At 63.8% G+C, this 55,715-nt stretch carries 52 protein-coding genes and 2 riboswitches (2 of these 54 only partly in view); of the genes, 23 read left to right on the forward strand and 29 right to left on the reverse strand.

Annotated elements, in window-relative coordinates; all coding sequences use genetic code 11:
• Nucleotides 1-1,905, reverse strand: the 5' portion of a protein-coding gene (locus tag D0T21_RS01515) for a TonB-dependent siderophore receptor (protein WP_116988094.1). It extends 252 nt beyond the left edge of the window; 1,905 of the gene's 2,157 nt are visible here — the first part of the coding sequence; its start codon is at nucleotides 1,903-1,905; its stop codon lies off the left edge, out of view.
• A 55-nt stretch (nucleotides 1,906-1,960) separates the two neighbouring features.
• A riboswitch (TPP riboswitch) is annotated at nucleotides 1,961-2,059 on the reverse strand.
• A 166-nt stretch (nucleotides 2,060-2,225) separates the two neighbouring features.
• On the opposite strand from D0T21_RS01515, the gene D0T21_RS01520 reads away from it, so the two are divergent.
• Nucleotides 2,226-2,747: an Imm26 family immunity protein gene (locus tag D0T21_RS01520; protein WP_116988095.1), complete on the forward strand. Its 522-nt coding sequence runs from the start codon at nucleotides 2,226-2,228 to the stop codon at nucleotides 2,745-2,747.
• Here the strand turns inward: D0T21_RS01520 and D0T21_RS01525 are convergent.
• Genes D0T21_RS01525 through ompR form a run of 3 tightly spaced genes read right to left on the reverse strand, consistent with a single transcriptional unit; the run spans nucleotide 2,734 to nucleotide 5,585 of the window.
• The gene (locus D0T21_RS01525) at nucleotides 2,734-3,441 is read right to left on the reverse strand and encodes a hypothetical protein (RefSeq protein ID WP_116988096.1); all 708 of its coding nucleotides are present in this window, start codon (nucleotides 3,439-3,441) and stop codon (nucleotides 2,734-2,736) included. The genes D0T21_RS01520 and D0T21_RS01525 overlap by 14 nt on opposite strands.
• Nucleotides 3,441-4,802 carry a sensor histidine kinase gene (locus D0T21_RS01530; RefSeq protein WP_116988097.1) on the reverse strand — a complete coding sequence of 454 codons (1,362 nt, stop codon included), beginning with the start codon at nucleotides 4,800-4,802 and terminating at the stop codon, nucleotides 3,441-3,443. Before D0T21_RS01530 ends, D0T21_RS01525 begins: the two co-directional genes overlap by 1 nt.
• Before the next feature lie 15 nt (nucleotides 4,803-4,817).
• Nucleotides 4,818-5,585, reverse strand: a complete 768-nt coding sequence (gene ompR / locus D0T21_RS01535; protein WP_020702208.1) for a two-component system response regulator OmpR — start codon at nucleotides 5,583-5,585, stop codon at nucleotides 4,818-4,820.
• Between the two features lie 221 nt (nucleotides 5,586-5,806).
• Between ompR and D0T21_RS01540 the strand changes: the two genes are divergently transcribed.
• The 3 genes from D0T21_RS01540 (at nucleotide 5,807) to D0T21_RS01550 (ending at nucleotide 10,179) form a co-directional block, all read left to right on the forward strand.
• On the forward strand, nucleotides 5,807-6,133 hold the full coding sequence (locus tag D0T21_RS01540; RefSeq protein WP_373886647.1) for a hypothetical protein: 327 nt from the start codon (nucleotides 5,807-5,809) through the stop codon (nucleotides 6,131-6,133).
• A 221-nt stretch (nucleotides 6,134-6,354) separates the two neighbouring features.
• On the forward strand, nucleotides 6,355-8,199 hold the full coding sequence (locus tag D0T21_RS01545; protein WP_229211292.1) for a flagellar assembly protein A: 1,845 nt from the start codon (nucleotides 6,355-6,357) through the stop codon (nucleotides 8,197-8,199).
• A 114-nt stretch (nucleotides 8,200-8,313) separates the two neighbouring features.
• Complete coding sequence (locus D0T21_RS01550; RefSeq protein WP_229211293.1) at nucleotides 8,314-10,179, forward strand: flagellar assembly protein A; 1,866 nt, start codon at nucleotides 8,314-8,316, stop codon at nucleotides 10,177-10,179.
• Nucleotide 10,180: 1 nt separating this feature from the next.
• On the opposite strand, the gene arfB is transcribed toward D0T21_RS01550, so the two are convergent.
• Both arfB and D0T21_RS01560 read right to left on the reverse strand, forming a co-directional pair.
• The gene (gene arfB, locus D0T21_RS01555; RefSeq protein ID WP_116988099.1) at nucleotides 10,181-10,570 is read right to left on the reverse strand and encodes an alternative ribosome rescue aminoacyl-tRNA hydrolase ArfB; all 390 of its coding nucleotides are present in this window, start codon (nucleotides 10,568-10,570) and stop codon (nucleotides 10,181-10,183) included.
• Nucleotides 10,567-11,640, reverse strand: a complete 1,074-nt coding sequence (locus D0T21_RS01560; protein WP_116988100.1) for a CaiB/BaiF CoA-transferase family protein — start codon at nucleotides 11,638-11,640, stop codon at nucleotides 10,567-10,569. Before D0T21_RS01560 ends, arfB begins: the two co-directional genes overlap by 4 nt.
• A 126-nt stretch (nucleotides 11,641-11,766) precedes the next feature.
• On the opposite strand from D0T21_RS01560, the gene D0T21_RS01565 reads away from it, so the two are divergent.
• A complete protein-coding gene (locus D0T21_RS01565; RefSeq protein ID WP_116988101.1) occupies nucleotides 11,767-12,255 on the forward strand; it encodes a chemotaxis protein CheW in 489 nt (162 codons plus the stop codon).
• 4 nt (nucleotides 12,256-12,259) lie between these two features.
• Here the strand turns inward: D0T21_RS01565 and D0T21_RS01570 are convergent, their stop codons facing one another.
• Genes D0T21_RS01570 through D0T21_RS01585 form a run of 4 tightly spaced genes read right to left on the reverse strand, consistent with a single transcriptional unit; the run spans nucleotide 12,260 to nucleotide 16,712 of the window.
• The gene (locus D0T21_RS01570; protein WP_229211294.1) at nucleotides 12,260-14,233 is read right to left on the reverse strand and encodes an ATP-binding cassette domain-containing protein; all 1,974 of its coding nucleotides are present in this window, start codon (nucleotides 14,231-14,233) and stop codon (nucleotides 12,260-12,262) included.
• A gap of 42 nt (nucleotides 14,234-14,275) precedes the next feature.
• Nucleotides 14,276-15,163: a 50S ribosomal protein L3 N(5)-glutamine methyltransferase gene (gene prmB, locus D0T21_RS01575; protein WP_116988103.1), complete on the reverse strand. Its 888-nt coding sequence runs from the start codon at nucleotides 15,161-15,163 to the stop codon at nucleotides 14,276-14,278.
• A gap of 59 nt (nucleotides 15,164-15,222) precedes the next feature.
• Nucleotides 15,223-16,356, reverse strand: coding sequence for a succinyl-diaminopimelate desuccinylase (gene dapE / locus D0T21_RS01580; protein WP_116988104.1), 1,134 nt, complete (start codon nucleotides 16,354-16,356; stop codon nucleotides 15,223-15,225).
• Nucleotides 16,357-16,358: 2 nt separating this feature from the next.
• Nucleotides 16,359-16,712: an ArsC family reductase gene (locus tag D0T21_RS01585; protein ID WP_116994251.1), complete on the reverse strand. Its 354-nt coding sequence runs from the start codon at nucleotides 16,710-16,712 to the stop codon at nucleotides 16,359-16,361.
• Nucleotides 16,713-16,929: 217 nt separating this feature from the next.
• Here D0T21_RS01585 and D0T21_RS01590 point away from each other — a divergent pair, with 217 nt between their 5' ends.
• Genes D0T21_RS01590 through D0T21_RS01600 form a run of 3 tightly spaced genes read left to right on the forward strand, consistent with a single transcriptional unit; the run spans nucleotide 16,930 to nucleotide 20,694 of the window.
• Nucleotides 16,930-18,228, forward strand: a complete 1,299-nt coding sequence (locus D0T21_RS01590) for a sensor domain-containing diguanylate cyclase (protein WP_229211295.1) — start codon at nucleotides 16,930-16,932, stop codon at nucleotides 18,226-18,228.
• Entirely contained in the window at nucleotides 18,215-20,182 is a 1,968-nt protein-coding gene (locus D0T21_RS01595) for a TonB-dependent siderophore receptor (RefSeq protein WP_229211296.1), read from the forward strand. The genes D0T21_RS01590 and D0T21_RS01595 overlap by 14 nt, the downstream gene beginning before the upstream one ends.
• Nucleotides 20,179-20,694: a YfiR family protein gene (locus tag D0T21_RS01600; RefSeq protein ID WP_116988108.1), complete on the forward strand. Its 516-nt coding sequence runs from the start codon at nucleotides 20,179-20,181 to the stop codon at nucleotides 20,692-20,694. Before D0T21_RS01595 ends, D0T21_RS01600 begins: the two co-directional genes overlap by 4 nt.
• A gap of 6 nt (nucleotides 20,695-20,700) precedes the next feature.
• On the opposite strand, the gene D0T21_RS01605 is transcribed toward D0T21_RS01600, so the two are convergent.
• The 3 genes from D0T21_RS01605 to dapC all read right to left on the reverse strand — a co-directional run bounded on the left by D0T21_RS01605 (nucleotide 20,701) and on the right by dapC (nucleotide 23,960).
• On the reverse strand, nucleotides 20,701-21,843 hold the full coding sequence (locus tag D0T21_RS01605; RefSeq protein WP_116988109.1) for a PilT/PilU family type 4a pilus ATPase: 1,143 nt from the start codon (nucleotides 21,841-21,843) through the stop codon (nucleotides 20,701-20,703).
• Between the two features lie 63 nt (nucleotides 21,844-21,906).
• Nucleotides 21,907-22,734, reverse strand: coding sequence for a 2,3,4,5-tetrahydropyridine-2,6-dicarboxylate N-succinyltransferase (gene dapD, locus D0T21_RS01610; RefSeq protein WP_116988110.1), 828 nt, complete (start codon nucleotides 22,732-22,734; stop codon nucleotides 21,907-21,909).
• 11 nt (nucleotides 22,735-22,745) lie between these two features.
• Complete coding sequence (gene dapC, locus D0T21_RS01615; RefSeq protein WP_116988111.1) at nucleotides 22,746-23,960, reverse strand: succinyldiaminopimelate transaminase; 1,215 nt, start codon at nucleotides 23,958-23,960, stop codon at nucleotides 22,746-22,748.
• A 174-nt stretch (nucleotides 23,961-24,134) separates the two neighbouring features.
• Here dapC and D0T21_RS01620 point away from each other — a divergent pair, with 174 nt between their 5' ends.
• Nucleotides 24,135-25,952, forward strand: a complete 1,818-nt coding sequence (locus D0T21_RS01620) for a DUF4153 domain-containing protein (RefSeq protein WP_199538381.1) — start codon at nucleotides 24,135-24,137, stop codon at nucleotides 25,950-25,952.
• A 46-nt stretch (nucleotides 25,953-25,998) separates the two neighbouring features.
• Here the strand turns inward: D0T21_RS01620 and D0T21_RS01625 are convergent, their stop codons facing one another.
• Complete coding sequence (locus D0T21_RS01625; protein ID WP_116988112.1) at nucleotides 25,999-26,784, reverse strand: SDR family NAD(P)-dependent oxidoreductase; 786 nt, start codon at nucleotides 26,782-26,784, stop codon at nucleotides 25,999-26,001.
• 91 nt (nucleotides 26,785-26,875) lie between these two features.
• On the opposite strand from D0T21_RS01625, the gene D0T21_RS01630 reads away from it, so the two are divergent.
• Together D0T21_RS01630 and D0T21_RS01635 are read left to right on the forward strand one after the other, a co-directional pair.
• Nucleotides 26,876-27,748: a LysR family transcriptional regulator gene (locus D0T21_RS01630; RefSeq protein ID WP_116988113.1), complete on the forward strand. Its 873-nt coding sequence runs from the start codon at nucleotides 26,876-26,878 to the stop codon at nucleotides 27,746-27,748.
• A gap of 322 nt (nucleotides 27,749-28,070) precedes the next feature.
• Nucleotides 28,071-30,581, forward strand: a complete 2,511-nt coding sequence (locus D0T21_RS01635; protein WP_199539624.1) for a PAS domain S-box protein — start codon at nucleotides 28,071-28,073, stop codon at nucleotides 30,579-30,581.
• Here D0T21_RS01635 and D0T21_RS01640 read toward each other — a convergent pair.
• Entirely contained in the window at nucleotides 30,568-30,936 is a 369-nt protein-coding gene (locus D0T21_RS01640) for a MerR family transcriptional regulator (RefSeq protein WP_116994252.1), read from the reverse strand. The two genes, D0T21_RS01635 and D0T21_RS01640, sit on opposite strands and share 14 nt — an antisense overlap.
• 78 nt (nucleotides 30,937-31,014) lie before the next feature.
• Here D0T21_RS01640 and D0T21_RS01645 point away from each other — a divergent pair, with 78 nt between their 5' ends.
• Nucleotides 31,015-31,410: a hypothetical protein gene (locus D0T21_RS01645; protein WP_116994253.1), complete on the forward strand. Its 396-nt coding sequence runs from the start codon at nucleotides 31,015-31,017 to the stop codon at nucleotides 31,408-31,410.
• Nucleotides 31,411-31,414: 4 nt separating this feature from the next.
• On the opposite strand, the gene D0T21_RS01650 is transcribed toward D0T21_RS01645, so the two are convergent.
• The 3 genes from D0T21_RS01650 to D0T21_RS01660 are packed head-to-tail and all read right to left on the reverse strand — an operon-like array spanning nucleotide 31,415 to nucleotide 34,199.
• The gene (locus D0T21_RS01650; protein WP_116994254.1) at nucleotides 31,415-32,833 is read right to left on the reverse strand and encodes a PepSY domain-containing protein; all 1,419 of its coding nucleotides are present in this window, start codon (nucleotides 32,831-32,833) and stop codon (nucleotides 31,415-31,417) included.
• Nucleotides 32,834-32,890: 57 nt separating this feature from the next.
• Entirely contained in the window at nucleotides 32,891-33,265 is a 375-nt protein-coding gene (locus D0T21_RS01655; RefSeq protein ID WP_229211297.1) for a DUF2946 domain-containing protein, read from the reverse strand.
• A gap of 16 nt (nucleotides 33,266-33,281) precedes the next feature.
• Entirely contained in the window at nucleotides 33,282-34,199 is a 918-nt protein-coding gene (locus D0T21_RS01660; protein WP_116994255.1) for a LysR family transcriptional regulator, read from the reverse strand.
• Between the two features lie 93 nt (nucleotides 34,200-34,292).
• On the opposite strand from D0T21_RS01660, the gene D0T21_RS01665 reads away from it, so the two are divergent.
• Complete coding sequence (locus tag D0T21_RS01665) at nucleotides 34,293-35,459, forward strand: mandelate racemase/muconate lactonizing enzyme family protein (protein ID WP_116988119.1); 1,167 nt, start codon at nucleotides 34,293-34,295, stop codon at nucleotides 35,457-35,459.
• A gap of 3 nt (nucleotides 35,460-35,462) precedes the next feature.
• On the opposite strand, the gene D0T21_RS01670 is transcribed toward D0T21_RS01665, so the two are convergent.
• Nucleotides 35,463-36,452 carry a dipeptidase gene (locus D0T21_RS01670; protein ID WP_116988120.1) on the reverse strand — a complete coding sequence of 330 codons (990 nt, stop codon included), beginning with the start codon at nucleotides 36,450-36,452 and terminating at the stop codon, nucleotides 35,463-35,465.
• A gap of 119 nt (nucleotides 36,453-36,571) precedes the next feature.
• Here D0T21_RS01670 and D0T21_RS01675 point away from each other — a divergent pair, with 119 nt between their 5' ends.
• The gene (locus D0T21_RS01675) at nucleotides 36,572-37,825 is read left to right on the forward strand and encodes a DEAD/DEAH box helicase (protein WP_116989320.1); all 1,254 of its coding nucleotides are present in this window, start codon (nucleotides 36,572-36,574) and stop codon (nucleotides 37,823-37,825) included.
• A gap of 12 nt (nucleotides 37,826-37,837) precedes the next feature.
• Here D0T21_RS01675 and D0T21_RS01680 read toward each other — a convergent pair whose 3' ends face one another.
• Complete coding sequence (locus D0T21_RS01680; protein ID WP_116989321.1) at nucleotides 37,838-38,827, reverse strand: GlxA family transcriptional regulator; 990 nt, start codon at nucleotides 38,825-38,827, stop codon at nucleotides 37,838-37,840.
• Between the two features lie 107 nt (nucleotides 38,828-38,934).
• On the opposite strand from D0T21_RS01680, the gene D0T21_RS01685 reads away from it, so the two are divergent.
• Complete coding sequence (locus D0T21_RS01685) at nucleotides 38,935-39,555, forward strand: cysteine hydrolase family protein (protein WP_116988121.1); 621 nt, start codon at nucleotides 38,935-38,937, stop codon at nucleotides 39,553-39,555.
• 1 nt (nucleotide 39,556) lies between these two features.
• Here the strand turns inward: D0T21_RS01685 and D0T21_RS01690 are convergent, their stop codons facing one another.
• From D0T21_RS01690 to D0T21_RS01715, 6 genes are read right to left on the reverse strand one after another with little or no spacing between them, the layout of a single operon-like run.
• The gene (locus D0T21_RS01690; RefSeq protein WP_116988122.1) at nucleotides 39,557-39,907 is read right to left on the reverse strand and encodes a translation initiation factor Sui1; all 351 of its coding nucleotides are present in this window, start codon (nucleotides 39,905-39,907) and stop codon (nucleotides 39,557-39,559) included.
• 26 nt (nucleotides 39,908-39,933) lie between these two features.
• On the reverse strand, nucleotides 39,934-40,440 hold the full coding sequence (locus D0T21_RS01695; RefSeq protein WP_116988123.1) for a DUF2867 domain-containing protein: 507 nt from the start codon (nucleotides 40,438-40,440) through the stop codon (nucleotides 39,934-39,936).
• Nucleotides 40,437-41,108: a hypothetical protein gene (locus D0T21_RS01700; RefSeq protein ID WP_116988124.1), complete on the reverse strand. Its 672-nt coding sequence runs from the start codon at nucleotides 41,106-41,108 to the stop codon at nucleotides 40,437-40,439. Before D0T21_RS01700 ends, D0T21_RS01695 begins: the two co-directional genes overlap by 4 nt.
• Nucleotides 41,105-42,073, reverse strand: a complete 969-nt coding sequence (locus D0T21_RS01705; RefSeq protein WP_116988125.1) for an MlaD family protein — start codon at nucleotides 42,071-42,073, stop codon at nucleotides 41,105-41,107. Before D0T21_RS01705 ends, D0T21_RS01700 begins: the two co-directional genes overlap by 4 nt.
• Nucleotides 42,074-42,086: 13 nt before the next feature.
• Nucleotides 42,087-42,875, reverse strand: coding sequence for an ABC transporter permease (locus tag D0T21_RS01710; protein WP_116988126.1), 789 nt, complete (start codon nucleotides 42,873-42,875; stop codon nucleotides 42,087-42,089).
• 50 nt (nucleotides 42,876-42,925) lie between these two features.
• The gene (locus D0T21_RS01715; protein WP_116988127.1) at nucleotides 42,926-43,792 is read right to left on the reverse strand and encodes a LysR family transcriptional regulator; all 867 of its coding nucleotides are present in this window, start codon (nucleotides 43,790-43,792) and stop codon (nucleotides 42,926-42,928) included.
• Between the two features lie 109 nt (nucleotides 43,793-43,901).
• Here D0T21_RS01715 and D0T21_RS01720 point away from each other — a divergent pair, with 109 nt between their 5' ends.
• Nucleotides 43,902-45,290, forward strand: coding sequence for an MFS transporter (locus D0T21_RS01720; RefSeq protein WP_116988128.1), 1,389 nt, complete (start codon nucleotides 43,902-43,904; stop codon nucleotides 45,288-45,290).
• Here D0T21_RS01720 and ribB read toward each other — a convergent pair.
• A complete protein-coding gene (gene ribB, locus D0T21_RS01725; protein ID WP_116988129.1) occupies nucleotides 45,287-45,949 on the reverse strand; it encodes a 3,4-dihydroxy-2-butanone-4-phosphate synthase in 663 nt (220 codons plus the stop codon). The genes D0T21_RS01720 and ribB overlap by 4 nt on opposite strands.
• 96 nt (nucleotides 45,950-46,045) lie before the next feature.
• Nucleotides 46,046-46,187: riboswitch (FMN riboswitch) on the reverse strand.
• Nucleotides 46,188-46,283: 96 nt separating this feature from the next.
• On the opposite strand from ribB, the gene D0T21_RS01730 reads away from it, so the two are divergent.
• The 3 genes from D0T21_RS01730 to D0T21_RS01740 are packed head-to-tail and all read left to right on the forward strand — an operon-like array spanning nucleotide 46,284 to nucleotide 50,597.
• Entirely contained in the window at nucleotides 46,284-49,109 is a 2,826-nt protein-coding gene (locus D0T21_RS01730) for a pitrilysin family protein (protein WP_116988130.1), read from the forward strand.
• 54 nt (nucleotides 49,110-49,163) lie between these two features.
• The gene (locus tag D0T21_RS01735) at nucleotides 49,164-49,364 is read left to right on the forward strand and encodes a hypothetical protein (protein WP_020702248.1); all 201 of its coding nucleotides are present in this window, start codon (nucleotides 49,164-49,166) and stop codon (nucleotides 49,362-49,364) included.
• Nucleotides 49,365-49,403: 39 nt separating this feature from the next.
• Nucleotides 49,404-50,597, forward strand: a complete 1,194-nt coding sequence (locus tag D0T21_RS01740) for a WG repeat-containing protein (RefSeq protein WP_116994256.1) — start codon at nucleotides 49,404-49,406, stop codon at nucleotides 50,595-50,597.
• A gap of 15 nt (nucleotides 50,598-50,612) precedes the next feature.
• On the opposite strand, the gene D0T21_RS01745 is transcribed toward D0T21_RS01740, so the two are convergent.
• Nucleotides 50,613-52,661: a M13 family metallopeptidase gene (locus D0T21_RS01745; protein WP_116988132.1), complete on the reverse strand. Its 2,049-nt coding sequence runs from the start codon at nucleotides 52,659-52,661 to the stop codon at nucleotides 50,613-50,615.
• A 139-nt stretch (nucleotides 52,662-52,800) separates the two neighbouring features.
• Between D0T21_RS01745 and D0T21_RS01750 the strand changes: the two genes are divergently transcribed.
• Complete coding sequence (locus D0T21_RS01750; RefSeq protein WP_116988133.1) at nucleotides 52,801-53,172, forward strand: DUF4440 domain-containing protein; 372 nt, start codon at nucleotides 52,801-52,803, stop codon at nucleotides 53,170-53,172.
• A 2-nt stretch (nucleotides 53,173-53,174) separates the two neighbouring features.
• Here D0T21_RS01750 and D0T21_RS01755 read toward each other — a convergent pair whose 3' ends face one another.
• Complete coding sequence (locus tag D0T21_RS01755; protein ID WP_116988134.1) at nucleotides 53,175-53,567, reverse strand: VOC family protein; 393 nt, start codon at nucleotides 53,565-53,567, stop codon at nucleotides 53,175-53,177.
• Nucleotides 53,568-53,648: 81 nt separating this feature from the next.
• Here D0T21_RS01755 and D0T21_RS01760 point away from each other — a divergent pair, with 81 nt between their 5' ends.
• The 3 genes in view from D0T21_RS01760 to D0T21_RS01770 are tightly spaced (at most 33 nt apart) and all read left to right on the forward strand, a layout consistent with a single transcriptional unit that may run on beyond the window.
• Nucleotides 53,649-55,085: a cytochrome P450 gene (locus D0T21_RS01760; RefSeq protein WP_116988135.1), complete on the forward strand. Its 1,437-nt coding sequence runs from the start codon at nucleotides 53,649-53,651 to the stop codon at nucleotides 55,083-55,085.
• A gap of 33 nt (nucleotides 55,086-55,118) precedes the next feature.
• Nucleotides 55,119-55,643: an SRPBCC family protein gene (locus D0T21_RS01765; RefSeq protein WP_116988136.1), complete on the forward strand. Its 525-nt coding sequence runs from the start codon at nucleotides 55,119-55,121 to the stop codon at nucleotides 55,641-55,643.
• A gap of 18 nt (nucleotides 55,644-55,661) precedes the next feature.
• On the forward strand, nucleotides 55,662-55,715 hold the beginning of the coding sequence (locus D0T21_RS01770; RefSeq protein WP_116988137.1) for a hypothetical protein. 387 nt of this gene lie beyond the right edge of the window; only the first 54 of its 441 coding nucleotides appear in the window; its start codon is at nucleotides 55,662-55,664; its stop codon lies off the right edge, out of view.

The raw sequence follows: 55,715 nt of genomic DNA on the forward strand, positions 1-55,715 counted from the left end.
GACCGACAGACCTGCCACTTGCGGCACCGCGTAGTCGGCGTAGACGGTCGACTTGAAGGCCGGGACGTCGGCGACGCGCTTGCCGTCCAGATCCGCCGAGCCGGTGTCGCGCTGCTGCGAGTTCAGCGCCATGGCCGATACGCCCACCGTCAGTTCACGCGAGGCGCGGCCGTTCAAAGCCATTTCCAGGCCGCGGTGTTGCGCCTGGCCGTTGCGCACGAAGTAGCTTTGAGCGTCGGTGTATTCGAGGCCCTTGCGGATTTCGAACAGGGCCACGCTCGCGCTCAGGTCGGGATGGATGTCAGCCTTGACGCCCACTTCGACCTGCTTCGATTTGCCCGGCGCCAGCGCGCGGCCAAAGTTATTCGTGCCGATCGGTGCAACGCCGCCATGCTCCAGACCCTGCGCATACGAGGTGTAGACCGAAACGTTGGGACGCAGGCTGTACACCAGCGCCACATTCGGCAGCCAGAAGCCGATGTCGGTGTGGGCGTCCGGCTGCAGAACGCCATTTTCGTCCGGGCCGACATATTCGACGCGCTTGACCTGCACATAGCGCGCGCCGGCGTGCAGCTTGAGTTGCTCGTTGATGCTCAGGATGTCCTGCGCGAACAAGGCACGCTCGTTGTCGCGGCGGCGTTCGGAGACCGGACCGCTGCTGCCGCCGGACGGCGCCACCATGATCGGGTGGTAGATGTTGCTGAACGCGAGGCCGTCGGCGCCGGCCTGGGTGTACAGGTAGTTACCCCATTTCTCGCTGTTCTTGAACAGCGATGCGCCGCCGGTGAATTCATGCTTGAACGAGCCGGTGCTGAACTTGCCCTGCATCAGCGCCTGCACCGTCAGCGGCGATTTCTTTTCGCCCAGGCTGATGTAGTCGTAGACGTCGTAGTCGCCGTTGCCGCAGAAGCCGCCGTAGTACAGGCCTTGCGCACCGCAGCCGTAAGGGAAAGCGGTGTAGTCGTCGCGCTTGAATTGGTGCTGGTTGGCGCTGACGGTGGTGCTCCAGTCGGGCGTGAACTTGTATTCGAAGCGGGCGCCGATGTTGCTGCTGGTGGTCTCGACCGGACGGCTCCACGGCTGGTTGTTGAGCATGGTGTCGGCCGGGATGTTCGGCAGCGTCTGGTTGTTCAGCAGCTGGAAGCCGGGCGCGGTCACTTGCGATTTCTTCTGGTAGTCGGCGTCCACTTGCAGCAGCGCCTGCGGCGAGATCTTCCAGTCGAAGGCGGCCGAGACGAACTTGCGGTTGCCGTCGGCGCCCTTGATGTAGGAGCGCAGGCGTTCGGCGGCGGCGTTGAAGCGGTAGCCGAAGCGCTGGTCTTCAAAGCGGCCGCCCAGGTCGACGGCGCCGTACAGCGTGCCGCGTTCGCGTTCTTCCAGCACCACCGTGCGCAGCGGCGTATCGGTCGGACGCTTGGTGACGTAGTTGACGATGCCGCCCGGCGTCGACACGCCAGATTGCAGGCCGGACAGGCCTTTCAGCACTTCCAGGCGTTCCTTGTTTTCCAGCGGGATCTGGGTGTCGGCCGAGATCGCCATGCCGTCCTTGCGGTAGCTGGAGGCGTTGTCCAGCTTGAAGCCGCGGATCGAGAACTGCTCCGAATAGCCGACCGCGTTGTAGGAGTCGCCGATGCTGGCGTCGTAGCGGGCGGCGTCGGTGGTGGAACGGATTTGCAGGTCCAGCATCTGCTGCGCGGTCAGCACGCTGACCGAGGCCGGGGTTTCCAGCAGCGGTGCGTTGGAGAAGCCGGCCACGCTGGCGCGGCTGGCCTGCGCCTTGGCGCCGGTGATCACCACTTCGGGCATGGCTTGCTCGGCGGCGGAGGTTTCAGCGGCGGCAACGCCGGGAAATGCATGGAGTACCGCCAGGGCGATGGCGGAAACTGCGAATCTTGGTGTGTTCATGTGCTCTCTCTTTTGTTCTTGGCTGGGAGCCGCGAGGAGAGCCATCAAAGGAGGGGAGAACTACTTTGCGCTTTCCTTCGCTGGCATTATCCAGATCAGGTACGAAGGGTATCTCTCACCCGGCAGCAAAGCTCCAGGACCCCTAGCGAGGCGCTAGTGTAGCACATGCGGTGCCGTGCGCCGCGATCCGCGCCGCGCCGCTACACTTGCGGTTTGCGCCACAAGGCGCCAACGAAGCAGACACAGCTATTAACGGAGGCGCCATCATGTCCATACATTTTGGCGACACTCTGCTGCATCGTGCAAGTGAAAGGGCAGGAATGAGGCAGTCGTATCAAGAGGGAAGCTGGTTTGCCATACCGTTGCTGGATGGCGGCTATGGCTGGGGCCTGGTGGCGCGTTTGTCGCCGGGCAGCAAGATCATGCTGGCGTATCTGTTCGGTCCCAAGCTGCCGCGCTTGCCGTCGCTGGAGGAGCTCAATACGCTGCAACCGCAGGACGCCGTCAAGGTGCTGCGGGTGGGCGACATGGCGCTGGCCAGTGGCCATTGGCGCGTGCTGGGCGATATCGCCGACTGGAATCCGGCGATGTGGCCGATGCCGCAGTTCCTGCGCCGCGCCGATGCGCTCAAGCGGGCCTGGCGCGTGACGTATTCGGATGCGGATCCGAGCCGCTCGGAGCGCGAAGAGTCCGTGCCTTACGATACGCAGGGCCTGGAGACGGACTCGCTGTACGGCTACGGCTCGACCGAGCTGCTGCTGACCAGGCTGCTGGAACCGCAGGACCACCCGATCAACCGCAGCAGCGGTAGCGGTAGTAACAGCAGCGTCAGTCGCAGCTGACGTTCCAGGCCGCGTACTCGCCGCGGTGCTTGCGTACGGCGACGCGGGCGATCGTGTCGCGGTCGCTTTCAAATACCAGACTGAACATGACGGGCGCGCCGGCCGCAGGCGGCGCCGGCGCGATCGCGCGCAGCGTGAACGGCAGGGCGCGCTGGCGGATGCATTGCGAGTTGCCGGCGAATAGCAGGCGTGCACGGCTCAGCAGTTCGGGATACTGGCGCAGCAGCGCCACCACGTCTTCCGGCGGCAGCGTCTGCTCCATCAACACGGTATGCGGGGCGGCGGTGCAGATGGTTTTGGGCTGGGCCAGCCATACATGCCAGCTCGGCGGCTGGGCCGACTCGGTCCAGCGCCCATCCCTGGGCGCCTTGGCGTCGTAGACAAAACTCGAACGGATTTGCCGGCACAGGTCGACCGCCGAATGGCGCGGCGCCGAATCGACGCGGGCGATGACCTGCCACGGTTTGCCGCGCTGGCGCTGGATGTCGAACTCGGGCGCAAACAGCGGCGGCACCGGGCGCGCGCCTTTGGATTCGGCCAGTATCTTCTGGCGGAAGTAGTCGTCGAAGGAACTGCGTTCCTCGTCGCTGGGCGCGCGCTGTTCGATGGGCGGCGGCCCGGACGGTTTGGCCTGCTTGCCGGCCACGGCCGGTCCGGCCGCAGCCAGCAGCACTGCAAAATACATTGCCCGCATCAAGCCGCCTTCATCACGATCTGGATCAGCAGGCCGCCGCCGTCGCGATTGCGCACGTGCAGCTCGGCGCCGTGGCGCTGCATCACGCGGTCGACGATGGCCAGGCCTAGCCCGGCGCCGTTGGCCTGGCCGCGCGCGGTGTCGAGCCGGGTGAAGGGCTTGAGCAGCTGCTCGATCTGGTCGGCCGGCACGCCGTTGCCGTGGTCCTGCACCTCGACGATCACGCGGCGCGAGGTGTGCATGCCTTTGGTGCTGCACTTGATGTCGATCTCGGTGACCTCGCTGCCGGGCGTCTTGCCGTAGCGGCGGGCGTTCTCGATCAGGTTGTTGATGACGCGCTTGATGTCGGTGGCGTTGCCCATCACGTGGGCGTTGGCGACGATGTCGGTGGTGATGCGCACATCCGGCAGGCGGCCGGCTTCATGCGCGGTGTCTTGCAGCAGCTCGCTGAGGTCGACGTTGATGAAGCTCGATACCTCGGTCGGCTTGGCGTAGTCGAGGAACTGGCCGATGATGTCGTCCATCTGGCCGATGTCGGACTGGATGCCTTCGCGCGCCTCGTTCGACAGGTTGGCCATCTCCACTTCCAGTTGCATGCGCGCCAGCGGCGTGCGCAGGTCGTGCGAGATGCCGGCCAGGATCACAGCGCGGTCCGATTCCACCTGCTGCAACTGCACCACCATCTGGTTGAAGCTGCGGTTGGCTTCCATGATTTCCATCGCGCCTTTTTCCGGCAGCGGGTCCGGGCGCTTGCCCTGTGCGAAGGCGCGCGTGGCTTGCGTCAGGCGGCGCAGCGGCAGGTTGATCAGGCTGGAGATGAAGGCCGCGCCCAGCAGCGACACCACCGACACCACGCTGGCCCAGCCCAGCCACTGGATGCCGGTCAGGCCGCGGATGCGTTCGCGCTCCAGCATCAGCCAGTAGGCGTCGTCGTCGATCTTGAAGCTGACCCAGAAACCGGCCACGCCGTTGACGCGCGCCGAGAAGCGGGTGTCCTCGCCCAGCTTGGCCTTGACCAGTTTCTGGATGTCGGGCATCAGCGCGTTGTCGGGCGGCGGATCGACCTTGTCGTCGTCCTCCAGCGTGAACACGCGGATGCCTTCGTTGGACACCAGGTCGAACAGCAGCTCGCGCCGCAGTTCGGGCGCGGAGTGGGTGAGGGCGGCGTGGGTGATGGTGACCACCGAGATCACCTGCGAGGAGATCTGCTGCACCTGCGGCTCGTGCTGGACGGCGCTGATCATGCCGACCCAGGCCGTCATGCTGGTGGTGGTCAGCGCGCCCAGCAGGAAGAAGGTGCGCCAGAACAGGCCGCTTTTCAGGCTGGCGGCCCTGAACGTAAAAGGAAACTTCGATTTCATGCGCACGCCCGCGCCTTAGCGCGGCTGCCCCTCCGGAATGAACACATAGCCCAGGCCCCAGACGGTCTGGATGTACAGCGGGCTCGACGGATCGGGTTCGATCAGTTTGCGCAGGCGCGAGATCTGCACGTCCAGGCTGCGGTCGAACACTTCGTATTCGCGGCCGCGCGCCAGTTCCATCAGCTTTTCGCGCGACAGCGGCTGGCGCGCATGGCGGGCGAATACTTTTAGTACCGAAAATTCGCCGGTGGTCAGCGGCACGGTCTCGCCGGCCTTCTTCAGCGTGCGGGTGCCCAGGTCCAGCACGAACTGGCCGAACTCGAACGACTGCGGGGTTTCCGACGGCGCGCCGGGGATTTCGTCCGGGCCGCGGCGGCGCAGCACGGCGCCGATGCGGGCCACCAGCTCGCGCGGGTTGAACGGCTTCGGCAGGTAGTCGTCGGCGCCCATTTCCAGGCCGACGATGCGGTCCACGTCTTCGCCCTTGGCGGTCAGCATGATGATCGGCGTCTGGTCGCCGGCGCCGCGCAGGCGGCGGCAGATCGACAGGCCGTCTTCGCCCGGCAGCATCAGGTCCAGCACCAGCAGATCGTAGCGCTCGCGCAGCCACAGCTTGTTCATGGCCGTCGCGCTCTCGGCGGTGAAGACGTTGAAGCCTTGCTCGGTCAGGTAGCGGCGCAGCAGGTCGCGCAGCCGTACGTCGTCGTCCACTACCATGATCTTGGCCTGATGGCCATGCTGGTTGGCGGAGGTGTTGCCGGATTCAGTCGTTGTGCTAGTCATTTGGCTGCCAGATTTGTCATATTCATGTTGCTATGGTAACGTCATATTCGCATTGCGAAAACGTCTGTGACAACCCATTACAAAGTGTTACAAACTTTACCCAATTCGTCTTACCCCCTCAGGTAAAGCATCATACACTCTGGGCATAGATTCAGCTTTTTAGGAACGTCATGGGCATCGATCACAAAAAAAACTACGCGGCAGCAAGCGCAAATTTTTGCGTGCGATCCCTCTTGGGCGTTCTGTTGCTGAGCGGCGCCGCGATGGCGCACGACAGTTCCTCGGAGCGCGACGCGCCGCGCCGCGAAGAGCCCCGCACCCTGCCTGCGCGCGATGTGCAGCCGGCGCGTCAGGCCGAGCCACGCCAGATCGATCCGCGCAGCTATGAGGCCCGCGCCGAAGAGCAGCGCCGCGCCATGCAGGAAGCCGGCCGCAATGCCGAAATGAATCGCCGTGCCGGCCGCCTGACGCCGGACGAGCGCCGCGACCTGCGCCGCCAGATCAACGAAGCCGGCCAGGATATCTACGCCAACCCGCCCCGCCATTGATCGACCGCTGCTTTTATTATTGAACTAACATTGATCTGTGACAATAATTTCACAGTTGTGTCGTTCGCACCACGAAAATCGCTTTCTTTTCCTTACTCCAAGTGTAATATTAGTTAATTACACGCAATGCCCTTCGGCCGCGTGCCGTTCGGAGGAAGATGGTGGTTCAAGAGGTTGCCCCTGCCGCGCAAGGCCAGGAGTCTCATGCTCCGGGGAGCGGCTTGCCTGTCGGCTTGCTGAAGCGCCCGGACGGCATCTATATCGACATGACGCTGTCGCCGCTGACGCTGACCGCCGCCATCAATGAAGTCTTCCATTCCCACTGTTATTTCGTCGGCCTGAATTATCCCTTGCTGGTCAAGGCGCTGTACGGTGTCGGCCCCGATACCGGCGTGCCGGGCCAGGCGCGGCTGGCGGCCGAGTTGCGCGTGATGGAGCCGGAGCGCATCGCGCTGTACAAGAATCCGAAGATGGGGCGCGGCTACGCCGAATACTATTTCGAGACGCTGTATCTGGACGCGATGACGCTGCCCGACGGCACCGAGATCCCGGAACGGCCGACGCGGCTGGACGTCGACGAGTTCGTGGCCGAGATGTGGAACAAGGGTATCCTGTTCGGCATCGAGGTGGCGGCCGTGGCGGCGGCCATCGCTTCCACCAAGGCCGACCGCATCACCGTGGCCACCGAGCTGGAGCCGGAGCCGGGCCAGGACGCGACGGTGGTCGAAGTGTCGTCCGACCTGCACCGCAGCGACGCGCCCAAGACCAAGGCCGACGGCCGCATTGACCTGGGCAGCTTCCAGAACCGCTTCCCGCAGATCAAGGCCAATGTGCGGCTGCTGAAAAAGCTGCCCGCCGTGCCGGGGCAGCCGGGCTTCGACCTGGCCGGCCGCATGACGCCGGCCGGCGCGCCCAAGGACCTGACGCTGCGCTTCTTCGCCGGCGACGGCACCGACGCCGTGATGGTGGACAACGACGAGTACCTGGTGTCGACCCGCGAAGGCTTCCTGAACGTCGATTCCAAGTCCAACCGCATTTCCATCACCGATAAAATCGTCAGCACCGACGGCGTCAGCGGCCGCACCACCGGCAACCTGGAACTGGCCGGCGCCTACGAGGAATTCGGCGACGTGCAGGAGCAGCGCGACGTCACCGGCGGCGACATCACGGTGCACGGCAACGTCTACGGCAATATCCATTCGCGCGGCGGCACCGTGGTGCTGGACAAGAACCTGGTCAGCGGCAGCATCGCCAACGTGGCCGGCAACATCACCGTCACCGGGGTCGCTTCCGGCTCGGTGATCTCCACCCGCAGCGGCACGGTGCATATCGGCCGGGCCGAGAACTGCGTCATCTCCGGCACCATCGTGACCTTGGGCGAGGCTTCCAACTGCGAGATCATCGCCGAAGAAATCCGCATCGAAGTGGCCGAGGGCTGCGCGGTGGCCGGCCGCAACGTCGAAATCGAAAACGCCGGGCCGCGCCGCCGCACCGAGATGGTCATCTATGTGCTGGTGAAGGATGTCAGCCAGTTCGACCAGGAGATCGCCGACCTGGAACTGCGGGTGGCGGGCTTCGAGGCGGCCAACCTGGCGGCGCGGGAGGAGGCCGAGCGCATCGCGGCGGTGCCGGACGTGCGGCGCTACCTGGCGCTGGCCGAAAAGCTGCGGGTGCAGGAGCTGCAACTGACCGCCGAGCAGGGCCAGTTCCTGCGCAAGATCGCCGGCGCGGTGGCCACCGAGTTGCAGGCCATCGCCAAGCTGCGCACCGACCTGCAGGCAGGCCAGACGCAGCAAAAGCTGTTGCAGGACAAGCTGGCCCGCGTGCTCGAACAGAAGGCGGAAGCGGCCGGTGTGGCGCGCTGCGGCCTGCACCTGGTCAACGGCGACACCCTGGTGCGCACCATGCCGTTCCAGTCCGACGTCACGGCGCTGATCCAGCTGCCCGCCAAGGATATCAAGCAGCGCCTGCGCGGCACGCCGGGCGGCGGCGAGGTGCTGTTCAGCGACAGCGCCGGCTCGCTGGACTGGCACCTCAGCGCGCGGCAGCGGCCTGTGGCTGGCTAGCCCCAGTGCGCGCACAATGCCTGCGGTTCATGCTAATCTAGATTCAACATTACAAAGTGAAGAAGCGTTGCCTGGCCGGGCGGCGTTTCGACGTACATTTTCCTGGGGATTACTGTGTCAGATGACGCGACGGCGCTGGATTTAAACGCGGAGAGCGAGCTGCCCGCAGCGATCGTCAAGCGCGCGGACGGCGTCTTTTTCGCCGCCGACGCCTCGGCCGTTTCCTGTTTGTCGGCGGTCAGCCAGGTGTTCCTCGGCAGCGCCTATTTCGCCAAGCTCGATTACGCGATCTTCATCAAGCTGCTCTACAACTGCGGCCCGGACCTGCCGGCCAATGTGACCAGCAAGCCGCTGATACGCTTTGCCGACACCATCGAACCGTTCCACCCGCCGCGCCGGGCCTTGTACAAGTCCGTCAAGATCATCAACGGCGAGGCCGAATACTACTTCGAGCCGGTGTTCTTCGAGGTGCCCGACATGCCGCCGCAACCGGCGCGCCTGAATTTCGACGAATTCGTTTCCGACATGTGGGTCAAGGGCATACGCTTCGGCATCGACGCGCCGGCCGTGCGCGACGTGATCACCAGCGGGCGGCTGGCGCGCATCATCGTCGCCCGCCGGCTCAACGCCACGGCGGGACGCGACGCCACCATCGTGGAGGTCTCGCAGGAAATCCATCGCAGTAATGCGCCGCGCGAAAAGTCGGACGGCAAGGTGGATTTGCAGGCTTTCCAGAACCGCTTCCCGCAGGTCAAACCCAACGTCAAGCTGCTGCGCAAGGTGCCGCGCACGGCGGGCGTGCGTGGCTACGAACTGTCGGGCATCGTGCTGGAGCCGCCGGTCCCGCGCGACATTGAGTTGAGCAGCGTGGCCGGCGAGGGCACGGTGATCGAGAACCTGCGCGACGGCGAGTTCCTGGTGTCGGCGGTGGAGGGCTTCCTCAGTGTGGACCCGGGCAGCAAGCGCCTGTCGATCGGCCCCAAGATCATCAGCCGCGAAGGCGTCAGCGCGCGCACCACCGGCAATTTGCAGCTGACCGGCGAGTACGAGGAATTCGGCGACGTGCAGGAGCAGCGCTCGGTCGAAGGCGGCAACATCACCATCCACGGCGACGTGTTCGGCATCATCACCTCGCGCGGCGGCGACATTGTCTTGAGCCGCAACCTGATGGGCGGCACCATCACCAACGCCGACGGCGGCATACGAGTGCAGGGCGTGGCCTCCGGCTCGGTGCTGCAGACCAAGCGCGGCGAGGTGACGCTGGCGCGCGCGGAGAGCTGCATCATCTCCGGCACGCGGGTGGTGATCGGCGAGGCAAGCAACTGCGAAATCATGGCCGAGGAAGTGGTGATCAAGGTGGCCGAGGGCTGCGCCATCGCCGCGCGCAAGATCGAGATCGCCAACGCCGGGCCGCGCAAGCAGAACGAGATGCTGCTCTACACGCTGGTGCCGGACACCTCCAAGTTCGACAAGAAGATCGCCGAGTTGCAGCCCAGGGTGCAGCACGCCGCGCACGAGGCCAATATGCGCAAGGTGGAGATCGACGTCATCACCGGCCAGACCGAGGTGCGCAACTACCTGACGCTGGCCACCCGCGTGCGCAAGCGCGAGGTGATGCTGACGCCGGAGCAGGAGCCGCTGTTCCACCGGATGGCGGCGGCGGTGGGGCCGTCGTTGAAGGCGGTGGCGAAGATTTCGCTGGCGATGAAGGCGGCGCAGGTGCAGCAGGAGCAGGCGCAGGAAGAGGTCAACCAGGTGCAGCGGCAGAAGACCGCCGTGATGCGCGGCTCGCGCTGCATGGTCGAGACCCTGACCGGCGACGTGCTGCTGCGGACCATGACTTTCGTGCCGGACGGGCCGCCGGCGCATGACCGGCCGGCCAAGGAGGTCAAGGCCAAGGTGCGCACCACGGCGGCCGGCATGACCACCATCTACTCCGGCAGCGCCGGGCCGATCGCCTGGGCGCCGGAGACGGATTAAATTACAAGCTGATTTTGCCGCGCAGTTGTTTGCGTTCGCCGTCCTTGGTCTTGCCGTCCAGGCGCTTGCGCTGCGAGCTGCGGGTGGGCCTGGTCGGACGGCGCACGGTGGGCAGCACGGCCACGCTGTCGACCAGTTCTTGCAGGCGGCGCAAGGCTTCCTCCTTATTGGCCTCCTGGCTGCGCGACTGCTGCGCTTTCAGCACCACCACGCCGTCCTTGGTGATGCGCTGGTCGCGCATGGCCAGCAGGCGCTCCTTGATATGCTCTGGCAGCGAGGAGCTGACGATGTCGAAGCGCAGGTGCACCGCGCTCGAAACCTTGTTGACGTTCTGCCCGCCCGGCCCCTGGGCGCGGATGGCGTTGAACTCCACTTCGTTCACATCGATCACGGCGCAAACTCCACCGGCTGCGCCACCGACCACGACTCGCCTTCGGTGTCGTGCGGGCGGCGGCTGACGATATCGCGGAACAGCGGGTGCCGCAGGGCTTCCTCGGTGCGCAGCACCGGCGAGACGCAGCAGTCGGCGGCGGCGAAGGCTTCGGTCCACTGCGCCAGCGTGCGGGTGGCGAACAGCGCATCCAGTTCGGCCTTGAGCGCCATCGCATCCTCGCCGCCGACCTGCTGGCCGAGCTGCCAGTGGCGCGGCTTCAGGTCCGGCCGTTGCAGCACGTCGCAGCAACCCTGCCAGAACTTGAGCTCCAGCGCGCCGACCGCCATGTAGCGGCCATCCGCCGTGCGGTAGACGTTGTAGCAGGGGACACCGCCGGTCAGCAGGTCGCGGCCCGGCACGGCGGGGGCACCGTTGTTGACCGCCACCAGCGGCATGATGTTATGCGCCATCACGGCGGCCGTCATCGAGACGTCGACGAAGCGGCCTGCGCCACCCATCTTGACCGCCACCAGCGCCGCCAGGATGCCCTGCAGCGCCGATTGCGCGCCGCCCAGCAGGTCGCCCACCTGCAGGTTGGGCAGCGCGGGCACGCCGTCGGCGCCGGCGTTCTGGTCCAGCATGCCGGCGTAGCCGATGTAGTTGATGTCGTGTCCGGCCAGCTGCGCAAAGGGGCCGTGCTGGCCGTAGCCGGAGATCGCGCACATCACCAGCTTGGGATTGCGTTGGCGGAGCGTCTGCCAGCCCAGGCCCAGCTTGTCCATTACGCCGGGGCGGAAGCTTTCGACCAGCACGTCGGCCGTCTCCACCATCGCCAGCAGTTGTTCGCGGTGCGCGGCATCCTTCAGGTCCAGCCGCATCATCCGCTTGCCGCGGTTGACGGCGACGAAGAACTGCGACACCTCGTTGCGCACGGGGCCCATGACGCGCGCGTAGTCGCCGGGACCGGGATCTTCGATCTTGATCACTTCCGCGCCCATGTCCGCCAGGTGCATGGTGGCGACGGGGCCGGGCAGTAATCGCGTCAGGTCCAGTACGCGGATGCCGCTGAGGGGGAGCTGTGTATTCATGAAGGCATTGTAGCAAACCAGCCACTCCGAGCCCGGTGAATGTTGACGCCGCTCAACGACCACCGGGGAGGGCAAAGGTAGGATGGCACATGCCTGTTACCGCACGTCCCGGACGAAAGGATCATCATGCCTTCATTGACAACGCAAGCCACCAGCGCAGACACCACCGCCGCGCCGGGCCAATATCTGGTGTTCCGGCTGGGTGGACTGGACTACGCGCTGGACTTCAGCAAGGTGCAGGAGCTGCGGCCCTTGAAGGCGCTGGAGCGGTTTTCATCGGAGGGGGAGATCGTGGCCGGGGTGGCGGTGTCGCGCGGCGTGATCATGCCGATCGTCGACATGCGCATCGCCTTCGGGCCGCGGCCGCCGGAGCACGATCCGCTGACGGATGTGATCATCCTCAAGCTGTCGAGCTGCGTGATGGGGATGGTGGTGGATGGGGTGACGGATATCGTCCAGCTGACGCTGGGGCAGATCCAGCCGATTCCCGGCGCCAGTGCGGTGGAGTACCTGGTCGGTATCGGCGAAGCGGACGGGCGCCGGCTGATCGTGGTCGACATCGATAAGCTGATGTCGATCCAAAAAGTTCAGATGGGCGCCCGCCAGGCGGCATAGTGGCTTAGGCCAGCGCTTCCAGCTGTTCCTGCAGTTCCAGCCATTCAGCTTCGAGCTGGCCGAGGTCCTTGGTGAAGAAGGTCTGATCGGCCAGCAGCTGTTTAAGCTTGGCCTTGTTGGCGGCGTCGTAGATCGACGACTCGCCCAGGGCTGCATCCACATCGGCTTTCTGCGCGCTGCGCTTGGCGATCTGGTCGTCCAGGCGCTTGATCTTCTGCTCCAGCGGCTTGCGCAGCGCGGCCAGGCGCTGGCGGTCTTCGGCCTGCTGGCGCTTCTGGTCCTTGCTGACCGCGGCCGGCGCGGCGGCTGTCGGCGGCGCGACCGGCGAGGTCACCGGGAAGTCGGTCTTGTTGGCCTTGCCCGCAGCCGGCAGCACATCGGTGCCTTTACCCAGCTTGGTCTTGAACAGCCAATCCTTGTAGTCGTCCAGATCGCCGTCGAACGGCTGCAGCTTGCCGTCGGCGACGATGATGAATTCGTCGGTGGTGGCGCGCAGCAGGTGGCGATCGTGGGAGACGACCACCAGCGTGCCTTCGAACTGCGCCAGCGCTTCGGTCAGCGCCTCGCGGGTTTCCAGATCCAGGTGATTGGTCGGTTCATCGAGCAGCAGCAGGTTGGGGCGCTGCCAGACGATCAGGGCCAATGCCAGGCGGGCCTTCTCGCCGCCGGAGAACGGCGCGATCGAGCTGGTGACCATGGTGCCCGGGAAGTTGAAGCCGCCCAGGAAGTTGCGCAGCTCCTGTTCGCGCACGGTCGGCGCGATCTTGGCCAGGTGCCACAGCGGCGATTCGTCGTGGCGCAGCATCTCCACCTGGTGCTGGGCGAAGTAGCCGATGTTGAGGCCCTTGCCCATGGTGGCGTCGCCGGTCAGCGGCGACAGTTCGCCGGCGATGGTCTTGATCAGCGTCGATTTACCGGCGCCGTTCACACCCAGCAGGCCGATACGCTGGCCGATCTGCAGCGAGAACTTGATCTTGTTGACGATGGTCTTGTGGGTGATCTCGCCGGTTTCCTCGTTCTCGATCTTGTAGCCGGCGTCGACGTCTTCCATCACCAGCAGCGGATTCGGGGCGCTGAGCGGCTCGCGGAATTCGAACGAGAATTCGGCGGCAGCGCGCAGCGGCGCCAGTTCTTCCATCTTGGCCAGCGCCTTCATGCGGCTCTGCGCCTGGCGGGCCTTGGAGGCCTGCGCCTTGAAGCGGTTGACGAACGATTCCAGGTGGGCGCGCTTGCGTTGCTGCTTTTCCAGCGCGCCGGCGGCCAGGATCATCTGCGCCGCGCGCTGACGTTCGAAGGACGAGTAGTTGCCCGAGTAGCGTTTCAGCTTGCGCTCGTCGATGTGCACCACCACGTTCACCACTTCGTCGAGGAAGTCGCGATCGTGGGAGATGATCAGCAGGGTGCCGGCGTAGCGTTTGAGCCAGTCTTCCAGCCAGATGATCGCGTCCAGATCCAGGTGATTGGTCGGTTCATCGAGCAGCAGCAGGTCGGAAGGGCACATCAGCGCTTGCGCCAGATTCAGGCGCATACGCCAGCCGCCGGAGAAGCTGGCCACCGGTTGCTGCATCTGGTCGATCGAGAAGCCAAGGCCCAGCAGCAGCTGTTCGCCGCGCGACTGCACGGTGTAGGCGTCGGCGTCGGCCAGCGCGCTGTAGATCTCGCCGATGGCGATGCCGTTGTCGGACGATTCAGGCTCCGCTTCCAGGCGCGCCAGTTCGGCTTCCAGCTTGCGCAGGGTGACGTCGCCGTCGATGGCGTAGTCGAGCGCCGCGCGGTCCAGCGGCGGGGTTTCCTGCGCTACGTAAGCGACGCGCCATTTGGCAGGGAAATCGATCTCGCCCTGGTCCGGGTGCAGCTCGCCGCGCATCATCGCGAACAGGCTGGATTTTCCGGCGCCATTGGCGCCGATCAGGCCAATCTTGTCGCCAGGGTTGAGGGTGACATCGACCTGTTCCAGCAGCGGCTTAATACCGCGCATCAGGCTTACTTGAATAAAGCGAATCATTGGTTCTTGTTCTTCTTAAAGTTTAAGCTGGTCTGCGGTCAGCAGGAATACCATGTCGTCGCCGTTGCTGGTGGTGAGCCAGGTCAGGCCCAGTTCACCGAAGGCCGCTTCGGCGAACTCGCGCTCGTTGCCGATTTCGACGATCAGGATGCCGTCGTCGGTCAGGCGCTCGGCGGCGCCGGCGACGATCTTGCGCACCAGGTCCATGCCGTCCTTGCCGCCGTCCAGCGCCAGTTCAGGCTCGGCGCGGTACTCCATCGGCAGCTTGCTCATCGACGACGAGTTGACGTACGGCGGGTTGGTGATGATCAGGTCATACTTCTTGTCCGGCACATTGGCGTACAGGTCGGACTGGATCAGCGTCAGGCGGTCTTCCAGTTTGTAGGTGGCGACGTTTTTCTTCGCCACTTCCAGCGCGTCGGCCGAGATGTCGACCGCGTCCACGTGCGCATCCGGGAAGGCGTCGGCCAGCATGATCGCCAGGCAGCCGGAGCCCGTGCACAGTTCCAGCACGTTGGCCACGTTTTCAGGCTCGTTGACCCACGGCGAGAAGTACTGCGGGATCAGTTCCGCGATGAAGGAGCGCGGCACGATGGTGCGCTCGTCCACGTAGAAGCTGTAGGTGCCCAACCACGCTTCGTTGGTGATGTAGGCGGCCGGCACGCGCTCATTGGTGCGGCGGTCAATGACGGCCATGACGGACGCGATTTCCTCCGGCAGCAGCTTGGCGTCCAGGAACGGGTCCAGATGGTCCAGCGGCAGCTTGAGCGTGTGCAGGATCAGGTAGGCCGCTTCGTCGAAGGCTTCGACGCTGCCGTGGCCGAAGAACAGCTTGGCGGTGTTGAAGCGGGTGACGGCGTAGCGCAACAGGTCGCGCGGCGTGGTGAAAGGAGTCGTGTTCATGGCTATCTCGGTAAAACAGTAATCGGTTTGCGCACGCCGCGCCGTCTGTCTGCTGGCTATCAGGCCAGCAGGTTTTCCAGTGTACGGCGATAGATATTCTTCAGCGGATCGACAAAACGCAGCTCGATATGCTCGTCGATCTTGTGGATACTTGCGTTGGGAGGCCCGAATTCTATCACCTGAGGGCAGATCTGAGCGATAAAGCGTCCATCCGAGGTGCCGCCGGTGGTCGACAATTCGGTGGTGACACCGGTTTCCGACTTGATCGCGGCCGACAGCGCATCGCTCAGCGTACCGCGCGGCGTCAGGAAGGGCAGGCCGCTCAGCGCCCATTTCAGGTCGTAGTGCAGGTTATGCTTGTCCAGGATGGCGTGCACGCGGCGTTTCAGCTCTTCGTGGGTGCTGGCGGTCGAGAAGCGGAAGTTGAAGTCGATGACCATCTCGCCGGGGATGACGTTGTTGGCGCCCGTGCCGCCGTTAATGTTGGACATCTGCCAGGAGGTCGGCAGATAGTACTCGTTGCCTTCGTCCCAACGTTCCGCCACCAGCTCGGCCAGCGCCGGCGCGGCCAGGTGGATCGGGTTCTTGGCCAGCTGCGGGTAGGCGATGTGACCCTGCACGCCCTTGATCGTCAGCTTGCCGGACAGCGAACCACGACGGCCGTTCTTGATCATGTCGCCCAGGGTTTCGTCGGAGGTCGGCTCGCCGACGATGCAGTAGTCCAGCGTTTCGCCGCGTTCCTTCAGCATATTGCAGACGATGACGGTGCCGTCGATGGCCGGGCCTTCCTCGTCGCTGGTGATCAGGAAGGCGATCGAGCCTTTATGGTCGGCGTGGGCGGCGACGAACTCCTCGCAGGCCACCACGAAGGCGGCGATCGAGGTTTTCATGTCGGCCGCGCCGCGGCCATACAGCTTGCCGTCGCGGTGGGTCGGGTTGAAGGGCTCAGAGCGCCATTGCTCGACCGGGCCGGTCGGCACCACGTCGGTATGGCCGGCGAACACCAGCACCGGCGAGGTCGTGCCGCGGCGCGCCCACAGATTGGTCACGCCGTTCGATTCGATCACTTCGCAGGCGAAGCCCAGCGGCGACAGCAAATCGATCAGGTGCTGCTGGCAGCCTTTATCGTCCGGGGTAACAGAGGAGAGGGCGATCAGCTTTTCGGTCAGCGCCAGGGTCTTGGATGGGGTCATTTTTATTTGTCGAAGATTTGTTTGTACTGGGCGTCGGAGAAGGAAACGGCGTAGGTGCCGTCCTTGTCCAGCACCGGGCGCTTGATCACGGACGGGTTTTCCAGCATCAGGGCGATGGCGCTTTCGTCGTCGACGATGGAGGCTTTGCGCTCGTCGGACAGGGCGCGCCAGGTCGTGCCTTTTTTATTGACCAGCACATCCCGGGACAGATGTTTGAGCCAGCCGGCGACGATTTCGCGGCTCAGGCCCTGCTTTTTAACGTCGTGGAAGACAAAATCCTGCTGCTGGTCGGCCAGCCAGACGCGGGCTTTTTTGACGGTATCGCAATTCGGGATGCCGTAGAGGGTCGTTTTCATGGGCTTAGGTGCGGAGACTAGTGTTTTGAGCGGAGGGCGACAGAATACCATGGCTGGCCCGCAGGGTGGCAACGCCGCCACGACGCCCCAGCTTTCGCCCCACATCCTCCTGCTTTGCGCTTACAATCCCATTGAAGATCATTCTTTGTGGAAATACCAATATTGGGGTCCTGCGGCGCCGCCGTGCCCCTTGTCGCCCACGCTGCCGACTGCACCCATGACCGAGTCTGAAGCCTCTTTATCTCCTCCCGCCGATTCGCTGGTACGGCGCCTGACCCGCATGAATTTGCTGCTGCTCAGCGTGACCATGCTGCTGACCTTTGCACTGCTGGCGACGGCCACCTGGTACGTCGCGCGTGGCCGCCAGGTGCACGCGGCGCAGCTGAGCGCACGGCTGCTGGCCAACAGCGTCTCGCCGATGATGGTGTTCGACGACCGTCCCGCCGCGCAGGCCGAACTCGAAGCGTTTTCCCGCCGCAGCGACCTGCTGCTGGTACAAGTGCAAACGCCGGCCGGCGCGGTGTTCGCGCAGTGGCAGGCCGGCGCCGCTGCGCCGACGCCCCGCATTGCGCCGCCGCTGGCCATGGAGCAACTGGGCGATGCGGCGTCGGTAACGATGCAGGAACTGGAAGTATGGGCGCCGATCCGCCTGAAGAACGAAGTGGTCGGCGTGCTGGTGCTGCGCGAAAGCCTGGCCGGCCTGCGGATGGCGGTGCTGACGCTCAGCGCGGCGTCGGCGGCGTTGATCGCGGTGGCGATCCTGGTTGCCTGGCGCGGGCTGCTGCTGGTGCAGCGCCGCGCGTTGGCGCCGCTGGTGGAGCTATCCCGGCTGGCCGAACATATCGCCAAGGAGCGCGATTACGGCAAGCGCGCAACGGTCTACCGGCGCGACGAAGTGGGCCGGCTGACCGAGCATTTCAACGACATGCTGAAACGGATCGAGGTATGGCAGGCGGACCTGAATCTCCAGCTGGAGCAGGAACAAGAGGCCGGCCAGCAGTTCCAGCAGCTGGCCCACAGGGACAGCCTGACCGGCCTGCCCAACCGCCTGTTCTTCCAGGGCGAATTGCAGCGCTACCTGGCGTTGAGTGTGGAACACGGCGAGTTGATGGCGCTGATGTTCATCGACCTGGATAACTTCAAGACCGTCAACGATCGGCATGGTCACGACGCCGGCGATGAAGTGCTGTGCGAAGTGTCGCGCCGCATGGCCAACGTGGTGCGTTCGCGCGATGTGCTGTGCCGCCTGGGCGGCGACGAATTCGCGTTGATCCTGCCGACGCTGCCGGACCAGGCGGCGGCCGAGCAGCTGGCGCAGCGCCTGATCGACGCGGTGCGCGTGACGATGACGATACGCGGCCAGGTCATGCCGGTCGGCGCCACCGTGGGCCTGGCGTTTGCGCCGCTGGACGCCAGCGAGGCCACCGCCTTGCTCAACGCCTCGGACGAAGCCATGTATGAAGCCAAGCGGGCCGGCAAGAACACCTTCAGGAGAGTGCGGCATGCGGGTACGTAAGGCGAGCATGCTGCTGGCTGCCGCTTGTTGGGCTCCGGTGGTGATGGCGCAGCAGCAGGCGCCGGCCAGCCTGGAAGAGCTGCTGCGGCAAACCCCGACCGACGTCACGCGCGAGGTCGAGGAATCCACCTCGTCGCGCTTTGCGCAGAGCGCATCGCAGGCGCCGTCCGTCACTTACGTGGTCACGGACGCCGACATCGCCCGCCACGGCATGCGCAATATGGCGGACATCCTGCGCAGCATGCCCGGCCTGTACGTGACCGGCGATGGCAACTTTACCTATGTCGGCGCGCGCGGACTGGGACGGCCGGGCGACTTCAATGCGCGCCTGCTGTTCCTGATCGACGGCATGCGCATCAACGAGAACATCTACGACGCCGGCCTGCTCGGCTCCGAGTTCTTTGTCGACGTCGACCTGATCGACCGGGTTGAATACGCGCCGGGGCCGGGCTCCGCGCTGTATGGCAACAACGCCTTCTTCGGTGTAGTCAACATCATCACCAAGGGCGCTGACAAGCTGCATGGCCTGCAAGTGCGGGCCAATGTGGATTCCGACCGCAAGCGCGAGGTGCGCGCCAGCGTCGGCCACCGTTCGGAGCAGGGCTGGGAAGCGTGGCTGGCGCTGAGCGCCTTCAAGCAGGACGACATCTCCGCACCGTTCGAGCTGCTGCCGGAGGACGATGCGCATTACAAGGAGCGCAACTGGGAGCGCGGTCAGCGCTTGCTGGGCATGGCCCGCTACGGCGGCTGGACGCTGCGCGCGGGCCTCAGCCATCGTGAACACGGGGTGCCCAGCTTTGTCGACCTGGGACCGGAGCTGCCGCTCCGCGTACTCCAGGACCGCAACATCTTCAACAACAGTTTTGTCTCGGCTGAATACCAGCGCGACCTGGGCAACGACTGGAGCCTGTATGGCGCGTTGTCGTCCAAGCGCAGTGACTATCTGAGCACGTTCCCGTTTGTGCGACAGGATTTGTCGACGCTCGAATTCGACAACCGCTCGCTGGGCCGCTGGTACAACCTGGATCTGCGCGTCAGCACCCAGCGCTGGCGCGATCACGAATTAATGGCGGGCTTCGAGTATCAGAACGACCGCACGCAGTCGATCGTCGCCGGCCCGGTCGGCGGCGAGCCCGATGCCGCCTTCTACAGCGAGAACCGGCGGCGCGGCCTGTTCGTACAGGACTCATGGCGGCTGAACGATACCCATCGCGTGACGCTGGGCCTGCGCCGCGACAGCACCAGGGTGGGCGGCATCAACACCAATCCGCGCTTCGCATGGATCTGGAGCGGCGTGCCCGATGCCTCGCTCAAGCTGATGTACGGCAGCGCCTACCGAGAGGCCAACCTGTTCGAATTCCAGGTCAACACTCCGCTGCAAGCGCCGCTGCCGTCGCCCGAGCGGATACGCACGGTGGAGCTGGCGTGGGACCACGCGTTGAATCACAATTTCCAGTATCGGGCATCGGTGTATGCCTCGCGGCTGCGTGACCTGATCAGCATCAACCGGGAAACCGAGGTGTTCGAGAACAGCGGCACCATACGCAATGTCGGCGCGGAGCTGGGGCTGGAGCGGCGCTGGACCGGCGGCCAGCAGCTGCAGGCGGCCGTGTCGCTGCAAAAGACCACCGACGCGGCGGGGCGGCGACTGGACAATTCTCCGCGTGCGATGGTCAAGCTGCTGTACAGTCAACCGCTGCAAGGCGAGCAGCTGCGGCTGTCGTGGCAGATGCTGAGCGAAAGCCGCCGCGCCATCGGGCCGCTGGAACTGCCGGGCTATGCGCTGCTTAACAGCACACTGCTGTGGCGCGCGGGTGCTGGCACCGATCTCGCGCTCTCGCTGTACAACATCGGCAATGTCCGTTACTACGACTCGCCGTCCGGCGTGGGCGTGCCGCTGAAGCAGGAAGGGCGCGTGCTGCGCTTTTCGCTGACCAGGCAGTTCGGCTCATGAGGCGCTGGCGCCAGGCCTGGATGCTGCTGCCGATGCTGGCCGCGCTGGCGGCGCCCGCGCGCGCGGGACAGGATCAGCTGCAACTGAAGGCCGCGTTCATCTACCGCTTCGCCCAGCTGACCCAATGGCCGCCACCGCCGCAGCGCGAGTTCACCTACTGCGTGGCGGGCGACGCGCCCTTGCAGGACGCGCTGCGCACGCTGATGCAGGCCACGCCGAGCGGCGTGACCGTGCATACCTTGCAGCTGAACGAGCCGCAGCGCGTGCCGCAATGCCAGTTGCTGGTGCTGGGCGCGGGCGTGCGCGGCGATCTGCGGCGCTGGCAGGAGGTGCTGGCGGATGATCCGGTACTGGTGGTGGGCGACAGCGCGGAGTCGTTCCGCAGCGGCGCCATCATCGGGCTGGTGATCGAACCGAACGGCCTGGCCTTCCGCATCAATCAAACGGAAGCCAGGCGGCGCGGCCTCGCGCTCAGCTACCAGATGCTGAAGCTGGCGCGCGAGGTGAAGTAGGGCGCTTCAGGTGTTGAGCGTGAACTCGGTGAACGATGCCTCGTCCGGCGACGACTTGGCTTCCGGCTCGGCCTGGGCGTTCTTGCTGTCCGGGCCATTATTCAATAGCCACAGCAGGTTGGTGGCGGAATCGGCGTTGGCCAGCGCCTCGTCCTGGCTGATCAAGCCGTCCTGCACCAGCTTGAGCAAGGCCAGTTCGAACGACTGCGAACCGGGAGACATGCTCTTTTCCATCGCTTCCTTGATCTGGCCGATTTCGCCTTTTTCGATCAGGTCCGATATGTAGCGGGTGTTGACCATCACTTCCACCGCCGCCGTGCGCGTGCCGCCGTTGATCGAGCGGACCAGCCGCTGCGAGACGATGGCCTTCACCGTCGACGACAGGTCCTGCAGCAGCGCGGCGCGGTTCTCGATCGGGTAGAAACTGATAATACGGTTTAGCGCGTTATAGCTGTTGTTGGCGTGCAGGGTCGCCAGCACCAGGTGGCCCGACTGCGCGTAGGCCAGGGCGGCGGCCATGGTTTCCTTGTCGCGGATCTCGCCGATCAGGATGCAGTCCGGCGCCTGGCGCATGGAGTTGCGCAGCGCGGTGTAGAAATCCTTGGCGTCGCTGCCGATCTCGCGCTGGTTGACGATGGACTTCTTGTTCTTGAACAGATACTCGATCGGGTCTTCCAGCGTCAGGATATGGCCGGAGCGCAGTTCGTTGCGGTGGTCCAGCATCGAGGCGATGGTGGTGGACTTGCCGGAGCCGGTCGAGCCGACCAGCAGCAGCAGGCCGCGCTTTTCCATGATCAGGTCCGCCAGCACCGGCGGCAGCTGAAGATCGGCCAGCAGCGGGATGGTGGCCGGCACGAAGCGGAATACTGCGGAGATGGTGCCGCGCTGCTTGAACGCGGAGAGGCGGAAGCGGCCCATGTTCGGCACCGATACGCCCATGTTCAGTTCATTGGTCGCGGCCAGTTCTTCCATCTGCGCCGGCGTGGCGATTTCCGCCAGCAGCGAATGGATGTTGTCCGGTTCGAGCTTTTGCTGATTGATGGGGATCAGGTTGCCGTTGATCTTGATGTGTACCGGCGAGTTCACTGCAAAGAACATGTCCGACGCGTTCTTTTCCTTCATCAGCTGGAACAGGCGTTCCATGGCCATGGCACTCTCCTCAGTATCAAAAAAAACGGGGACTGCAATCAGTCCCCGGTTCTTGTTGCCTGCTTAGATACCGCGCAGCAGTTCGTTGATGCCGGTCTTGGCGCGGGTTTTTGCATCCACGCGCTTGACGATGACCGCGCAGTACAGCGAGTATTTGCCGTCTTCCGAAGGCAGGTTGCCCGAGACGACCACCGAACCCGCAGGCACGCGGCCGTAGGTCACTTCGCCGGTGGCGCGGTCGTAGATCTTGGTCGACTGGCCGATGTACACGCCCATCGAGATCACCGAGTTCTCTTCGACGATCACGCCTTCGACGATTTCCGAACGGGCGCCGATGAAGCAGTTGTCTTCGATGATGGTCGGATTGGCTTGCATAGGTTCCAGCACGCCGCCGATGCCGACGCCGCCGGACAGGTGGACGTTCTTGCCGATCTGCGCGCACGAACCGACGGTGGCCCAGGTGTCGACCATCGCGCCTTCATCGACGTAGGCGCCGATGTTGACGTAGGAAGGCATCAGCACCACGTTCTTGGCGATGAAGGAACCGCGGCGCGCCACGGCTGGCGGCACAACGCGGAAGCCGCCCTTGATGAAGTCTTCGGCGGTGTAGTTGGCGAACTTGGTCGGAACCTTGTCGTAGAACTGCATGGTGCCGTCGGACGGCATCTGCACGTTGTTCTCCAGGCGGAAGGACAGCAGCACGGCTTTCTTGACCCACTGGTTCACAACCCAGTCGCCGGTGGTTTTTTCGGCCACGCGGATGGTGCCGGCGTCCAGCCCTGCGATCACGTGCGAAACCGCGTCGCGCAGTTCGGCGGTGCCGTTGCCCGGGTTGATGTTGGCGCGGTCTTCCCAGGCCTGGTCGATGATGTTCTGAAGTTGTTGGCTCATGATTTACTCAATTATTTGTTAAGGGACTTGCAGAATTGGACGATGCGCTGCGCAGCTTCCAGGCCTTCTTCCGTTTCGGCGACCAGCGCCATGCGGATGCGGTTGCGGCCCGGATTGGCGCCGTGGGCGTCGCGCGCCAGGTAGCTGCCCGGCAGTACCGTGACATTATATTCGGCATACAGGCGCTGGGCGAATTCGGTGTCCGACAAGCCGGTCTGGCTGACGTCCGCCCACAGGTAGAAGCCGGCGTCCGGCAGTTCCACTTGCAGCACTTCCTGCAGCAACGGGGTGATGGCGGCGAATTTGGCGCGGTATTTTTCGCGGTTCTGTTCGACGTGGGTTTCGTCGTTCCAGGCCGCGATCGAAGCAGCTTGCACGGAAGGGCTCATGGCTCCGCCGTGATAGGTGCGGTACAACAGGAATTTTTTCAGGACGTCGGCGTCGCCGGCCACGAAGCCCGAGCGCATGCCCGGCACGTTGGAGCGCTTCGACAGGCTGCTGAACACCACCAGGCGCGCGTAAGGCTTGTCGATCGTGGACAGGCCCAGCGTGTGGGCCGCTTCCAGCGCGCCCAGTGGCGCCTTGTCGCCGTGGTAGATCTCGGAGTAGCACTCGTCGGCGGCGATGATGAAGTTGTAGCGCTCGGACAGGGCGAACAAGTTCTCCCAGTCGGTCAGCGTCAGCACGGCGCCGGTCGGATTGCCGGGGGAGCACAGGAACAACAGCGATACGCGCTCCCAGACCGAGGTCGGGATGCTGTCGTAGTCGCAGCCGAAGTTGCGGGCCGGGTCGGAATTGATGAAGTACGGCTCGGCGCCGGCCAGGTAGGCCGCGCCTTCGTAGATCTGGTAGAACGGGTTCGGGCTGACCACCAGCGATTTGGCGGCCGGGTCGATCACGGTCTGCGCCAGCGCGAACAGCGCCTCGCGCGAGCCGTTCACCGGCAGCACCTGGGTGGCTGGATTGAGCTTGGGGATGCCATAGCGGCGTTCCAGCCAGCCGGCGATGGCGCCGCGCAGCGCGTCCGAGCCGATGGTGGTAGGGTAGCTGGCCAGGCCGTCCACATTGTCGATCAGCGCCTGCTGGATGAACTGCGGCGTAGGATGTTTGGGCTCGCCCATTCCCAGGCTGATGGCCTTGTGCTGTGGGCTGGCGGTCACCTGCGCGAACAGCTGGCGCAGTTTTTCGAACGGATAGGGTTGCAGCTTGTCGAGATGTGGATTCACTTGGCGGACCGGGTGCGGAACGTTGAAAAAAGAGCAGCGTAGACAACCATTATAGCGCCTCTGCGCAGGCCTCGTCATACGACGGTGAGTAGGCCGGCTATAGTAGGCCGGCTATCAATGCCAAATAATAAACATGTGAGATACTTCGGCCCACGGTTCACAAAGAGGTCAGGCATGGAACAGGATGAAACGACGATGGAAGTGGACGTCAGCCGGCAGGTGATGGCGCTGCGGCTGGCGACCGGGCTGGCGCAGGGCGCGTTGCTGTATTGGCTGTACCAGGCCGACCGGGGCGGCTGGTGGCCGGCCGGTACGCCGTATGTGATGACGCCACTGCTGATGGCCTGCGCGCTGCTGCCGGCGATGCTGATATCGGCCATGGGCCATATGGCGCCGAAAAAGGTGGCGCAATGGATGACCGCCGCCGCTGGCGTGGTGCTGGTCATGGCGCTACATGCCGTCAGCCGCGACGCCGGCGGGTTGCGGGGCGCCGGCGAGCTTGGGAAGGGCGCGTTCACGTCGATGTCGGGGCCTGTGATGGTTTTCGGCGCGGTCTTCATGTACATCGCGCACTCGCTGGTGATGGCGGGGGCGACGGACAAGCGCCGCATCGCCAGCTACGACACGTATTTTGAGCTGGCCTGGAAGCTGGCGGTGCAGCTGATGTTCTCGGCCTTCTTTGTCGGGGCACTGTGGTTGGTGCTGCTGATGGGCAGTGGCCTGTTCTCGATGGTGAAGCTGGACTTCCTCAAGCATATGATGGAAGAGTCGTGGTTTGTGGTGCCGGTGATCTGCTTCGCCTGGTCGTGCGCGATGCACATCACGGACGTGCGGCCGGCCATCGTGCGGGGCATTCGCAGCCTGCTGCTGGTGCTGCTGTCGTGGATACTGCCGGTGGCGGCGCTGATCATCAGCGGCTTCCTGTGCGCCTTGCCATTCACCGGGCTGGATGTGCTGTGGGCGACGCGGCACGCGACGTCGCTGCTGCTGGCGGCGGACGCGGTGCTGATCGTGCTGATAAACGCCGCCTTCCAGAACGGCCACGCCAAGGCGGCGCTGGCGGTGCGCGTGAGCGCGCGCGTGGCTTCGCTGCTGATACTGCCGCTGACGGCCATCGCGATTTATGCGCTGGGCTTGCGGGTGTACGACTACGGCTGGACCTCGGACCGCGTGATCGCCGCTGCCTGCCTGGTGGTCGCCAGTTGCTACGCGTTGGGTTATGCGTGGGCGGCGCATCGTTACGAGACCTGGCTGTGCCCCATCGCCAATGTCAACGTGGCGGCGGCCTTCGTGGTGCTGGTGGTGCTGCTTGCCTTGTTCACGCCGATCGCCGATCCGGCGCGCCTGTCGGTGAACAACCAGGTGGCGCGGCTGGAGAAGGGCCGTACCAAGGCGGCGAATTTCGATTTTCACTACCTGCGTTTCGAGGGGCAGCGCTACGGGCAGGAGGCTTTGACGCGCCTGTCGCAGCAAACCACCGGCCCTGATGCTGCGTTGATACGCGACCTGGCCGCCAAGGCCTTGAAGGAGACGAACCGTTGGCAGCCGGGATCGCAGTTGGCGGTGGTATCGATCACCGACAACGTCAAGGTGTGGCCGTCGACCACCAAGCTGCCGGCCAGCTTTGTGGCCCAGAAGTGGAGCCCGATCGAAGACGAGACTGTACTGCCATGCCTGTTGAGCCGCGGCAGCAGCTGCGATGCCTTGGTGCTCGATGTCGACGGCGACGGCAAGCCGGAAGTCCTGCTGTTCAACGCCGGCCGCTACTCGGCGGCGCCGCTCTACACCGAGCGCGCCGACGGCAAGTGGGTGGTGGCCGGCCATCTCGATGCGAGCGGCAGCGAATGCGCTCCGCTGATCGAGAAGCTGAAGGCGGGCCAGTACGCGCTAGTCGCGCCGCGCATGAAGGCGCTGGAAGTGGCGGGGCAACTACTGCAGTTTCAATCGGAGTTCGGCGCGGACGACTGCAAATTGATCAAGGCCGCGAAATAAGCAAGGTTCAGATCGGCCACGCCGGCAATTGCGTTATCGGAAGCATTCACGTCATGACGCGGCCACCTGCAACATCCAGTGTGATGCCGGTGATCCATGACGCAGACGTTGACAGTAAAAACAGCGCCGCCGATGCTATGTCGTCAGGGCGGCCAAGCCGGCCGAGCGGAAATGCCGCCAACATGCGCTGTTGCTGTTCAGGCGGCATGCGCTGAGCTGTGCGCTCGGTCAGAACAGCGGATGGCGAAATGCAGTTCACACGGATGCCGTGCTGACCAACCTCGTTGGCGGCGTGGCGTGTCAGCATGATGACGCCGGCCTTGGCTGCTCCATACCCGGCTGGTGCTCCCGAAGCGACCCGTCCGCCCGCCGACGCCATGGTGACGATGCTGCCGCTACCGCGCGCGATCATCGCGGGCAGGAAAGACTTGAGCGTGAAGAAGGTTGAAGTCAGATTGTTGTCGATGCTCGAGCGCCAATCTTCTTCTGTGATGTCGGCTAGTGGAGCGGGACGCCCGCTGCCACCGCCTGCAAACGCCAGCAGCAACTCGGGCGCGCCCAGGTCGGCCTCGATGGCGACACGCATGCGTTCGACAGCATCCAGGTCGGAACAGTCGGCTACTGCCGCGCAAGCCTCTCCGCCAAATGAACGGATCGCGGCCACCGTATCCTCGACGGCATCACGGGCACGCCCATTGACGGCGACTTTTACGCCACAGCGGGCCAGTGCCAGGCAGGTGGCAGCGCCGATTCCGCGCGAGCCGCCGGTGACGAGTGCCACCTTGCCGTGCAGGTCAGGGTAATTCGGAACAACGGTGTTGGGTTCAGTCATGTCGGGTCTCCAGTGAGTGCTTGACGCCAGATTACAAACTGACTAGGCTAAAATCAAATCACATGTTATTGGTCTATCCATAAAAAAATAGATGTCTTACTTACTTCATCTGCGCAGCTTTCTCAGCGTCTACCGGCACAATTCCATCTCGCGCGCGGCGGTTTCCCTGCAACTGACGCAACCTGCTGTATCCCGACACATCAAGATATTGGAAGCGCGCCTGCAGACTCAATTGTTCACCCGTCTGCCGCGCGGCTTGGCGCCGACGCCTGCCGCCATCGAACTGGAGAGGCAGTCCGGGCCGCATTTGGACGCGCTGGAGGCCATCATCGGCAGCGGCGCAAGTCAGCGCGAGGCCCTTGCCGGTATCATTCATGTCGGCGCGACCAGCGGATTTTCCGGGTTGTTGCTGTCCGCCTTGAGTGCCATGCCGCGTTATGGGATTCGACTTGACCTGCGTGCGATGCCGCCGCCGGCCTTGGTGAAAGCGCTCGCCGACCGCGAACTCGATCTGGTGGTGACACTGGCGCGCATACCGCACAAAGCGATTGACTATGCACTGCTGTATGAGGGGCGGCTGCAATTGGTATGCGCACCGGCTTTTCGCGATCGCATACCCAAGTCGGCCGCGCCGAAAGGTTTGCCGCTGATCGATTTGCAAGGGCCGGTGCCACCACTGACGAGTTTTTGGCGCGAGGTTTTCGGCTGCGACGCGGAGCAACCATCGGCCATGGTGCCGGACTATCAAATGGCGCTGGAAGCCGCGGCGGCGGGCGGCGGACTGGCCGTCTTGCCGGAATGCCTATGTCGGCCGCTGCTCAATGCCGGCCATCTGATCGCACTGCCGTTGCCGAAGCGCGCACCGATGTTCTCGCTCTATCTTGCACGCGGCAAGGGTGGCGGCGCAGTTGAACGAGTTGACCTATGCCGTCAGCAGTTGATTGAGGCCGCGCGCACGTGGTGAGGGACGGATTTAATGGCGATTGTGGCCGTTTTGGCCCTAATCCCACGGTATCTTATTGTCATCGAGATACTATTCCGCTTTGAGGCGAGATGGTGCTGACATGCCGGGAGCCCGCCGTGCTATTGTAGAAACAGGTTACAGGTTTTATCTCCACACTTCGCGAAGTCCCATCATCCAGCCCACCGCATTGGTGGGTTGCCTCGACCTCCCGCCGCCTAGCTGTCGCTCATAACGCGCTGCATTCCGTGACTCCGCCGCTGATCGCGACGGGCAGCGGATGCACGTGCCAATTCAATGTGACATCCGGGAGAATATCTTGAACGTGGACCGCTCGCTGTACGATGGACAACTGCTATTGAAGGCGGGCGCGCTGCAGGACGCCATTTTCAACAGCGCCAATTTCTCCAGTATCGCCACCGATGCCCAAGGCGTGATCCAGATTTTCAATGTCGGCGCCGAGCGTATGCTGGGCTATAAGGCAATCGACGTGATGGACAAGATCACGCCCGCCGATATTTCCGATCCTCGCGAACTGATCGTGCGCGCGAACGCCCTCAGCCTGGAATTGGGCACCTCGATCACGCCGGGTTTCGAGGCGCTGGTGTTCAAGGCGTCGCGCGGCATCGAGGACATCTATGAGCTGACCTATATCCGCCAGGACGGCAGCCGTTTCCCGGCGATGGTATCGGTCACCGCGCTGCGCGACGACCGGGAAACCATCATCGGCTATCTGCTGATCGGCACCGACAATACCGCGCGCAAGCGCGCCGAGGAGGCATTGCAGAAAGCCGGTGCGCTGCAGAACGCCATCTTCAACAGCGCCAACTTCTCCAGCATAGCCACGGACGCCCATGGCGTGATCCAGATCTTCAATGTCGGCGCCGAGCGCATGCTGGGCTACAAGGCCTCTGACGTATTGAACAAGATCACGCCTGCCGATATTTCCGATCCGCTGGAGGTGATCGCACGCGCCCATACGCTGAGCATCGAACTGGGCACGTCGATCACGCCGGGCTTCGAGGCGCTGGTGTTCAAGGCTTCGCGCGGCATTGAGGACATCTATGAGCTGACCTACATCCGCCAGGACGGCAGCCGCTTCCCGGCGATGGTGTCGGTGACGGCGCTGCGCGACGACCGCGAGCAAATCATCGGTTACCTGCTGATTGGTACCGACAACACCGTTCGCAAGCAGGTCGAGGCCGAACAGGCGGTGCTCGATCAGCGCTTGCGCGATCAGCAGTTCTACACCCGCTCGCTGATTGAGTCGAATATCGACGCGCTGATGGCGACCGACCCGCGCGGCATCATCACCGACGTCAACCAGCAGATGGAGTCGCTGACCGGCTGCACCCGTGATGAACTGATCGGCGCGCCGTTCAAGAACTACTTCACCGACCCGGACCGGGCGCAAGCGGGCATCTCACGCGTACTGCGTGAAGGCAAGCTCACCAACTATGAACTGACCGCGCTGTCGCGCGAAGGCGCCGAGACCGTGGTGTCGTTCAACGCCTCGACCTTTCATGACCGCGACCGCAAGCTGCAGGGGGTGTTCGCGGCGGCGCGCGACGTCACCGACCGCAAGCAATTCGAACACAAGCTGCAGGAAAACAATGTCGAACTAGAAAGCGCCAAGGCGGCGGCGGAAATCGCCAACCTGGCCAAATCTGAATTCCTGTCGAGCATGAGCCATGAGTTGCGCACACCGCTCAATGCGGTACTGGGCTTCGCGCAACTGATGGCGTCGGATATACCGCCACCGACCACCGCGCAAAAAACTTCGATCGATCAGATCCTGCAGGCCGGCTGGTATCTGCTGCGTCTGATTAACGAAATACTCGATTTGGCGATGATCGAATCGGGCAAGGTCAGCCTTTCCCAGGAGACGATGTCCTTAACCGAGGTGCTGCTCGATTGCAATGCCATGATGGCGCCTCAGGCTGAGCAACGTGGCATCGCCGTGAATTTCCCGAGTTTCGAGCATCCGTTCTACGTGCACGCGGACCGGACCCGGGTCAAGCAGGTCATCGTGAACCTGATGTCGAACGCCATCAAATACAATCGCCCCGGCGGCGCCGTGACCGTGAACTGCGAACATGAACCCGACGGCCGCGTGCGCGTCAGCGTGATGGATACCGGCGTGGGCCTGCAGCCTGACAAACTGGCGCATCTGTTCCAACCGTTTAACCGGCTGGGACAGGAAACCAGCGCCGAGGAAGGCACCGGGATCGGACTGGTGGTGACCAAGAAACTGATCGAGCTGATGGGCGGCACCATCGGTGTCGACAGCACCGTCGGCGTGGGGAGTGAATTCTGGTTCGACTTGTTGGCGTCGGATGCGCCTGGACTGGAAACTGAAATGCCGGGCCTGGCGCCGGTCCGAGCCGACGACCAGATCGTCCGGACGGATATCGATCATCGCCGCACGCTACTGTACGTCGAGGATAATCCGGCCAATCTGGCGCTGGTGGGGCAGTTGATCGCGCGCCGGGACGATCTGCAGTTGATGACCGCGGTGACGGCGCATCTCGGCATTTTGCAGGCCAAGAAACATCAACCCGATTTGATTCTGATGGATATTAACCTGCCGGGAATGAGCGGCTACGGCGCGCTGAAAATATTGCGCGATGATCCGGCTACTGCGCATATTCCAGTGATTGCCTTGTCGGCGAATGCCATGCCGCGCGACATAGAAAAAGGCATTGAGGCCGGGTTCTTCAATTATCTGACCAAGCCCATCATGGTGCGCGAGTTCATGGATGCGTTGGATGTAGCGCTCCAGCATTTCGCTGAGGTCAACGGGGCTGCAGAGGTCAAACCTGTTACTTCGGAGTAGCCTGCAAAGGGCAGGCCGCCATGCTCTCGCCTAGTCGCCGCGCCAGTTCGCCGCGCAGGGCGTGCAGGCCTTCGATGCGCTGGTCGATGTCTTCGAGCTTGCGCTCCAGTGCCGCGCGCAGCTGGGGCGCGGACGATTCCGGTGCGGCCAGCAGCGGCAGGTCGGCTTCGATTTCGGCCAGCGTGAAGCCCAAGGCCTGCGCCAGCCGGATGTAGCGCAGCCAGTCCACCGCTTCCGGCGGATAGTCGCGATAGCCGTTGGCGCTGCGGCGCGCGCGCAGCAGGCCGCGCTTCTCGTAAAAGCGCAGGGTGTCGCGGCTTAGCCCCGTGGCGCCGGCGATTTCTCCGATTTGCATGGCCAAGCTCCAAATATCGTTTGACCTTGGAGTGTACTCCAGGCTTTAGCATGGCTCCACCATATTCCAGGAGACGTCATGCTCGCACCATCCACCTTCCGCAAAATTGTCCTCGGCAGCGCCATCTACGATCTGATCGTGACGGCGCCTTTCGCCACGCCATGGAGCTTCGCCTTCGCCCGTGCGCAGCTGGACGGCATCAACCAGGGGCTGGGCGGCGCTGCGCTGCCGGCATTCGAGCCGTTCCACGTGCTGTTCGCCTGCCTGCTCGGCAGTGTGGTGCTGGTGTGGTCGCTGCTGCGCATCAGCGATCCGCAGCAGCGCTTCGGCCGTTTCGATGGCATGGCGCGGCTGCTGTTTTCGATCTGGATGATCTGGACGCTGATCATCACCGGCGCACCGCTGCTTTGGCTGTTTATCGTGCCGGAGATGGCCTTCTGCGTGGCGCAGTGGCTGCCGGTGCATAGGCGATGAGCTGTTATTGATGGTTTGTGGGCGGGCGGCGCAGCGCGGCGATCAGCGTATCGAGCAGCAGCACGGCCAGCATGGATGCGCCGAGCAGCTGGAAGCAGCAGCCCAGCACCACGGCGATCAGCACGACGCCACGCGCCAGCTGGTCGCCGTTGCGGCGTTCGGGCGCGGCCAGCCTGCCGGTGGGGCGGCGCTTCCACCAGATGACGATGCCGCTGACGCACAGGGCGATCAGCGCCAGGCAGCCGGCCAGCATGAGCAGCAGGTTGGGCGTGCCATACTCTCCGCCCTGATGCACGCTGACGCCCCATTCGGTGATGCGGCCTATCGCGCCGATGCGATCCGGGCCGATATCCATCAGCACCTTGCGGCTGTATTGGTCGATGTGAATCACCCGCTGATCCTCCGTTTGGCCGGTGATGCGGATCGCGCTGTAGACGCCACGGGGATCGCGCGGCAGCGCAAGCCGGTAGCCGCGATCGATGCCGATCGACGCCAACTGCGCGACGACGGCGTCCGGGCTGGCCGTGCCGGGGTGGCTCAACAAAGCGTAGCCGTTGGCGTTGGCCTCGTGCAGCGTGGCCTTGTGATGCGCATGCGGATCGTCCGATGCGGGAACGGCGAGCTGCTGCTGGGTCCACGGGAGTGCGCCCAAGGCGCCTGCCGGCAGCGTGGATTTGGGCACCCCTCGCCACATGCCATTCGGGACGCCAAGATCATGCGCGGTCAGCCATGCATTGACGTTCGCGCCCCAAAACACCGACCATGGCATGCCAGTCAGTGCAAGGAACAGAATGACGGCGCCGCCGAAGGCGCCGGTGACGGCGTGCAGATCACGCCACCAAGTTCGACCCTCGGCTCCCGGCCGTATCGACACCACGCCCACGCGACGGCCGCGCGGCCACCACAGGTAGGCGCCGGTGGATATCAGGACGATGATCCAGCCGGCCACGATTTCAATCACCACCTTGCCACCTTCACCGGCGATGGCCAGCGAATGTATGCGCTTCACGATGGTCATGATCCGCTGGTCTTCGGCGATGGCGCCGGCAACCGTTGCAGTGGCGGGATTGATAAACACTTGAAGCGTGCTGCCGTCGGGACGGATCACGTCTACTTGCGCGTTATGCCGGTCGTCCGCCGGCAGGTTGAGCGCCTTGGGCCGCCCTGGGTAGGACTGCAGCGCGGCAGCGATAAGCCGGGACGGCGGCTGCACGGCGGCGACGCTGTCGGCTTGCGCGCGCAGCATCTGCCCGGCGTAGACAAGGTCGTCGATCTGGCGGTGGAACAGGTACATGGCGCCAGTCACCGCCAGCGAAAAAATAAATGGTACGCAAACCAGGCCGGCAAAAAAATGCCAGCGCCAGATGCGTCGATACAGGCCGGCACGCGGGACCGCGGCCGTAGCAGAATACGATGAGCTCATTGCTATCCTCGTCAAACAGATTGATCTGGCGCACAAACGCGCGCCGGTGATACGGGATCAGGCGAGGAAAGGCGGTGCGCGCGCGTGGGCCGCAGACCATGCGTGCAGCGGCTGCGGGGCGGCGTAAAAGAGGGCAGGGTAGATAGCGCGGCCGCCATCCGCAAGCAGCACGGTAGCCGGTGCTGTGGGGATGGCGTCGGAGCCGCCATGGATGGCGCAGAACGCGCAATGCTCCATGCCGTGTTTGGCGGACGCGGGGGCTTTGTTGTTGTCGCCAGCGGCGAGCTTGACCAGTTTGTAGCCGTTCACCGTGCAGACTTCCACGGCGTCGGCGCCGGCATTGGCCAGTGCGTGCGAAATCGAAGGCGCGAGTGCGCTGAACAGGATTGCCAGCAAGGCTATCCAGATGTGCAGCGTTTGTCGTTTTGCCATTTCGATCATGTTGTCATTATATCCGATGCCGTTTGTTTGCCGCTGCCGGAATGCTCTCCGCGAGGAAGTCGATGAAGGCGCGCACGCGGGCCGGCTGCTGCTGCCGGCTCGGATAGTAGACGTACAGGTCAGCCGAGGGCAGGGTGTAATCGGCCAGCACCACTTGCAGGCGGCCGCTGTCGAGATACTTGGCGGCGTCCCACTCGGAGCGCAGCAGGATGCCGTGGCCGTCCAGCGCCCAACCCAGCACCACGTCGCCGTCGTTGCTGGACAGGCTGCCGTGCACCTTCACCGTTTCGGACTTGCGGCCTTTCACCAGCTTCCAGGTGCTGGGGGTGTCGTTGTTCTGGCGGTGCAGGATGCAGCGGTGCTGCGCCAGATCCTGCGGCAGGCGCGGCGCGCCATGGCGCTTCAGGTAGGCCGGCGAGGCGCACAGGAAGCGCTGGTTGGACAGGATCCTGCGCGCGCCCAGCCGCGTATCGGGCAGCTCGCCGAAGCGGATGCCCAGGTCGTAGGCGTCTTCCACCAGGTTGATGGCGCGGTCGGTCAGTTGCAGCTGCACTTCCACATCGGGATAACGGCGCGAGAAGGCGGAGACCAGCGGCGCGATGGTGGTGCGGCCGAAGCCCAGCGTGGCGTTCACGCGCAGCAGGCCCTTGGGCGCGGCGCGGCTGCTCGACACGGATTCCTCCATGTCGCGGATATCGCCGAGGATGCGCACCGCCTGCGACAGATAGGTTTCGCCCTCGCTGGTCAGGCTGGCGCGACGCGTGGTGCTGTTCAGCAGGCGTACGCCAAGGCGCTGCTCCATCAGCATCAGGCGCTTGGTGACGGCGGGCGGCGTAATGCCCAACTCGCGCGCGGTGGCGGACAGGCTGCCCAGCTTAGCCAGCAGCACGAAGAAGGACAGTTCGGAGACGATGTCATTATTCACTTGAAGTGTATAAAGGAGTAAATGTCAGTGAATTATACGACTGGTTTTCAAGAGTAAGCTTGCTTCCATTCTTAGCCCACTGGAGACAACACAATGAAAATCGTCGAGATCCGCGAAAAGACCATCCCGATCAGCTCCCCGATCCGCAACGCCTACATCGATTTCAGCAAGATGACTTTGAGCCTGGTGGCGGTGATCACCGACGTGATCCGCGACGGCAAGCCGGTGGTGGGCTATGGCTTCAATTCGAACGGCCGCTATGGCCAAGGCATGTTGATGCGCGAACGCTTCATCCCGCGCATCCTGGAAGCCGATCCGGTCTCGCTGATGAACGAAGCCGGCACCAACCTCGATCCGCACAAGGTGTGGGACTGCATGTACACCAACGAGAAGCCGGGCGGCCACGGCGAGCGCTCGGTAGCCATCGGCACCATCGACATGGCGATCTGGGACGCGGTGGCCAAGATCGAAGGCAAGCCGCTGTTCCAGCTGCTGGCGGACCGCTACGGCAACGGCACGCCGGACAAGAAGATCTTCGTCTACGCGGCGGGCGGCTACTACTACCCGGGCCAGAGCCACGACGCGCTGAAGGACGAGATGCGCAGCTATATCGATCGCGGCTACACGGTGGTGAAGAAGAAGATCGGCGGCGCCTCGCTGGACGAAGACCTGCGCCGCATCGATTCCATCCTCAGCGTGCTGGGCGACGGCCAGAAGCTGGCGGTGGACGCCAACGGCCGTTTCGACCTCGATACCGCCATCGCCTACGCCAAGGCCTTGTCGCAGTACGATCTGTTCTGGTACGAGGAGGCGGGCGATCCGCTGGACTTCGAACTGCAAGCCACGCTGCGCAATTACTACGACAAGCCGATGGCCACCGGCGAGAACCTGTTCTCGATGCAGGATGCTCGCAACCTGATACGCTACGGCGGCATGCGCGCGGACCGCGACTGGTTGCAGTTCGATTGCGCGCTGAGTTACGGCCTGGTCGAGTACCTGCGCACGCTGGACATGCTGCACGAGCATGGCTGGTCGCGCAAGCGCTGCATCCCGCACGGCGGCCACCAGATGTCGCTGAACATCGCGGCGGGGCTGGGCTTGGGCGGCAACGAGTCCTACCCGGACCTGTTCCAGCCGTTCGGTGGCTTCCCGGATGGCGTCAGCGTCGACAACGGCTACATCACGATGCCGGACCTGAGCGGCATCGGCTTCGAGGGCAAGGCCAACCTGTACGCGGAGATGAAGGCGCTCAGCGCCTGATCGTCAGGCGGCCTTCAACAGCGCCTGCGGCTTGCTCCAGACCTGCTGCGCCACGCGCATCATGTTGCGGCCCATGACAAGCTCGGTCTCGCTGTCGCTCATGCCGACCTTGCGCAGCGCGGCGGCCAGCTGGCGCCAGACTTCCGGCGGCGTGAAGGTCGGTGGACGGCTGGCGCTGTAGCCGGCGGAGGCGGGCCACCAGTAGCCTGGGTCGAAGTCGCCGGGCGGCGTGTCGTCCAGGCCGGGCTGCTGAAAGCAGATGTCAAGGCCGATCCCGACGTGCGATACGCCCACCAGGTCCGCGACGTAAGCCGCGTGGCGCGCGACGTCGTCGGCGCCAGGATGCTCTTTCCCCAAAAACCACGACAGGCCGGACACGCACACCACGCCGCCGGTGACGGCGCAGGCGCGGATCTGTTCATCGGTGACGTTGCGGCCGTGCTGCACCAGCGCGTACGGATTGGCATGGCTGAAGATCACCGGCTGTGACGACGCGGCCATGATATCGAGGCTGCACAGGCGGCCCGTATGCGAACAGTCCATCAGAATGCCGGCGTCGTTGACGGCGCCCACCATGCTGTAGCCGAGTTGCGTCAGGCCGCGCGGCAGGTCGTGGCAGCCGTCGGCGACGTTGTTGTTGCGGTTGTAGGCGAAGTGGATCTGGCGCACGCCCAGTTGGGCATACAGGGCGATCATCTCCGGCTGGTCCAGCAGCGGCATCGCGCCTTCCAGGTCGAAGCTGATGGCGATGCGGCCGTCGGCGGCGGCCTGGATCACGTCGTCCACGCTGGAGATGAGGACGTAGCGGTCCGGGTCGGAGGCGATGGTGGCGCGGTAGCCGGCGATCACGGACATCACTTGTGAGATCGGGTTCATGTCGCCCCCGACGTTGAGCGAGACGTAGTTCACCCCGGCGGCGTGCAGCTTCTGGACGGGCGTGAAGTCGGCTTGCGGATGCTGCGGCAGGCAAGCGTGGGCGTCCCAGTTGATCATGGTTGTAGGCTTTGTCAAAAATGCTATATTCCCACGAATGCGTGTCCAGGGCAAATCGGAGCGGCCGGGGTGTGGCGCGCATGCTTTATACTGGCGTGATTCACACTATTAAGGCCAACATGTCTTTTTCTTCGCTGGGCCTTGCTCCCTCACTGATTAACGCCGTTACCGAAATCGGTTACCAGGAGCCGACCGCCATCCAGAGCGCCGCCATTCCCGCCATTCTGCGCGGGGAGGACGTGCTGGGCGCGGCGCAGACCGGGTCCGGCAAGACCGCCGCCTTCGCACTGCCGCTGCTGCAATCGCTGCTGGACAACCGCAACGGCCCGCGCCAGCTGCATGGCCTGATCCTGGTGCCGACGCGCGAGCTGGCGGCGCAGGTGGGCGAGTCGATCCGCAAGCTGGTGGCGCATTTGCCGATGCAGGTCAAGGTGTCGATCGTGTTCGGCGGCGTGTCGATCAATCCGCAGATGATGGCGCTGCGCGGCGGCGCCGATATCGTCATCGCCACGCCGGGACGGCTGCTGGACCTGATCGACCACAATGCGCTGAAGATCTCGCGCACGGCGATGCTGGTGCTGGACGAGGCGGACCGCCTGCTGGACCTGGGCTTCAGCGAAGAACTGAACCGCATTCTGGAACTGCTGCCCAAGCAGCGCCAGAACCTGTTCTTCTCGGCGACCTTCCCGCCGGCGGTGCAGGCGCTGGCCGACGGCATGCTGCACCAGCCGACGCGCATCGAGGTGTTGTCCGAGCCGCTGAGCAAACCGGATATCCAGCAGCGCGCGATCATGGTCGACGTGCCGCGCCGTACCATGCTGCTCAAGCATCTGATCCAGGAGCACAAGTGGAGCAGGGTGCTGGTGTTCGTCGCGACCAAATACGCGGCCGAGCATGTGGCCGATAAGCTGAACCGCAACGGCATCCGCGCCGGCGCTTTCCATGGTGAGTTCAGCCAGGGGGCGCGCACCGAGGTGCTGGGCGATTTCAAGGCCAGCCGCTTGCAGGTGCTGGTGGCGACCGATGTGGCGGCGCGCGGTATCGATATCGCCCGTCTGCCGGCGGTGGTCAATTACGACTTGCCACGTTCGGCGGTGGATTACACGCACCGCATCGGCCGCACCGGCCGCGCGGGTGAGAGCGGCGTGGCGATCAGCTTCGTCAGCGCGGAGACGGAGCAGCATTTCCGCCTGATCGAAAAGCGCCAGGAGATTCTGCTGCCGCGCGAAGAGATCGCCGGTTTTGAGGCGGTGGAGACGCTGCCGCCAGTTGCCGCCGATTCGGTGACGGATACCGTCAACGGCGGCATCAAGGGCAAACGCAAGAGCAAGAAAGACAAGCTGCGCGAAGCCGCCGCGGCGGCCGGCGAGTAAGTCCTCGCGCCGTCAATCCAATACGGCGGAGCGGTACAACTTGCGGTACTCGGACGGCGAGGTCCGTAACGCCGTCCGGAAATGCTGGCGCAGCGACAGCGCGGAACCGAATCCGGCCTGCTGCGCCACCATCTCGATCGATACTTCGCTGCTCTCCAGCAGATGCTGGGCGTGGGCCAGCCGCTGGTTGAGCAGCCATTGCTTGACCGAGGTGCCGGTGGCTTGGCGGAAGTGGCGGGTGAAATTCCGGCGGCTCATCAAGGCGCGTTCGGCCAGCGCGTCGATGCTGTGGTTTTGCGTCAAATCCTCGCCTACCCATGCCAGCACTTGAGCGAAGCGGTCGTCGCTGCCGCTGACGGGCAGCGGACGCTCGATGAACTGCGCCTGCCCGCCTTGCCGGTGCGGCGCGACCACCATTTGGCGCGCCACGCGATTGGCGATCTCCGCGCCGCACAGCTGCCGCAGCAAGTGCAGGCAGCAATCAAGGCCTGCCGCCACGCCGGCCGACGTGACCACTTTCCCTTCATCGACATATAGGACTTCACGGTCGACCCGGACCTTGGGATAGCGCTCGGCCATGGTGTCGGCGTTGGCCCAGTGCGTGGTGGCTGAGAAGCCGTCCAGCAGGCCCGCTTCCGCCAGCGGGAACGCGCCTATGCACAAGCCCACTACCTGCGCGCCGCGCTGGTGGGCCTTGCGCAAGGCTTGCAGCAGGCTGGCGGGCGCCGGGCGGCAGTCGGAGTGCCATGATGGCAGGATGACGATGTCCGCGCGGGCCAGGGCGGCAAGGCTGTGGGGCGCGACGATTTCGAAGCCGGCGGTGGTGGTCAGCGGCGCCCCCGCGTCTTCCGCGCACACCTTGACGTCGAAGGTCGCGCTCTCGCAGTCGGCGCGCTGGGCGCCGAATACCTGGCACGGCACCGACAGGTGAAACGGGTTGATGCCGTCGAAGGCGATGACGGCGATGCGGAATTTCTGGATGGGCGAGGTGCGTGCGGACATGGCCTGATTATATCGCATGGTGGCCTTCGGGCCACTTTTGAATAACAGCACGGCGACGGACAATGTCACTCACCGGGCGCTTCCGCCTTATCCTACAGGAGAAAATCATGACCGCAACCCCACGCCGTGCCTTGATCGTTATCGACGTACAAAACGAATACTTCACTGGCAAGATGAAGATTGAATATCCGCCGGTTGAGACCTCGCTGCCGAATATCGGCCGCGCCATGGACGCCGCGCGCGAAGCGGGCATACCGGTGGTGGTGGTGCAGCATGACGCGCCGGAAGCTTCGCCGATCTTCGGCCTTGGGTCGGATGGCTGGAAGCTGCATCCCGTGGTGGCAGAGCGCGCGCACGACCATTTCATCAACAAGAAAATGGCGAGCGTGTTCACCGGGACGGACCTGGCCGAATGGCTGAAAGAAAAGGCCATCGATACGCTGACCATCGTCGGCTACATGACGCACAACTGCAATGCGTCTACCATCTACGAGGCGATGCATCGCGGCTTGCAAGTGGAGGTGCTGGAGGATGCCACCGGCGCGCTGCCGTACGAGAACGCGGCCGGCAAGGTCAGTGCGGAAGAGATCCACCGCGTGTTCAACACGGTGTTCCATTCCAACTTTGGTGCGGTGGTGAGTACTGAAACGTGGCAGGCCGCCGTGCGCGACGGCAGCAAGCTGGAACGCGACAATATCTATCTGTCGAACCAGCGTACCCGCCAGTGAACTAGCCGCCAGTGCGCTTGGCTTGGTGGCCCTGTTTTTTCAGGGCTTCCATCACCAGGTCGCAGTGGTCGCCCTGGATTTCGATGACGCCGTCCTTGACGGTGCCGCCGGAACCACAGGCGCTGCGCAGCTGCTTGCCCAGCAGGGCGAGGGCGATGGCGTCCAGCGCCAGGCCTTTCACCAGCGTGACGGTCTTGCCGCCGCGGCCCTTCGATTCGCGCGATACGCGCACGACGCCGTCGCCGGCGGGCTTGGATTTGGCTGCGGCCTTGCAGCGGCAATCGGTGACCGGCTGCCCGCAATCGGGGCACATGCGGCCGGTCTCAGTGGAGTAGACGAGTCGGGTGTTCATAGACCGGGATTCTAGCAGAAGCCGGGCTACAAAAAACGGGCATTCCGCATCGATGCGGGAACGATGAGCTTATGCATGGGGGTGACGAACAGCATGTAGACGCGGCCCAGCAGATTGTGGATGTGGACCACGGTGCTGACGGCGACCTTGTCCTGCAGCTTGCAGACGGAGACTTCGACGTGCAGGTGCTTGTCGCTGTCGCCGAGGATGACTTCCTGCTCGCTGAGGTAGCGGATCGAGAAGATGCCGACGCGGTCGCCGACGCGGTAGTCGCTGGCCGGCTTGGCGGCGTTGACGTCGCCAAGGCCTCCCAGGTTCTTCAGGCCGACCAGGCCAACCACGCGATTACGCAGCGCCATCAAGGTGTTGATCCAACCAGGCGTACCGGCCACCACCTGCAAATACAGTGCGAGCGCGGATTGCGTGGTGGGCTGGATCGCCGTTTCGTAGCAATCGTAGTAGTAAGCGTCGTCCAGATGGCGGGATATTTCGCTTTGCGGCGGGACGTCGATGGTGGATATCGTGGCGGTCATAGCGGCTTTTCTGTGATGAGGTTGATGCGGCGCTGGATGCGTTGGGCTTCTGCGGTGTCGCCTGCCTGGCTGGCGCGCATGGCCTGGACGCCCAGCCATGCCAGCAGCGGACGGCGCCAGCCTTGGGCGGAGGCGGTGTTCACGGCGTCGCTGAGGACTTTCGGCGTGGCTTTGCCGGCGCGGAGCAGCACGCCGCTGGCCACCAGTTTGGACAGCGGATCGGCGATGGCTTGCGCGGCGCTGGCGGCGGCTGCGTCGCCGGATGCCGAGGCGACCGGCTGGTGCTGCGCCGGCAGCAGCGCGGCGTCGGCAGCGGTGGCGCGGCCTGACAGGTAGGCGGCGTAGGCGCGGTCGGCCGGGCTGGCGTCCTGCGACAGCTTGTCGTAGCCGGCGCAGTCTTCGAACACCAGCGAGGCGACGCGGGCGGCGCAGCGTATCAATTCGGCGCGTATCATCAGGTCGACCTTGCCGGTGCTGGCCAGCGCTTCGCGGGCGCGCTGGTACTCGGCCGCTTCCACGCGGGCGTTGCCGGACATGTAGGCGGCGGTCGAACGTTCGATGGAGCTCTGCGCGTTCATCTGCCAGTCCGGCACCGGCGGGTTGTTGCCGCAGGCGGCCAGCAGGGCGGCTGCGAGCAGTGTCGCGATCAGTGGGGCGTTGGTCTTCATGGGAGTTTGATTTCCGTATCGCGTTTGAACGGCCATTTGCGGTTGATCTCATTGACCAGCTGCTCGACCCGGCGCAAGCTGCTTTCCACCTCGCCGCGCAGCGTGCCCAGATCGGCGGTGGCTTCCTTGGCGTTGGCGCCGACGGCCTGCGCTTCGATCAGCACCGCGTCCATTTTCTTCAGGCTGTTGCGGGCGTTCGCCAGCAGGCCGTTGAGCTGCACGATGGTCGCTTGCGCATCCGTCATCACGCCCTGCTTGCCGAAGACTTGGGTGTCGGCGTGGCCGATCAGGCTATCGGCCTTGGTGGCCAGCGCGTTTACGGTGATCAGCAGCTTGTTGGCGCGCTCCGCCAGCTGTTGCGCGTTCTTGTCGTCGCCGGCGATCAGGCCCATGGCGCCGTTGGGGCCATTCAGCTTGCCGGTCACGCCCTGGACGTTGGCCAGGGTTGCCGCCAGTGCGGAGTTTTCCGCCGTCAGCGCGTTGAGGTTTTCCAGCAGATCCTTGGCGGCGGCCAGCAGGCGCGGAATCTCTGCACCGGCGTCGCCGACCAGCAGCGCGCGGGCGGCGCCGTCTTCCAGCGGCGGATCGGTTGGAATGCCGCTGAAAGCGCGCAGCTTGGCGCCGCCCACCAGGCCGCGTTCCAGCGTGAAGATGCTGGAGCTGCGCAGCCAGTGCGCGTCGTCGCGCGGCACGTCGACGATCACGCGCGCCTTGCCGTCCTTGCCCAGTTCTATGCGCCGCACGCGGCCGATCGGGAAGCCGGCGAAGGTGACGTCCATGCCGACGGTGACGCCTTCCGAGTCGTCCGCCTGCAGCACCAGCGTCTGCGTCGATTCGAAGGCGCCGCGCGCGTACATCAGGTACAGCGCCGATCCGGCCACCAGCACCACCATCAGCACCAGCAGCAGGGCCGCCTTGAATTCCGCGTTGCGCACCGGCGCCGCTTCGTTTGTTGGTTCGCTCATTATTCCATTCCGCTCAGTAGTAGTTGCCCATCAACGAGGCGATTTCGATCAGCAGCATCACGGCGAACAGCCGCACCATGTCGTACAGGCCGTGCGTGACCTTGGCGCGATAGCTGGCGCCGAAGTAGAAGGAGGAGGCCATCGGTATCAGGCCGACCGCAAAGCTGAAGAAGACGATCTTCAGCGCCAGGATCAGCGCCACCGCCGGATTGAAGACCTGGCCGACCACGCGCGTGTAGCCGGGCAGCGCCCAGGGCGTGAAGCCGTACATCGACAGGTAGGCGAGGATCAGCGTCATCACGCAGCTGACTGCGGCCAGCATCCAGACGGCGAACACGCCCGCCGCCACGCGCGGGAAGAATTCCTGGTGCAGCTCTTCGTCGCTGGTGTTGACGGCGTTGTTGCGGCTTTGCGAGAACTCCAGCCCTGCGGGCAAGGTGGTGCGCAGCGCGACGAAGGCGGCGGCGGTCAAAGGGATCAGCTCCAGCACCAGCACCCGCACCACCATCTCCAGCGCGAAGCGCGACAGGCCGTAGCTTTGCGAGGTGACCACCACGATGCGGATCAGCACCAGGCTGACCAGCGCCGACAGCACGCCATACCAGGCCAGGTTGGGCGCGGTGTCGCGCACGATGTGGCGTGCCAGCAGGTTGCGGTTGGCGCCGCCGTAGCTGGCGGGGGTGAACGCCAGCGACAGCATCAGCACCGCGAATTGCAGCAGCCGCCACCAGCTGTTCAGCCAGGTGACGGTTGCGTGGATCGGGCGCTTTAGCGCCGACGGGATAGCTGCTTCTATGCTCATATTGACATCTTAGCACCGCGACAGTATCGGCGTACGTCCGCCACTAGCGCCTACTCTTCGGCGAAGGTGGCGATGATGGCGTCGGCGGCGGCGCGCACGCGGGCGCTGCGACTCAGGTCGCTGTGCATCACCAGCCAGACATCGTAGTGGTCGACGCGATCGGGCCAGACGCGTGTGAGCCGGGGATCGCCGTCGGCCATGTGGCAGGGCAGTTCGGCCACGCCCATGCCGCGTCGCGCGGCGTCCAGCATCACCATGCCGCTGTTGACTTCTATCGCCACGCGCGCATGGTCTATCGGTTCCATGCACAGCTTTTCCATGTGGCGCGGCGCTACCGCCCCCTGGTAAATGATGATGTCGTGCCCCTGCATGCCGTTGCCCTGGACCGGCATGCCGCGTTCGGCCAGGTAGGCCGGCGTGGCGTACAGGCCCATGCTGCGCCGGGTCAGGTGGCGCGAGATCAGGTCGGGACTGGTGGGCTTGAGCGTGCGCACCGCCAGGTCGGCCTCGCGCCGGGTCAGGTTGCTGATCTCGGTGCTGGTGCTCAGGACTACGCGTATTTCCGGATGCAGGATGTGCAGCCGCTGCATGGCGCCCAGCACCGAGTGGCTGGCGATGGTGTCCGAGGTGGCGACGCGCACGATGCCGGACAGGCGGTTGTCGATGCCCTGCATCTCGCGCTGGAACTGCAAGGCCGCGTGCTCCATCAATTCGGCGGCGGTGACGGCCAGTTCGCCGGCGGGCGTGGCCAGGTAGCCGGACGGCGTGCGCAGGAACAGGCGCGCGCCCAGCGACTTTTCCAGCGCGTTGAGGCGCCGGCCGACGGTGGCCTGATCGATGTCGAGGGCGGCGGCGGCCGAGCGCAGCGTGCCTTTGCGGTAGATGGCGAGGAAAATCCTGGCGTTGTCCCAATCCATGCGGGTATCCGGTGGTGATGCATTTTTGCATCGATGTGCCGATATTATGCGTATTTACTGCATCATGCAAGGCGGCTAACATCGATGCACTCTCACTGAAGGAAGCATCATGACTACCCCAAGCACCGTGGCGCCGGCGATCCCGTCGCGCCAGATTCCCGCCTTGCTGGTGTTGATGACACTGGCCATAGGCTTCGTGATGGCGATGATCGATGTCACCGCCGTCAATACCGCTTTATCCGATATCTCGCTCAGCCTGGGCGTGCCGCTCACAGGCCTGGTGTGGGTGGTGGATGGCTACACGCTGACCTTCGCGGCGCTGCTGATGGCCGGTGGCGCGCTGGCCGACCGCTACGGCCCGAAGAACGTATACCAGGGCGGCTTGAGCGTCTTCATTCTCGGCTCGGTGCTGTGCGCCGTGGCCCCCAGTGGCAACGCGCTGATCGCCGCGCGGCTGCTGCAAGGCGCGGGCGCCGCGCTGTTCATGCCGAGTTCACTCAGCTTATTGACGCACGCTTACGAGGACCAGGCCACCCGCGCGCGCATGCTGGGCACGTGGTCGGCGATCGTCGGCTGCTCGTCGGCGGCCGGTCCGCTGGTGGGCGGGCTGCTGGTGCATACCTTCGGCTGGCGCAGCGTGTTCTGGGTGAACGTTCCTATCGGCCTGCTTGGCATCGTGCTGACGCAGATGGTGGCTCCGGCCACGCCGCGCCTTGAACGCGCGCTGTCGATGTTGAGTCATCTGCTGGGCGTGGTCGCGCTGGCGGGGCTGAGCTTTGTGCTGATCGAAGGTCCGTCGCTGGGCTGGGGCTCGACGCCGGTGCTGGGCGCCCTGGTGGCGACGGCGTTCGCGGCATTCCTGTTGGTGCGGCGCGAACGCACCGGCGCGCATCCCTTGCTGCCACGGGCGCTGTTCGATACGCCGGCTTTTGCGGCGGCCAACGGTGTCGGCTTCCTGATTAATTTTGCGGTGTTCGGCCAGCTGTTCCTGCTTAGCCTTTACATCCAGCAGTCCGGCGCGGATGCGCTGCACACCGGCTTGAAACTGATACCGATGATGGCTGCTTTCGCTGCAGGTAACCTGACTTCGGGGCGTATCACCGCGCGAGTCGGCACGCGGCCGCCGATGATGTACGGTTTGATGGTGGGTTTGGGCATGGCGTTCCTGATGCTGGTCGGCCTGACGCCGCAAACGCCTTACTGGCTGCTGGTGCTGGCTGCCGTGGCAATGAACTTCGCGATCGGCGTCGCGATACCTGGCATGACGGCGACGGTGATGCTGGTGGCCGGCAAGGCGCACTCCAACAGCGCCGCCGCCGCGTTGAACGCCAATCGTCAGATCGGCGCCCTGGTCGGCGTGGCGATGATGGGCACCGTGATGCACATGGTGCCAGAGTGGGCGTGGCGCTTGCCGTTGGCCTTCTGCCTGATTACGGCGGCATACGCAGGCGCGCTAGCGCTGGTGTACCGCTACGTCAAGCTGGGCAAGCCGGCTTAAACGCCGTGCGTGGTGCGCCATTCGATCATCTCGGCGATGGTCAGGATGGGCATGCCGTGCAGTTCGGCGAATTGCTCGATGTCGGCGCCGCGCATCATGGTGCCGTCCGGGTTCATCAACTCGCACAGCACGGCGGCCGGATTGAGGCCGGCCATGGTCGCCAGGTCCACCGAGCCTTCGGTGTGGCCTTTGCGGGCCAGCACGCCGCCGGGCGTAGCGCGCAGCGGGAACACGTGGCCGGGATGGACCAGGTCACGCGGCTGCGCGTTCGCCGCGATGGCGGTGCGGATGGTGGTGACGCGGTCCGCCGCCGAGACGCCGGTGGTCACGCCTTCGCGTGCTTCGATCGATACCGTGAACGGCGTGCCGTAACGGCTGCCGTTATCGGCGGCCATCATCGGCAGTTCGAGCGTGCGCACCTTGTCGGCGCTCAGGCAAAGACAGACGATACCGCTGCATTCGCGGATCATCATGGCCATCGATTGCACGGTGATTTTTTCGGCGGCGACGATCAGGTCCGCTTCGTTCTCGCGGTCGAAATCGTCGAGCAGGATCACTGGCACGCCGGCGCGCATGGCTTCCAGCGCCGCTGCTATGCGGCCTTCCAGATCGTCCGAAACCAGGGAGTAGGGGGATACTGCGGATTGTTGGTCTAACATGTGGAACGCTCCTCGCAAATAGGCGAAAAACGCGACAGGGCAAGCGAATACGCGCGGCCCGCCACACCGATCGCTCGGGCAGGAGGCCGCGTCACCGCACATCTTCTTTCATCCGGACTATACCGTCGGCTTTGGAATCACACCAAATCTGCTGACCCTTCCGAAGAAGGCGCTCGCGGGCTTGGCCATTGCTGGCTTTACCGCCGGTGGGGAATCGCACCCCGCCCCGAAGACGTCGTTAAATCCTGCCGGCTGGCAGGCGAGGAATGATTCTAGCCCAAATTAAGAATTTCAGTGTAAGGTAGCTTTTTTCCTTCTTATTTTTGCAACGGGTATGAAGCTGATGACAATGCGTAGCGCCTCCGCCGCCGTTCTTCTGGCGTGTTCCTTCATGGCGCAAGCCGCCGATCAGCCGCCGTTGAAGTTAAGCGATCCGATACCGGTCGGCCCGCAGGTCAAGGTGGGCCAGCTGGCCAACGGCCTGACTTACTACGTGCAGAAGAACACCCGTCCAGAAAAGAAGCTGGAGCTGCGGCTGGTGGTGAAGGCCGGCTCGATCCTGGAAGACGACGACCAGCAAGGCCTGGCGCACTTCACCGAGCATATGGCCTTTAACGGCTCGACGAATTTCAAGCGCAACGAGCTGGTGTCCTATCTGCAGTCGATAGGCGTGAAGTTCGGCGCCGACCTGAATGCCTACACCACCTTTAACGAAACCGTCTACATCCTGCCGATACCGACCGACAAGCCGGAGGTGGTGAAGCAGGGCTTCCAGGTGCTGGAAGACTGGGCGCACGGCCTGTCGTTCAACGATGCCGATATCGACAGCGAACGCGGTATCGTGCTGGAGGAGCTGCGGCTCGGCAAAGGCGTGGACGACCGCATGAACAAGGTGCTGCTGCCGAAAATATTGAACGGCTCGCGCTATGCGCAGCGCATGCCGATCGGTAAAGAGGACATCCTCAAGAGCTTCAAGTACGACGCCGTCAAGCGCTTTTACCGCGACTGGTATCGCCCGGACCTGATGGCGGTGGTGGTGGTCGGCGATATCGAAGCAGCCGATGCCGAAAAGCTGATAGCCCAGCATTTCGGCGGCCTGAAAAATCCGCAGAACGAGCGTCCGCGCGAGTACGCCAGGATCCCTGAGCGCGCGGAGTCCGAGGGCGTGGTGTTCACGGACAAGGAGATCGGCGCGAACTCGGTCTACATCCGCTACCCGATCCAGGAATGGCCGGCCGGTACCACCATCGCCGACTATCGCCAGAAGCTGATCGAGAATATGTACAGCTTTATCCTCAGCCAGCGCATGCACGAGCTGACGCAGCAAGCCAATCCGCCGTTCCTGCAAGGTGGCAGCGGCATGAGCTCCGTGATGCGCGGCTACCGCTCGTTCGGCGCCGGCGCGGTGCTGGGAAAGGGCGGCGCCACGCCGGCCATCAACGCGCTGGTGCAGGAAGACCAGCGCGCGCGCCAGTACGGTTTTACCGCGTCCGAAGTGGAGCGCGCCAAGAAGGGCATATTGCGCAACTACGAACGCATGTACAACGAGCGGGATAAATCCGATTCGGCCGGCTATGCGGCGGAGTACATCCGCAACTTCCTCGAGAAAGAAACCATACCCGGCATCGCGATGGAGTACCGCTACGCCAATGAGCTGATACCGGGCATCGCGCTGTCCGAGGTGAACGCCGCCGTGCGGGCAGCGATCCCGGATAGCCAGAACAAGCTGGTGATCTACACGGGTACCGAGGCGACGGGCGTGCCGGCCCCCAAAGCCGACGAGCTGCTGGCCACCGCCAGCGCGGCCGAGAAGATCAGCGTCAAGGCGCAGGAGGAGAAGATCTATTCCAGCCAGCTGATGGCGGCGCCGCCCAAGGCCGGCAGCATCGTCAGCGAGAACGTCAACGTCAAGCTGGGGCTGACGGAGCTCACGCTGAGCAACGGCGTCAAGGTGGTGCTGAAGCCTACCGACTTCAATAACGACCAGGTGATACTGGCCGGCTTGCGTTATGGCGGCTGGTCGCTGTTCGGCGACCAGGATTTGTTTAATGCGCGCTATGCCAGCAACATCGTGCACCAGATGGGCGTGCGCGACTACACGCCGAGCGATCTGGTGAAGGTGTTGGCCGGGAAGACTGCGGGCGCCAATGCCAGCGTCAGTTCGATCAACGAGACGGTCAGCGGCGGCTCCGGCAGCGGCGACGTCGAGACCATGCTGCAGCTGGTGTACCTGAACATGACGCAGCCGCGCAAGGATGCGGCGATCTACAGCGCCTACGTGGACCGTCAGCGCGAACTGGCGAAGAACAATATGGCGCGGCCGGAGTCGATCTTCAGCGACACCATCACGGCGACGCTGTACAACAATAACCCGCGCGTGCAACGGGCGCCGAAGCCGGCCGACTTCGACCAGCTGGGCATGGACCGCGTGGTCGACATTTACAACAGCCGCCTGGCCAGCGCCAAGGACTTTACCTTCTTCATGGCGGGTAGCTTCGATGTCGCGAAGATCAAGCCGCTGATCGCCACCTATCTGGCCAGCCTGCCGGTGGGCGAGATTCCGGTGGCGTTCAAGGACGAAGGCGTGCGTCCGGTGCGTGGCGTCGTCAAGAAGGAAGTGCATGCGGGTTCTGAGCCCAAGAGCACGATCTCGCTGTCGTTCACCGGCGAGGCGTCGTTCTCGGCGCAGGAGCGCATGCGCCTGCAGGCACTGATCGAGGTGCTGAACATCAAGCTGATCGAGGTGCTACGCGAGAAGATGGGTGCGATGTACAGCGGCGGCGTGCGCGGCAACATGGAACGCATCCCGTACCAGAACTATTCGATCACGGCCAACCTGCCGTGCGCGCCGGAGAATGTGGACAAGGTGCTGGCAGCGACCTTCGCGGAGATCGACAAGATCAAGGAGAACGGCGCGGAAGACGCGGACCTGGCCAAGGTAAAGGCGTCCTGGATCGAGAACTACCGCAAGGGCTTGCGTGAGAACGGCTACTGGATGGCGGTGTTGATGAACGCCTTCTTCAACAAGACCGATCCGGCCGATGTGCTGACCTACGAATCGCGCGTGGGCGCGCTGACGGCGGCCGAGCTGAAAGACGCCGCCAGGCGCTATTTCGACACCAACAATTATGTGCAGGTGGTGCTGTATCCGGAGAAGTAATCGGGCCGCCTGTTACACTGGCGGCTTGTATCCATCACGAAGTAGAGAACTATCATGGCAAAGAAAAAAGAAGAGCTGGACCCGGAAACCCTGGAACTGATCCACTGGTGTATCGAAGTGGAGGGCTTCCTGGTAAAGGGCGGCGCCACGCAGGAACAGGCGCAGGAGCATATCGAAGAGCAGGTCGAGTGGTTCACGGATCTGTTCTACGATGGCTTGACGCCCGAGCAGGCGGCGAAGGAAGCGCTGGCCTGATCACGCACGCATTCATACAGACATTCGAGGTGTGGATTCTTGATTAAATCAATATCCTTATTTTTTTGCGGCGTGTTTTTTTCGACTGCGGCTTTTGCGCTTTCGCCCGCGCTACCAAAACACGGAAAGTATGGATTAATTAATACCAATGGGGATGTGGTCGCAGAACCCATATATGACTGGATCGGCCCGTTTGCCTCGAATGGGCTTGCTCCGGTGAGGATGAATGGGCGTGCTGGCTACGTCAATTCTCGCGGAGAAGAGGCCATCCCGTTGAAGTTTGACGACGTCGAAGGGTTTTCGGAGTCCGGGCTGGCTGGAGTAGTGGTTTCTGGAAAGAAGGGCTATATAAATGCCTCCGGCAGCTATGTCATCTCGCCGCAAGATGCCTGGGCCGGGATTCACGATGAGGTTTTTAATCAAACCCGGTTTGCCAGCAATGGCCTGGCGGCTGCGCAAGAGGTTGGCCAACGTTTGCCGAAATGGGGCTACATCGACTTACACGGCGATTGGGTCATCAAGCCCCAGTTCCTGCGTGCCAGCGCTTTCGATGCCAATGGCTTTGCCCGCGTTTCAAGGGGCGAGCATATCGAATTGATCGATCAAACTGGGCGGAAGGTGTTCAACACTGACTTTGCCGGGCTTGGCACATTTGCTGCAAATGGCCTCGCACCCGCGCGCCTCGACAACCAGTGGGGATACATTGATCGGACCGGGCGGTTCGTTATCTCCCCGCAGTTTTCGCTAGCCTGGGGATTCGGCGCTGACTCGCCTGATGGACTCACCAAGGTTTGCGGGGATGAAGATTGTGGTTACATCGACGCCAGTGGTAAGTTCCAATGGAAGTACGCTAAAAACGAACTGACTATCCATGGTTACGCAAACGGCTTTGTTCAGGTTCAAGATACTCGAAATGCTCACTGGGGCTTCGTCAATTTGCAGGGCGAAGTTTCCGTCAAGGCGGAATTTGAATCGGCAGGCCTGTTTTCGTCTCAAGGACTTGCCGCGGTGAGAAAGGAAGGGCTGTGCGGATACATCAATTCGCACGGCGAATTCGTCATCCCGCCTGCTTTTGCCCAGGCCGGAGAATTTTCCAGCCAGGGACTTGCCGTTGCCCAGAAAGCTGGGAAATGGGGATACATCGATATCAAAGGACGAACGGCCATCGCGTTTAAATTCGATGGCGCCGAAGCATTCAATATTTGGGGACTTGCCGTTGTGGAGGTCTTTTGATCATGCCTTATCTCCTTACCACATGATCACGCGCTGCTCCGGCGGCAGATACATCGGATCGCCCGGCTTGATGTCGAAGGCCTGATAGAAGCCTGGCTGGTTCATCACGGTGCCCTTGGCGCGGAATTCTCCAGGCGAGTGCGGATCGCTCTTGATCTGGGCGATCGCCGCTTCCGGGCGCAGCTTGGCGCGCCATTTCATCGCAAAGCCGATATACAGGCGCTGCTCGCCGGTCAGGCCGTCCAGTACTGGCGACGGCTTGCCTTGCAGCGAACGCTGATATGCCTGGTACGTGATCGACAGGCCTGAATTGTCGCCGATGTTTTCACCCAGGGTCAGCTCGCCGTTGATGAAGTAGCCCGGCACCGGGCTGTACGAACCATATTGTTTGACCAGGCCCGCGGCACGCGCCTTGAAGGCGGTGCGGTCTTCCGCAGTCCACCAGTTGCGCAGGCGACCCTTGGCGTCGTACTGGCTGCCGGAGTCGTCGAAGGCGTGGCTGATCTCATGGCCGAAGGTGATGCCGAGCAGGCCGTAGTTGACCGCGTCTTCGGCTTTCACGTTGAAGAACGGTGGTTGCAGGATCGCGGCCGGGATCGTGATGGCGTTCAGCGACGGGCTGTAGCTGGCGTTGACGGTTTGCGGCGTCATCGACCATTCGTCGCGGTCGACGGTCTTGCCCAGCTTCTCGAGGTTGCGCTGGCGGCTCCACGCGCGCGACGCGCGCACGTTGGCGATCAGGTCGTTCTTCTGGGTTTTCATGGCGCTATAGTCGCGCCATTTGTCCGGGTAGGCGATGTTCGGCTTCAAGGCCGCCAGCTTGAGCTGGGCTTCCTTCTTGGTCTCCGGTCCCATCCAATCCAGCTTCTCGATGCCGTCCTTGAACGAGGCCACGAAGTTGTTAAACATGGCCATCACGCGCGGTTTGGTTTCGGCCGTCAGATATTTTTCCACATACAGCTTGCCGACCGCGTCGCCCAGGGCGCCGTCGGTAAAGCGCAAGGCCAGCTGCCACTGCGGTTCGCTTTGCGGTACGCCGCGCAGCACCGTGCCTTCGAAGGCGAAGCGCTCCTTGACGGCGGCGTCATTCAGATAGGACGCGTAGCTTTCGATGATGCGCCAGTTGAAATAGCTCTTCCACGCGTCCAGCGGCACATTGGCCACGGTCTCGGAGAAACCGCCGAAGAAGCTCGGTTGGCGCACCACGGCCGACGATTCTTTCGGCGCCAGGCCGGCGGCAGTGAAGTAAGCCTTCCAGTCAAAGGCCGGCGCCAGCGTGGCGAATTTGTCGAACTCGACGCGGTTGTAGGACTTGACCGGATCGCGCATCTGCACGCGGGTCCATTGGGCGGAGGCCAGGCGGGTCTCGATGTCGAGGACCTGGGCGGCGTGGGCGACGGCGTCCTTGTCGCCGCTCATGGTCAGCATGGTCTCGATGTGCTGCTGGTATTTGGCGCGCACGGCCTTGAGCTTGGCGTCGTCGTCCTTGAGGTAGTAGTCGCGGTCCGGCAGGCCCAGGCCGGACTGGCTGATGCTGATGGTGTAGTGCTCGGGATCCTGCGCGTCGGCTGCGATGTAGGCCGAGAACGGCGTCTGGATGCCGTTGCCTTGCAGGTAGGCGAACAGCGCCGGCAAGTCCTTCTTGTCCTTGATGGCCGCCACGTGCGCGAGGTCGGTCTTCAATGGCTTGAAACCGGCCGCATTGCGCGCCTTGTCGTTCATGTAGCTGGTGTACAGGTCGGCGATCTTGTGGGCGTCGCTGCCTGGCTTGCCGGGGTTCTTGAGCGTGGCGTCGATCACGGCGCGCAGCTGGCCTTGCGCGGTCTCGCGCAATTCGATGTAGGTGCCCCAGGTCGATTTGTCGGCCGGGATCTCGGTGTTGCGGGTCCAGACGCCGTTGACGTAACCGTAGAAGTCATCCTGCGGACGTACCGCCGGGTCCAGGGTTTTCAGGTCGATGCCGGATACCGGCGCGGCGGTCTTTTCGGCTTGCTGGGCGTACAGCGACGGGGTGGAGCAGACGAGTAAGGCGCAGCAAGCGGCGCTGATAAGCGAACGATTCACGAGGAGTCCTTTAATTTTATTAGGGTGCACGCTGGAGTGGAGGTTTTGGTCTAGCATGCGACGGAAGATTATACCCGTCGAAATAGTGATGCATTGCAGCAATTGACCGCAGTCTTTGTAAACTTAAACAGGATTAATAATGCAAAATTCCGATCTCGATTCGATACGCGAAGTGCTCAGCGCACGCGAGCCGATCTTTCATCGCCGCGAACTCGGCACCAGTCGCGACGACTTACTTCAAATGACGGTGGACGATTTTTGGGAAATAGGCGCCAGCGGCGAGGCCTATGATCGCGACTTCGTGATTGCACACCTGCTGGAGCGCTACAAGACGCCGGAACCCGACGACTGGGCGTGTTCGGACTTCGCCATTCGCCAGATCGCCCAGGACCTCTACCAGCTCAACTACGTTCTACAGCAGCCGAACCGGCGAACACGCAGAACGACGCTCTGGCGGACAAGTAATGAAGGGTGGAAGATCGTCTTCCACCAAGGTACGATTATTGGATGATCTTATTCGGGGTCGTGACAGACGACGCACAGTTTGTTCCCCTCCGGGTCGCGGAAGTAGGCGCCGTAGTAGTTGGCATGGTAGTGCGGCCGCAACGCCGGCGGACCTTCGCACAGGCCGCCATGGGCCAGCGCGGAGGCGTGGGCGCGGTCCACCGCGGCGCGCGTCGGCGCCATCAGGGCCACCATCTGGCCGTTGCCGCAGGCTGCCGCTTGGCCGTCATACGGTTTGCCGATGATGAACAAGGGCCGCGCGCCTTCGGCCGGCTGCCATGCAGCCCACGGCTTGGCGGCGTCGCTGAAGCGCAGGCGCGTGCCCAGCTCCGTCATCACCGCGTTGTAGAAGGCGAACGACGGTTCGAACTCGTTAATCCCCACGTAGATATGCGATAGCATCGGTTTCCTCGATTGAGTGAGTATATCGTCAACATTTCGGGGTATAGTGTACGCGGAGACTTAATCAAATGGGGGAACACCATGGAACTGACGTCCGTCGCGCCGCCGCAGCTGCGCAGCCTTGCCGATTTGCCCGGGCCGAAAGGCCGGCCGCTGCTGGGGAATGTCCGCGATATCAATCGCAAGCCTTTGCACCAGGCGCTGGAGGATTGGAGCCGCGAGTTCGGCACCATGTACAAGTTCCGCATCATGCGCAAGGAGATCATCGCCACCTCGGACCGTGAACTGATCGCCAGCCTGCTGCGCGACCGGCCCGACGCGATGCGCCGCTCCAGCCGCACGGCCGACATGCTGAACGAAGTCGGCACGCGCGGCCTGTTCACGGCGGAGGGCGAGGATTGGCGCCGCCAGCGCAAGCTGGTGATGCGGGCGCTGACGCCGGAAGTGATCCATAACTTCTTCCCCACGCTGACGGCGTTGACCGAACGCCTGCGCCTGCGCTGGGAAGCCGCCATCGCCGCCGGCAAGCCGGTCGACGTGCTGCGCGACCTGAAGGCCTACACGCTGGACGTGACCATCGGCTTGTCGATGGGGCAGGACATCAACACGCTGGAGCTGGAGGAGCATCCACTGCAGCGCGATATCGAATTCCTGTTCAAACTGGTGGCCAAGCGTTTGACGTCGCCGTTTGCCTACTGGCGCATCGCTATGCTGAAGCGCGCCGACGACCACGAGGCCATCGCCGCCGCCGCGCGCATCCAGCGCGCCATCTTCGGCTTCATCGCCGAGGCCCGCAAGCGCATCGAGGCCAATCCGGCCTTGCGGCAGAAGCCATCGAATATGCTGGAGGCGCTGATCGTCGCCCGCGACGAGCCGGACTCCGGCCTGACCGACGAGGCGGTGGTCGGCAATGCGATCACCATGGTGTTCGCCGGCGAGGACACGACGTCGAACACGACGGCATGGCTGATCGATTTCCTGTCCACCCATCCGCAGGCCGCGCACAGCATGGCGGCGGAGACGGAACAGGTCCTCGGCGCCAAGGCCGTGCTGGACGACTATCACCTGCTGGACCGCCTGAAATACATCGACGCCGCCACCCGCGAGGCGATGCGCCTGAAACCGGTGGCGCCCATCATGGCGGCACAGCCGAACGACGACGCGGTGGTGGGCGATCTGCTGGTGCCGGCCGGTACGGTGATCTTCCTGCTGCTGCGGCAGGCGTCCGAGCGCGATTGCGACCTGGCGCAGCCGGAAAGCTTCCAGCCGGAGCGCTGGCTGGAGGGCGCCAACGGCAGCGGCGACGATCCCGCGCGCAAGCTGTTCCCCTTTGGCGGCGGGCCGCGCTTCTGCCCCGGCCGTTATCTGGCGATGGCCGAGATCAAGATGGCGATGTCCATGCTGGTCAAGAATTTTGCGATCGAGCGCGTGCCGGGCACGGCGCCGGTCGAGGAGCGCTTCACCTTCACGATGACGCCGAGCGCATTGCCGGTGCGACTGACCAAAAAAACATGCTAGTCTAGACGCGCATCTTAAAAAAAGGGAGAAATCATGCTGAAGAAGATCGCCATGGGTGTCGTCATTCTGGTGTTGGTCGTGCTGGGCCTGGCCGCGATGCAGCCGGACAGTTTCCGCGTGCAGCGCACCATCGCCATCAAGGCGCCGCCGGAGAAGATCCTGCCGCTGATCAGCGATTTCCACAACTGGACCTCGTGGTCTCCCTGGGAAAAGCTGGACCCGGCCATGAAGCGCACCTACAGCGGCGCACCGAGGGACCAGGGCGCCATCTATGCATGGGAAGGCGACGACAAGGTTGGCGCCGGACGCATGGAGATCACCGGCCAGGCGCCCGCCAAGGTGGACATCAAGCTCGATTTCCTGAAGCCGTTCGAATCGCACTGCCAGACCGAGTTCGCGCTGGAGACCAAGGGTGAGCTGACCACCGTGAGCTGGACCATGTCCGGCCCGAGCGACTTCATGACCAAGTTGATGGGCCTTGCGGTGAGCATGGACACCATGATCGGCAAGGACTTCGAAACCGGCCTGGCGAATATGAAGGCGGTGGCTGAAAAATAGCGTGAGCGGAGGCGGGCCATGAACAAGCGTCTGAGGCGGGCGGTGGCGATGCTGGCGATTCCGGCTGTCCTG

This window comes from Duganella sp. BJB476, from assembly GCF_003416895.1.
Lineage (GTDB): Bacteria > Pseudomonadota > Gammaproteobacteria > Burkholderiales > Burkholderiaceae_D > Rugamonas.

Bases quoted from the DNA above. Each gene is read 5' to 3' on its own strand.
- D0T21_RS01520 (WP_116988095.1), top strand. From the start codon at position 2,226: ATGAGGCAGTCGTATCAAGAGGGAAGCTGGTTTGCCATACCGTTGCTG.
- D0T21_RS01525 (WP_116988096.1), bottom strand. From the start codon at position 3,441: ATGCGGGCAATGTATTTTGCAGTGCTGCTGGCTGCGGCCGGACCGGCC.
- D0T21_RS01530 (WP_116988097.1), bottom strand. From the start codon at position 4,802: ATGAAATCGAAGTTTCCTTTTACGTTCAGGGCCGCCAGCCTGAAAAGC.
- ompR (WP_020702208.1), bottom strand. From the start codon at position 5,585: ATGACTAGCACAACGACTGAATCCGGCAACACCTCCGCCAACCAGCAT.
- D0T21_RS01560 (WP_116988100.1), bottom strand. From the start codon at position 11,640: ATGAATACACAGCTCCCCCTCAGCGGCATCCGCGTACTGGACCTGACG.
- D0T21_RS01565 (WP_116988101.1), top strand. From the start codon at position 11,767: ATGCCTTCATTGACAACGCAAGCCACCAGCGCAGACACCACCGCCGCG.
- D0T21_RS01570 (WP_229211294.1), bottom strand. From the start codon at position 14,233: ATGCGCGGTATTAAGCCGCTGCTGGAACAGGTCGATGTCACCCTCAAC.
- prmB (WP_116988103.1), bottom strand. From the start codon at position 15,163: ATGAACACGACTCCTTTCACCACGCCGCGCGACCTGTTGCGCTACGCC.
- dapE (WP_116988104.1), bottom strand. From the start codon at position 16,356: ATGACCCCATCCAAGACCCTGGCGCTGACCGAAAAGCTGATCGCCCTC.
- D0T21_RS01585 (WP_116994251.1), bottom strand. From the start codon at position 16,712: ATGAAAACGACCCTCTACGGCATCCCGAATTGCGATACCGTCAAAAAA.
- D0T21_RS01590 (WP_229211295.1), top strand. From the start codon at position 16,930: ATGACCGAGTCTGAAGCCTCTTTATCTCCTCCCGCCGATTCGCTGGTA.
- D0T21_RS01595 (WP_229211296.1), top strand. From the start codon at position 18,215: ATGCGGGTACGTAAGGCGAGCATGCTGCTGGCTGCCGCTTGTTGGGCT.
- D0T21_RS01600 (WP_116988108.1), top strand. From the start codon at position 20,179: ATGAGGCGCTGGCGCCAGGCCTGGATGCTGCTGCCGATGCTGGCCGCG.
- D0T21_RS01605 (WP_116988109.1), bottom strand. From the start codon at position 21,843: ATGGCCATGGAACGCCTGTTCCAGCTGATGAAGGAAAAGAACGCGTCG.
- dapD (WP_116988110.1), bottom strand. From the start codon at position 22,734: ATGAGCCAACAACTTCAGAACATCATCGACCAGGCCTGGGAAGACCGC.
- D0T21_RS01620 (WP_199538381.1), top strand. From the start codon at position 24,135: ATGGAACAGGATGAAACGACGATGGAAGTGGACGTCAGCCGGCAGGTG.
- D0T21_RS01625 (WP_116988112.1), bottom strand. From the start codon at position 26,784: ATGACTGAACCCAACACCGTTGTTCCGAATTACCCTGACCTGCACGGC.
- D0T21_RS01630 (WP_116988113.1), top strand. From the start codon at position 26,876: ATGTCTTACTTACTTCATCTGCGCAGCTTTCTCAGCGTCTACCGGCAC.
- D0T21_RS01640 (WP_116994252.1), bottom strand. From the start codon at position 30,936: ATGCAAATCGGAGAAATCGCCGGCGCCACGGGGCTAAGCCGCGACACC.
- D0T21_RS01645 (WP_116994253.1), top strand. From the start codon at position 31,015: ATGCTCGCACCATCCACCTTCCGCAAAATTGTCCTCGGCAGCGCCATC.
- D0T21_RS01650 (WP_116994254.1), bottom strand. From the start codon at position 32,833: ATGAGCTCATCGTATTCTGCTACGGCCGCGGTCCCGCGTGCCGGCCTG.
- D0T21_RS01655 (WP_229211297.1), bottom strand. From the start codon at position 33,265: ATGGCAAAACGACAAACGCTGCACATCTGGATAGCCTTGCTGGCAATC.
- D0T21_RS01665 (WP_116988119.1), top strand. From the start codon at position 34,293: ATGAAAATCGTCGAGATCCGCGAAAAGACCATCCCGATCAGCTCCCCG.
- D0T21_RS01670 (WP_116988120.1), bottom strand. From the start codon at position 36,452: ATGATCAACTGGGACGCCCACGCTTGCCTGCCGCAGCATCCGCAAGCC.
- D0T21_RS01675 (WP_116989320.1), top strand. From the start codon at position 36,572: ATGTCTTTTTCTTCGCTGGGCCTTGCTCCCTCACTGATTAACGCCGTT.
- D0T21_RS01680 (WP_116989321.1), bottom strand. From the start codon at position 38,827: ATGTCCGCACGCACCTCGCCCATCCAGAAATTCCGCATCGCCGTCATC.
- D0T21_RS01685 (WP_116988121.1), top strand. From the start codon at position 38,935: ATGACCGCAACCCCACGCCGTGCCTTGATCGTTATCGACGTACAAAAC.
- D0T21_RS01690 (WP_116988122.1), bottom strand. From the start codon at position 39,907: ATGAACACCCGACTCGTCTACTCCACTGAGACCGGCCGCATGTGCCCC.
- D0T21_RS01695 (WP_116988123.1), bottom strand. From the start codon at position 40,440: ATGACCGCCACGATATCCACCATCGACGTCCCGCCGCAAAGCGAAATA.
- D0T21_RS01700 (WP_116988124.1), bottom strand. From the start codon at position 41,108: ATGAAGACCAACGCCCCACTGATCGCGACACTGCTCGCAGCCGCCCTG.
- D0T21_RS01705 (WP_116988125.1), bottom strand. From the start codon at position 42,073: ATGAGCGAACCAACAAACGAAGCGGCGCCGGTGCGCAACGCGGAATTC.
- D0T21_RS01710 (WP_116988126.1), bottom strand. From the start codon at position 42,875: ATGAGCATAGAAGCAGCTATCCCGTCGGCGCTAAAGCGCCCGATCCAC.
- D0T21_RS01715 (WP_116988127.1), bottom strand. From the start codon at position 43,792: ATGGATTGGGACAACGCCAGGATTTTCCTCGCCATCTACCGCAAAGGC.
- D0T21_RS01720 (WP_116988128.1), top strand. From the start codon at position 43,902: ATGACTACCCCAAGCACCGTGGCGCCGGCGATCCCGTCGCGCCAGATT.
- ribB (WP_116988129.1), bottom strand. From the start codon at position 45,949: ATGTTAGACCAACAATCCGCAGTATCCCCCTACTCCCTGGTTTCGGAC.
- D0T21_RS01730 (WP_116988130.1), top strand. From the start codon at position 46,284: ATGAAGCTGATGACAATGCGTAGCGCCTCCGCCGCCGTTCTTCTGGCG.
- D0T21_RS01735 (WP_020702248.1), top strand. From the start codon at position 49,164: ATGGCAAAGAAAAAAGAAGAGCTGGACCCGGAAACCCTGGAACTGATC.
- D0T21_RS01750 (WP_116988133.1), top strand. From the start codon at position 52,801: ATGCAAAATTCCGATCTCGATTCGATACGCGAAGTGCTCAGCGCACGC.
- D0T21_RS01755 (WP_116988134.1), bottom strand. From the start codon at position 53,567: ATGCTATCGCATATCTACGTGGGGATTAACGAGTTCGAACCGTCGTTC.
- D0T21_RS01760 (WP_116988135.1), top strand. From the start codon at position 53,649: ATGGAACTGACGTCCGTCGCGCCGCCGCAGCTGCGCAGCCTTGCCGAT.
- D0T21_RS01765 (WP_116988136.1), top strand. From the start codon at position 55,119: ATGCTGAAGAAGATCGCCATGGGTGTCGTCATTCTGGTGTTGGTCGTG.